The 57,671-nt window shown below is 61.6% G+C and carries 48 protein-coding genes and 1 pseudogene (2 of these 49 cut by a window edge); 26 read left to right on the forward strand and 23 right to left on the reverse strand.

Annotated features, from left to right (window positions below; all coding sequences use genetic code 11):
* The 4 genes from MFF62_RS19600 to MFF62_RS19615 form a co-directional block, all read left to right on the forward strand.
* Positions 1–873 carry the 3' portion of an acetyl-CoA C-acetyltransferase gene (locus MFF62_RS19600; RefSeq protein WP_238264801.1) on the forward strand. Its footprint begins 333 nt before the window's first position, so only the last 873 of its 1,206 coding nucleotides appear in the window; its start codon lies beyond the left edge, outside the window; its stop codon occupies positions 871–873.
* A gap of 55 nt (positions 874–928) precedes the next feature.
* Positions 929–3,073, forward strand: coding sequence for a 3-hydroxyacyl-CoA dehydrogenase NAD-binding domain-containing protein (locus MFF62_RS19605; protein WP_238264802.1), 2,145 nt, complete (start codon positions 929–931; stop codon positions 3,071–3,073).
* A complete protein-coding gene (locus MFF62_RS19610; protein WP_238264803.1) occupies positions 3,070–4,227 on the forward strand; it encodes an acyl-CoA dehydrogenase family protein in 1,158 nt (385 codons plus the stop codon). The genes MFF62_RS19605 and MFF62_RS19610 overlap by 4 nt, the downstream gene beginning before the upstream one ends.
* A gap of 97 nt (positions 4,228–4,324) precedes the next feature.
* On the forward strand, positions 4,325–5,563 hold the full coding sequence (locus MFF62_RS19615) for an ABC transporter substrate-binding protein (protein WP_238264804.1): 1,239 nt from the start codon (positions 4,325–4,327) through the stop codon (positions 5,561–5,563).
* A gap of 46 nt (positions 5,564–5,609) precedes the next feature.
* Here the strand turns inward: MFF62_RS19615 and MFF62_RS19620 are convergent, their stop codons facing one another.
* Entirely contained in the window at positions 5,610–8,507 is a 2,898-nt protein-coding gene (locus MFF62_RS19620; RefSeq protein ID WP_238264805.1) for a winged helix-turn-helix domain-containing protein, read from the reverse strand.
* A 34-nt stretch (positions 8,508–8,541) separates the two neighbouring features.
* A complete protein-coding gene (locus tag MFF62_RS19625; protein WP_238264963.1) occupies positions 8,542–9,240 on the reverse strand; it encodes a GntR family transcriptional regulator in 699 nt (232 codons plus the stop codon).
* A 131-nt stretch (positions 9,241–9,371) separates the two neighbouring features.
* On the opposite strand from MFF62_RS19625, the gene MFF62_RS19630 reads away from it, so the two are divergent.
* Entirely contained in the window at positions 9,372–10,124 is a 753-nt protein-coding gene (locus tag MFF62_RS19630) for an SDR family NAD(P)-dependent oxidoreductase (RefSeq protein ID WP_238264806.1), read from the forward strand.
* Between the two features lie 12 nt (positions 10,125–10,136).
* A complete protein-coding gene (locus MFF62_RS19635; RefSeq protein ID WP_238264807.1) occupies positions 10,137–11,378 on the forward strand; it encodes an acyl-CoA dehydrogenase family protein in 1,242 nt (413 codons plus the stop codon).
* A 460-nt stretch (positions 11,379–11,838) separates the two neighbouring features.
* Here MFF62_RS19635 and MFF62_RS19640 read toward each other — a convergent pair whose 3' ends face one another.
* From MFF62_RS19640 to paaX, 3 genes and pseudogenes are all read right to left on the reverse strand, one after another.
* Positions 11,839–12,222 carry a DUF1090 domain-containing protein gene (locus MFF62_RS19640; protein ID WP_238264808.1) on the reverse strand — a complete coding sequence of 128 codons (384 nt, stop codon included), beginning with the start codon at positions 12,220–12,222 and terminating at the stop codon, positions 11,839–11,841.
* Between the two features lie 264 nt (positions 12,223–12,486).
* Positions 12,487–12,672 (reverse strand): annotated as a pseudogene (locus MFF62_RS19645) (KR domain-containing protein); the annotation flags it as partial.
* A 403-nt stretch (positions 12,673–13,075) separates the two neighbouring features.
* The gene (gene paaX, locus MFF62_RS19650; RefSeq protein WP_238264809.1) at positions 13,076–14,008 is read right to left on the reverse strand and encodes a phenylacetic acid degradation operon negative regulatory protein PaaX; all 933 of its coding nucleotides are present in this window, start codon (positions 14,006–14,008) and stop codon (positions 13,076–13,078) included.
* 125 nt (positions 14,009–14,133) lie between these two features.
* On the opposite strand from paaX, the gene paaA reads away from it, so the two are divergent.
* From paaA to MFF62_RS19695, 9 genes are all read left to right on the forward strand, one after another.
* Positions 14,134–15,135: a 1,2-phenylacetyl-CoA epoxidase subunit PaaA gene (gene paaA / locus MFF62_RS19655; protein WP_238264810.1), complete on the forward strand. Its 1,002-nt coding sequence runs from the start codon at positions 14,134–14,136 to the stop codon at positions 15,133–15,135.
* Positions 15,136–15,198: 63 nt separating this feature from the next.
* The gene (gene paaB / locus MFF62_RS19660) at positions 15,199–15,480 is read left to right on the forward strand and encodes a 1,2-phenylacetyl-CoA epoxidase subunit PaaB (RefSeq protein ID WP_238264811.1); all 282 of its coding nucleotides are present in this window, start codon (positions 15,199–15,201) and stop codon (positions 15,478–15,480) included.
* 8 nt (positions 15,481–15,488) lie between these two features.
* Positions 15,489–16,250 carry a 1,2-phenylacetyl-CoA epoxidase subunit PaaC gene (gene paaC / locus MFF62_RS19665; protein WP_238264812.1) on the forward strand — a complete coding sequence of 254 codons (762 nt, stop codon included), beginning with the start codon at positions 15,489–15,491 and terminating at the stop codon, positions 16,248–16,250.
* A gap of 5 nt (positions 16,251–16,255) precedes the next feature.
* Positions 16,256–16,789, forward strand: coding sequence for a 1,2-phenylacetyl-CoA epoxidase subunit PaaD (gene paaD, locus MFF62_RS19670; RefSeq protein WP_238264813.1), 534 nt, complete (start codon positions 16,256–16,258; stop codon positions 16,787–16,789).
* 25 nt (positions 16,790–16,814) lie between these two features.
* Positions 16,815–17,891, forward strand: coding sequence for a 1,2-phenylacetyl-CoA epoxidase subunit PaaE (gene paaE, locus MFF62_RS19675; RefSeq protein ID WP_238264814.1), 1,077 nt, complete (start codon positions 16,815–16,817; stop codon positions 17,889–17,891).
* A gap of 97 nt (positions 17,892–17,988) precedes the next feature.
* The gene (gene paaN / locus MFF62_RS19680) at positions 17,989–19,659 is read left to right on the forward strand and encodes a phenylacetic acid degradation protein PaaN (protein WP_238264815.1); all 1,671 of its coding nucleotides are present in this window, start codon (positions 17,989–17,991) and stop codon (positions 19,657–19,659) included.
* Positions 19,660–19,722: 63 nt separating this feature from the next.
* The gene (paaK, locus tag MFF62_RS19685; protein WP_238264816.1) at positions 19,723–21,090 is read left to right on the forward strand and encodes a phenylacetate--CoA ligase PaaK; all 1,368 of its coding nucleotides are present in this window, start codon (positions 19,723–19,725) and stop codon (positions 21,088–21,090) included.
* A gap of 129 nt (positions 21,091–21,219) precedes the next feature.
* Complete coding sequence (locus MFF62_RS19690) at positions 21,220–21,528, forward strand: DUF485 domain-containing protein (RefSeq protein WP_238264817.1); 309 nt, start codon at positions 21,220–21,222, stop codon at positions 21,526–21,528.
* Positions 21,525–23,195, forward strand: a complete 1,671-nt coding sequence (locus MFF62_RS19695) for a cation acetate symporter (RefSeq protein WP_238264818.1) — start codon at positions 21,525–21,527, stop codon at positions 23,193–23,195. The genes MFF62_RS19690 and MFF62_RS19695 overlap by 4 nt, the downstream gene beginning before the upstream one ends.
* Before the next feature lie 537 nt (positions 23,196–23,732).
* On the opposite strand, the gene MFF62_RS19700 is transcribed toward MFF62_RS19695, so the two are convergent.
* A complete protein-coding gene (locus MFF62_RS19700; protein WP_238264819.1) occupies positions 23,733–24,548 on the reverse strand; it encodes an AraC family transcriptional regulator in 816 nt (271 codons plus the stop codon).
* A 49-nt stretch (positions 24,549–24,597) separates the two neighbouring features.
* Between MFF62_RS19700 and MFF62_RS19705 the strand changes: the two genes are divergently transcribed.
* Positions 24,598–25,833, forward strand: a complete 1,236-nt coding sequence (locus MFF62_RS19705) for an MFS transporter (RefSeq protein ID WP_238264820.1) — start codon at positions 24,598–24,600, stop codon at positions 25,831–25,833.
* A gap of 269 nt (positions 25,834–26,102) precedes the next feature.
* Here MFF62_RS19705 and MFF62_RS19710 read toward each other — a convergent pair whose 3' ends face one another.
* Positions 26,103–26,993: a LysR substrate-binding domain-containing protein gene (locus MFF62_RS19710; RefSeq protein ID WP_238264821.1), complete on the reverse strand. Its 891-nt coding sequence runs from the start codon at positions 26,991–26,993 to the stop codon at positions 26,103–26,105.
* A 99-nt stretch (positions 26,994–27,092) separates the two neighbouring features.
* Between MFF62_RS19710 and MFF62_RS19715 the strand changes: the two genes are divergently transcribed.
* The 4 genes from MFF62_RS19715 to MFF62_RS19730 all read left to right on the forward strand — a co-directional run bounded on the left by MFF62_RS19715 (position 27,093) and on the right by MFF62_RS19730 (position 31,217).
* Complete coding sequence (locus MFF62_RS19715; RefSeq protein ID WP_238264822.1) at positions 27,093–28,007, forward strand: dihydrodipicolinate synthase family protein; 915 nt, start codon at positions 27,093–27,095, stop codon at positions 28,005–28,007.
* Between the two features lie 76 nt (positions 28,008–28,083).
* Positions 28,084–29,043, forward strand: coding sequence for a Bug family tripartite tricarboxylate transporter substrate binding protein (locus MFF62_RS19720; RefSeq protein ID WP_238264823.1), 960 nt, complete (start codon positions 28,084–28,086; stop codon positions 29,041–29,043).
* A gap of 1,397 nt (positions 29,044–30,440) precedes the next feature.
* Positions 30,441–30,734, forward strand: coding sequence for a hypothetical protein (locus MFF62_RS19725; RefSeq protein ID WP_238264824.1), 294 nt, complete (start codon positions 30,441–30,443; stop codon positions 30,732–30,734).
* 345 nt (positions 30,735–31,079) lie between these two features.
* Entirely contained in the window at positions 31,080–31,217 is a 138-nt protein-coding gene (locus tag MFF62_RS19730; protein ID WP_238264825.1) for a hypothetical protein, read from the forward strand.
* Positions 31,218–31,329: 112 nt separating this feature from the next.
* On the opposite strand, the gene MFF62_RS19735 is transcribed toward MFF62_RS19730, so the two are convergent.
* From MFF62_RS19735 to MFF62_RS19745, 3 genes are all read right to left on the reverse strand, one after another.
* Positions 31,330–31,713, reverse strand: coding sequence for a DUF1090 domain-containing protein (locus MFF62_RS19735; protein ID WP_238264826.1), 384 nt, complete (start codon positions 31,711–31,713; stop codon positions 31,330–31,332).
* A gap of 162 nt (positions 31,714–31,875) precedes the next feature.
* A complete protein-coding gene (locus tag MFF62_RS19740) occupies positions 31,876–32,241 on the reverse strand; it encodes a Kelch repeat-containing protein (RefSeq protein ID WP_238264827.1) in 366 nt (121 codons plus the stop codon).
* A 430-nt stretch (positions 32,242–32,671) separates the two neighbouring features.
* A complete protein-coding gene (locus MFF62_RS19745) occupies positions 32,672–33,472 on the reverse strand; it encodes an SDR family NAD(P)-dependent oxidoreductase (protein WP_238264828.1) in 801 nt (266 codons plus the stop codon).
* Positions 33,473–33,543: 71 nt separating this feature from the next.
* On the opposite strand from MFF62_RS19745, the gene MFF62_RS19750 reads away from it, so the two are divergent.
* A complete protein-coding gene (locus MFF62_RS19750) occupies positions 33,544–34,122 on the forward strand; it encodes a TetR/AcrR family transcriptional regulator (protein ID WP_238264829.1) in 579 nt (192 codons plus the stop codon).
* Between the two features lie 317 nt (positions 34,123–34,439).
* Here the strand turns inward: MFF62_RS19750 and MFF62_RS19755 are convergent, their stop codons facing one another.
* From MFF62_RS19755 to gabT, 3 genes are read right to left on the reverse strand one after another with little or no spacing between them, the layout of a single operon-like run.
* Positions 34,440–35,999: an acetolactate synthase large subunit gene (locus MFF62_RS19755; RefSeq protein ID WP_238264830.1), complete on the reverse strand. Its 1,560-nt coding sequence runs from the start codon at positions 35,997–35,999 to the stop codon at positions 34,440–34,442.
* Between the two features lie 13 nt (positions 36,000–36,012).
* On the reverse strand, positions 36,013–37,443 hold the full coding sequence (locus tag MFF62_RS19760) for an NAD-dependent succinate-semialdehyde dehydrogenase (protein ID WP_238264964.1): 1,431 nt from the start codon (positions 37,441–37,443) through the stop codon (positions 36,013–36,015).
* Between the two features lie 39 nt (positions 37,444–37,482).
* Positions 37,483–38,775, reverse strand: coding sequence for a 4-aminobutyrate--2-oxoglutarate transaminase (gene gabT, locus MFF62_RS19765; RefSeq protein ID WP_238264831.1), 1,293 nt, complete (start codon positions 38,773–38,775; stop codon positions 37,483–37,485).
* A 228-nt stretch (positions 38,776–39,003) separates the two neighbouring features.
* Between gabT and MFF62_RS19770 the strand changes: the two genes are divergently transcribed.
* The 3 genes from MFF62_RS19770 to MFF62_RS19780 all read left to right on the forward strand — a co-directional run bounded on the left by MFF62_RS19770 (position 39,004) and on the right by MFF62_RS19780 (position 41,948).
* A complete protein-coding gene (locus MFF62_RS19770) occupies positions 39,004–39,699 on the forward strand; it encodes a cupin domain-containing protein (protein WP_238264832.1) in 696 nt (231 codons plus the stop codon).
* A 454-nt stretch (positions 39,700–40,153) separates the two neighbouring features.
* Entirely contained in the window at positions 40,154–41,137 is a 984-nt protein-coding gene (locus MFF62_RS19775) for a Bug family tripartite tricarboxylate transporter substrate binding protein (protein WP_238264833.1), read from the forward strand.
* A gap of 43 nt (positions 41,138–41,180) precedes the next feature.
* A complete protein-coding gene (locus tag MFF62_RS19780) occupies positions 41,181–41,948 on the forward strand; it encodes a class II aldolase/adducin family protein (protein WP_404990798.1) in 768 nt (255 codons plus the stop codon).
* A 616-nt stretch (positions 41,949–42,564) separates the two neighbouring features.
* Here the strand turns inward: MFF62_RS19780 and MFF62_RS19785 are convergent.
* The 5 genes from MFF62_RS19785 to MFF62_RS19805 form a co-directional block, all read right to left on the reverse strand.
* Entirely contained in the window at positions 42,565–44,280 is a 1,716-nt protein-coding gene (locus tag MFF62_RS19785; RefSeq protein ID WP_238264834.1) for an ABC transporter ATP-binding protein, read from the reverse strand.
* 4 nt (positions 44,281–44,284) lie between these two features.
* Entirely contained in the window at positions 44,285–45,175 is an 891-nt protein-coding gene (locus MFF62_RS19790; protein ID WP_238264835.1) for an ABC transporter permease, read from the reverse strand.
* 25 nt (positions 45,176–45,200) lie between these two features.
* Positions 45,201–46,142 carry an ABC transporter permease gene (locus MFF62_RS19795; RefSeq protein ID WP_238264836.1) on the reverse strand — a complete coding sequence of 314 codons (942 nt, stop codon included), beginning with the start codon at positions 46,140–46,142 and terminating at the stop codon, positions 45,201–45,203.
* 72 nt (positions 46,143–46,214) lie between these two features.
* Complete coding sequence (locus tag MFF62_RS19800) at positions 46,215–47,819, reverse strand: ABC transporter substrate-binding protein (RefSeq protein ID WP_238264837.1); 1,605 nt, start codon at positions 47,817–47,819, stop codon at positions 46,215–46,217.
* A gap of 69 nt (positions 47,820–47,888) precedes the next feature.
* Positions 47,889–49,334 (reverse strand): amidase, encoded by a 1,446-nt coding sequence (locus MFF62_RS19805; RefSeq protein WP_238264838.1) that lies wholly within the window; start codon positions 49,332–49,334, stop codon positions 47,889–47,891.
* 609 nt (positions 49,335–49,943) lie between these two features.
* On the opposite strand from MFF62_RS19805, the gene MFF62_RS19810 reads away from it, so the two are divergent.
* A complete protein-coding gene (locus MFF62_RS19810) occupies positions 49,944–50,147 on the forward strand; it encodes an aldolase/citrate lyase family protein (protein WP_238264839.1) in 204 nt (67 codons plus the stop codon).
* A gap of 1,173 nt (positions 50,148–51,320) precedes the next feature.
* Entirely contained in the window at positions 51,321–52,580 is a 1,260-nt protein-coding gene (locus MFF62_RS19815; protein WP_238264840.1) for a GGDEF domain-containing protein, read from the forward strand.
* 836 nt (positions 52,581–53,416) lie between these two features.
* On the opposite strand, the gene MFF62_RS30925 is transcribed toward MFF62_RS19815, so the two are convergent.
* From MFF62_RS30925 to MFF62_RS19840, 5 genes are all read right to left on the reverse strand, one after another.
* On the reverse strand, positions 53,417–53,560 hold the full coding sequence (locus MFF62_RS30925; RefSeq protein ID WP_404990791.1) for a DUF2188 domain-containing protein: 144 nt from the start codon (positions 53,558–53,560) through the stop codon (positions 53,417–53,419).
* 199 nt (positions 53,561–53,759) lie between these two features.
* The gene (locus tag MFF62_RS19825; protein WP_238264841.1) at positions 53,760–54,032 is read right to left on the reverse strand and encodes a hypothetical protein; all 273 of its coding nucleotides are present in this window, start codon (positions 54,030–54,032) and stop codon (positions 53,760–53,762) included.
* Between the two features lie 1,789 nt (positions 54,033–55,821).
* Positions 55,822–56,595, reverse strand: coding sequence for a GntR family transcriptional regulator (locus MFF62_RS19830; protein WP_238264842.1), 774 nt, complete (start codon positions 56,593–56,595; stop codon positions 55,822–55,824).
* Positions 56,596–56,686: 91 nt separating this feature from the next.
* The gene (locus MFF62_RS19835; RefSeq protein WP_238264843.1) at positions 56,687–57,508 is read right to left on the reverse strand and encodes an ABC transporter ATP-binding protein; all 822 of its coding nucleotides are present in this window, start codon (positions 57,506–57,508) and stop codon (positions 56,687–56,689) included.
* Positions 57,509–57,510: 2 nt separating this feature from the next.
* A protein-coding gene (locus MFF62_RS19840) for an ABC transporter permease (protein ID WP_238264844.1) crosses the window boundary here: on the reverse strand, positions 57,511–57,671 show its final stretch. Its footprint extends 670 nt past the window's final position; 161 of the gene's 831 nt are visible here — the last part of the coding sequence; the start codon falls outside the window, past its right edge; the stop codon is at positions 57,511–57,513.

The raw sequence follows: 57,671 nt of genomic DNA on the forward strand, positions 1-57,671 counted from the left end.
GCCGGTATCGGCGGTGGCGTGGAATCGATGACGCGCGTGCCAATTGGCTCCGACGGCGGCGCCATCTATACCGATCCGGCGGTGACGCGTCAGTTTGCATACATGCCCAACGGCGTGGCGGCGGACCTGATTGCCACGCGTGAAGGGTTCTCGCGCGAAGCACTGGACAACTACGCGATGCAGAGCCAGCAGCGCGCGGCGCGCGCGCGGGATACCGGCTCGTTTGCCCGCTCGCTGGTGCCAGTGCAAGACGTGCTCGGCAATGTCGTGCTGGCGCAGGACGAAGCGATTCGCGCCGCCACCACGATGGAAGACTTGGCGCACCTCGCGCCGGCATTTGCCGCCGCGGGCGCACAGGGCTTTGACGCCATCGGCTTGCGTCGCTACCCGGAGCTGGAAGCCATCGAGCATCTGCACACCAGTGGTAGTTCCAGCGCCATCGTCGATGGCGCGGCAGCCGTGCTCGTCGGTAATCAGGCGTTCGGCGAACGACACGGACTGAAGCCTCGTGCGCGGGTCCGGTATTTCGCATCCATTGCCAGCGAGCCGATGATGAACCTTGGCGGGCCGCTACCGGTGACCCACAAGCTGTTGTCCCGCAGCGGTTTGTCGATTCGCGACATCGACTTGTTCGAAGTGAACGAGGCCTTCGCTGTGGTGCCGTTGCTTTACCAGCGCGCGTTCGCCATAGATCCCGATCGCATCAACGTCAACGGCGGCGCGATTGCACTGGGCCATCCGCTGGGCGCCACGGGCGCGATGCTGTTGGGCACGCTGATCGATGAACTGGAGCGGCGCGACGCCGAACGCGGGCTGGTCACGCTGTGTGCAGCGGCCGGGCAGGCCACCGCCACGATCGTCGAGCGGATCTGATGCCAATACTCGCCACATCGTCGCCGACATCCCAACTTACCGAATCCACGACGTCATGAGCACGATTTCCCTGAATGTGGACGCCGATGGCGTCGCCTTGATCACGATCGACTGTCCCGGCTTGCCGGTGAACGTCTACACGCCCGAACTAACGCGCGAACTGACCGCCGCCGTTGACCGCGTGATGGCCGATGACGGTATCGTTGGCGCGGTGATCGCCTCGGCCAAGGACGGCTTCCTCGCGGGCGCCGATCTCAAGGCCGTTGGTGCCGGCATCGACGCGGCCCTGGCCCGCGGCGGTGCGGCTGTCCCGTCCTTTGCGGCTGAGAACGCCTTCATGCGCCGCATGGAAACTTGCGGCAAACCGTTCGCTGCTGCGTTGCACGGTGTGGCGCTTGGCGGTGGGCTGGAACTGGCACTGGCCTGCCACCATCGCGTGATTGCCGATGCGCCGGGGAGCTCGGTGGGCTTGCCTGAGGTGAAGGTCGGCCTGCTGCCGGCGGGTGGAGGTACGCAGCGGCTGCCGCGCCTGATCGGCATCGAGGCCGCCTTGCCATTGCTGCTGGATGGCGATGCCGTGGGTGCGGCGCGCGCGTTGGAACTGGGCATCGTCGATGCCGTCGTCCCATGTGACGCGCTGCTGGAAAGCGCGCGCCAATGGGTGCTGGCACATCGCAAGGCCAGCCAGCCATGGGATCGCAAGGGATTCCACGTGCCGGGCGGCGTGGGCGCGCTGTCCGGGCATGCCTCGCGCAGTTTCTATGGTGGTATCGCGCAGGTGCGGGCACGCACGCAGGACAACTATCCGGCGCCGCTGGCGATTCTTTCCGCAGTGTACGAAGGCACGCAGTTGCCCTTCGATACGGGCATGGCGATCGAGGCCAAGTACTTCTCTCAACTGGCCACGAATCCGGTGGCGCGCAATCTGATCCGCACACAGTTCGTCAATCGCAAGCGCTATGCGCGACTTGCCCATCGGCCGGCCGGCATTCCCGCTGCGCCTGTGGGCCGGCTGGGTGTGCTGGGCGGCGGCATGATGGGTACGGGGATTGCATACGCCGCCGCGCAGGCGGGTATCGAGGTGGTACTGCTCGACGCGACGCACGCGCAGGCCGATACGGCAAGGGAGCGCGCGTTGACGCTCGCGAAGCGAGCAGGATTGGTCGAAGCGCAGCTCGGCGCGTTCGGTGATCGCATCACGGCGACCACGCAGTACGACGCGCTGTCCGATTGCGATGTCGTCATCGAGGCCGTGTTCGAGGATCGCGCAATCAAGGCCAGCGTGCTGGCGCAGGCGTGCGCTGCCATGCGCGCGGACGCCATCCTCGCGTCGAACACTTCCACGTTGCCGATCAGCGGACTGGCGACATGCACGGATCGTGCGGAGCGTTTTATCGGCATGCATTTCTTCTCGCCCGTCGAACGGATGCCGCTGCTTGAAATCATCTGCGGTCTGCAGACATCGCGTGACACGCTGGCGCGTGCGATGGACCTGGCTGGCCAACTGCGCAAGGTGCCGATCGTGGTCAACGACAGCCCGGGATTCTTCACGAGCCGGGTGTTCTGCGCGTACGTGGATGAGGGCTTGGCGATGCTTGCCGAGGGCGTGAGCCCGGCGCTGATCGAGAATGCCGCACGCATGGCGGGCTTTGCCGCCAGTCCGCTTGCCGTGCTTGACGAAGTCTCGCTGGATCTTCAACAGCGCGTGGTCGATCAGGCCATTGCCGATGGCTTGCGCGATCCGTTTGTGCGATCGCACGCGCAACCGGTGATCGCGCGCATGAATGCGCTAGGCCGCTTGGGGCGCAAGGCCGGAGGCGGTTTCTACGTCTATCCCAAGGACGCTCGCAAGCATCTGTGGCCCGGCTTGGCGGAGGCGTTCCCGTTGTCGTCGCACCAGCCTGATGTCGAGGTAGTGAAGCAGCGCCTGCTCTACATGCCCGCGCTGGAAAGCGCGCGCTGCCTGGAAGAGGCGGTGGTTACCGCGCCAGCCGACGCGGATCTGGGCGCGATTCTGGGGCTCGGGTTTCCTGGCTGGAGTGGCGGTCCGCTGTCACTGGTGGAAACCGTGGGGCTGCGGCGCTTCGTGCAGGCTTGCGATGCGCTGGCTGCTGCGCATGGCGTGCGGTTCCGTCCCGGCGACGCATTGCGGTCGCGCGCCGAACAGCAGACGCCGTTCTATGAAGGAGCCCGGGCATGACCATCACACGACGGATCTTCGAGCCCGAACACGATCAATTCCGCGAGACTGTGGCGCGATTTATGCGCCGCGAAGTAGCACCCCATGTGGACCGCTGGCGCGAAGCCGGCTGCTGCGACCGCACGGTTTTCGAACAAGCCGGGGAACTTGGCCTGCTGTTGATGTGGGCGGACGAGGCGTACGGCGGCTCAGGCAATCCGGACTTCCGGCTGGAGCAGATTCTTTATGAAGAGACGATCCGTCACGGCGACATCGGTCTGTTCCTGACATTGCATTCGCGGCTGGTGGCGCCGTACATCGGGCGCCTCGGAACGGACGAACAGAAGGCGCGCTGGCTGCCGGACGCCGCGCGTGGCAAACACATCTTGGCCATTGCGATGACGGAGCCGGCCGCGGGTTCCGATCTGGCTGGCATGCAGGCGCGCGCGGAGCGCACCGATGGCGGCTGGCGACTGCGTGGCGCCAAGACCTATATCTCGAACGGCATCAACGCCGACCTGGTCATCGTGGCCGCCCGCACCGGGCCGGCGCCGCGCGCGTTCGGCCTGTTCGTGGTGGAGCGGAACATGCCCGGCTTCACGCGCGGCAAGCGGCTGGTCAAGCTGGGGCTCGATGCGCAGGACACGGCGGAACTGTACTTCGACGACGTCTTCGTGCCGGACGCCAACGTGCTCGGAGACCCGACGCAGGCGCTCGCGTATCTGGCGGAAGGGCTGGCCGAGGAGCGCCTGCTAGCCGCGTGCCAGTCGATGGCGCATGCGCAGGTGGCGCTGGATCTCACGCTGGCGTATGTGCGTGAGCGCCACGCGTTCGGGCGTCCACTGGCTGCATTCCAGAATACGCGGTTCACATTGGCACGCCGCTTTGCCGAGCTTGAGGCGATGCAGGGCTGGATCGACACGCTGGTGATGGCGCATAACGCGGGTGGGCTGACGCCAACCAGCGCGGCGTCAGCCAAGCTGCTGGCGTCGGAACTGGAGAATCGCCTGATCGACGATTGCCTGCAACTGCACGGCGGCGCGGGCTACATGGACGAATACCGGATCAGCCGCATGTTCCGCGATGCGCGGGTATCCCGCATCTATGCGGGCGCGTCGGAGATCATGCTGGAGATCGTGGCCCGTTCGCTCGGGCTGACGGAAAAGATGCGATAGGGCGCGTCCCGCGCAGGCGTTGGACGCTGACCGGACAGAGATCCGTGTGCGCCCTTGCCATTGGTGGTCCATTCAAAAAACCAGGAGGAGACAGATCATGAAGTCATTCTTGCTTTCGTGTCGCGCGCTGGCATGCGCGGCGCTGGTACTGGGCGGCGGCATCGTGCAGGCCGCCACCAAGCCGGAGAAACTGTCCGATGGCGAGGTGCGCATCGGCGTGCTGACCGATCTTTCCGGCGTCTATGCCGACGCCAGCGGACGTGGTTCAGTACTGGCCGCCCAGATGGCGATCGACGACTTCAACGCGCAGGCGAAGCCCGCCTTCAAGATCAAGCTGCTGTCCGGCGACATGCAGCTCAAGCCCGACGTCGGCGCGAACATCGCGCGCACGTGGTTCGACCGCGAGGGCGTAGACATGATCGTGGACCTGCCGTCGTCGGCGGTGACGCTCGCCGTGATGAACCTGGCCAACGAGAAAAGCCGCGTGGTCATTCCCACGGGACCAGCGTCGCTGCGCATTACCAACGAGGATTGCTCGCCGACCACGATCCACTGGGCCTACGACGAGTATTCGCAGGGTCAGGGGACGGCACGCGCCATCACCGAGGCTGGCCACAAGACCTGGTTCTTCATCGAGGCGGATTACGCGGGCGGCCGAGCGCTGCGCGCGGGATTCGAGGAGGCCGTCAAGGCGGCAGGCGGTCAGATCGTGGGCGCCGCGCGCCACCCGCTCGGCGCATCCGACTTCTCGTCGCAGATCGTGCAGGCGCAGTCGTCGAAGGCGGCCGTCATCGGCATGGCCAACGCGGCGGGCGATTCCGCCAACCTCGTCAAGCAGGCGGCGGAATTCGGCGTCACGCCGAAGCAGATTATGGCGGCCTCGCTGACGCATATCACAGACATTCACGGTCTGGGCCTGAAGGCCACGCAGGGCATGTACCTGACCGATGGCTTTTATTGGGACCGCGACGAAGCGTCGCGCACGTGGTCCAAGCGGTTCTTCGACAAGCAAAAGAAGATGCCGACGATGGTGCAGGCCGGCACCTATTCGGCGGTGCTTCACTACCTCAAGGGCGTTAACGCGGCGGGTACCGACGAAGCCAAGGCCGCGGTGACGGCGATGAAGTCGCTGCCGGTCAACGATGTCTTCGCACGGAACGGGCATATCCGGGAGGACGGCCGCATGGTGCACGACATGTATCTGTTCGAAGTGAAGAAGCCCGAAGCGTCGAAATATCCGTGGGACTATTACACGCTGAAGGCGACGATTCCCGCCGACAAGGCGTTCCGCCCACTGTCGCAGTCGACCTGCAAGTATGTAAAGAAGGCCGTCTGACGGCGCGGCGCAACCGGCTAACGCGACGCGCGGCGCCGCGTTAGCCCTAGCGGATCAGTCCCCGCTTGCGCGCCACCGCCACCGCATGCGTGCGTGAGGTGGCGTCGAGTTTGCTGTTGATGTTGCGAAGATGGGTCTTGATCGTAGTTTCGGACACGAATAGCCGCTGCGCCATGATTTTGTTCGACAGGCCCTCGGCCAGGAGGCCCAGCACGTTCAGCTCGCGACCTGTCAAGCCATCTGGATGTGCGGCATCCACTTCGATGTCGGCCGGGGCGATCGATTCGGCCGCCGAGGCTTGCGGGGACTGCGTCAATCGATAGGCTTCCGCGCTGGTCACTGCATCGTGGTGACACGGCATCTGTTGCAGCACCTCGCGGATCAGCGCGCGTGACGCATCGCTGGTCGCCAGATCGGTGCGTGTCTGCAGTCCGCGCAGTAAAGCAGCGATCCCATCGCCTTCATCAACAAACGTGCTCACAAAGCCTTCGCTGGCAGCGGTGTCGATCGCCGTGCCAATGGCGTGCAGCGCGCCCTCGTCGTCGCCAGTCGCACGCAATGCCAGAGCCAGCAGGATGCGGAGCTTCAGTGCGCGACGGCCACGCGTGGCGGCTTCGGCTTCGGCGAGCGCGGCACGCAAGGGCGTGACGGTATGTGTGACGATGTGCGCGGTGTCGTTGCCGGTGGCAATGGCCAGCCGCCATTCCAGCAGCGCGATGGTTTCCAAGTCATTGGCATGCGGCGCGTAGGCGGGGCCGAATGACCATGCATCGAGTGCCGAGGCGGCGGCCAGTTCGGCGCGCGCGCCTTCGCGGTCGCCGCGCAGCAGTGCGATGCGGCCACGCTCCAGTCGCGCGCTGGCCACCATGCGCAACAGGCCCGTACGATAGCCCATCTGCTCGCAATCGTGGAGCCACAGCATCGCGTCGTCTTCGCAACCATCGGCCAGCGACATCCGGCAGAGCAAGACGAACGTGACGATGATCGGATCGATGTAGGCCGCCTCGCGGATCAGCGGCTGGTAGGCGCTGAGCAGGCGCTGCGCTTCGCGCAGACGTCCCGCTTCATAGAGCGCCTCGGCCAGGAAGGCGCCCGCGATCTCCTGACCGTCGACGCGCAGCTCGCGAGGTTGCCGATCGGAACCGTGCGGATCATGTGCGCCGCGATAGCGCACCAGTGCCTGGCGCAGCCGCCCCTGTGTCAGGTCGATCGATCCCTCGAGGCATTGCGCGATCCGGATGTTCGCCGAGCCACCGATCTCGGCGTTGGCATGACGGCTGGCATCGAGCATGCTGCGGGCTTCGTCGAAATGCCCGAGGTAGATATGGCAAGACGCCAGTGAGTTCAGTTGAACGCCATATGGAAATCCGTGCGCTGACGACAGCTGTCGAGCGCATGCCTGCCAGGCGGCGTGGGCGCGATCGAGCTTGTCGGTCAGCGCGAGGATGAACGCATGGAGCGCCAGCATGTGCGCCGCGATCTCCGCATCACGTTCGCCCGCTTCGCGCATGCCCTCGAGCAGCGCCAACGCCATGTCGCTGCGATGCAGGAAGGTCAGCGCCCAGGCGTGTACCAACCTGAGGCGCGGGTCATTGGCGAGGCTGCCGGCGGGCAGCACATCGAACCAGCGCGCCAGGAGCCGCACCCGGCCTTGCCAGAGCAACACGTCGGCATGTTGCCGCAGCAGGCCCAGCGCGGTGTCAACGTCGCCGGCCTTGAGTGCGTGTTCGGTGGCGGGAACCGGGCGCGCCTGCGCGGCGAACCAGGCCCCGGCGAGCCGGTGCATCCGTGCGACCTCGTCCGGACGATAGCGCTGCGCGAGTCGCGCCTTCAGGAAATCCGCGAACAGGCTGTGATAGCGATACCACTGACCCGCGGCGTCGATGCTGACGAGAAAGAGATTCTCGTGCGCTAGCCGCTCGATCATCGCCGCGCCATCATCGCGTTCCGTGACGGCGTTGCACAGCGACGCGCTGAACGGATTGAGCAGGGCCGTCTTCAGCAGGAACTCATAGACGTCGGGCGGCTGGCGTGACAGTACGTCCTCGGCCAGATAGTCGGACACGGCGACATCGGATCCGGAGAAGGAATCGATGAAGCCCGATACGTCATCACGGCGGCGCATTGCCAGCACCGCCAGCCAGATGGCCACCACCCAGCCTTCGGTACGTCGATGCAGGCGGCGCAGATCGCTGGCGGAGAGCGTGGCGACGCGTTCGCCAGGCGCGCAACGGGCCAGGTAGGCGGCAGTTTCCTCGGGCGTGAAGCGCAACTGCTCGGCGGTCACTTCGAGCAGCCGGCCATGTGCGCGAAGCCGTCCCAGCCCAAGATCGGGCACGCCGCGCGAGCCGATCACGAAGCGACCGTGCGCGGGCAACTGTGCGATCAACTGCCGCATGAATTCCAGCGTGGCAGGGTTGTGAAGCGATTCCAGGTCGTCGAGGAAGATCGCGAATGGCGCGGCAAACTGCGTAAGCCGTTCGACGAGCGTATCGGCCATGAGCGGGCCGGGTCGCGTGTCTGATGAGGGTTCCGTCTGGCGGTCCACGTCGCCGAGCATGTCCACCGCCACGTCGAGGGCGCTCAGGAAGATCGACAGATCGTTATCGGCGGGGCCCAACTGGATCCACGCCGTACGTACGCCTTCGTGCATGCAGGCGGAGAGGATGTCGAGCATGGCGCCGGTCTTGCCGAAGCCGGCGGGCGCGTGTACCGAGACCAGACGGATACCGTCCGCCGCGACGACCGGCGCCGCGAGGCGTTCGCGCGGCATATGCGTGCGCACCGGTTGAGGAACGGAGAACTTGGCGGGAGCCGTGCGCATGGGCTGGCCGGGCAAGGAGCAAAAAGAGGATGTCGATTCTACCGTCAGCGCGTGCTGTCGAAACGACTGCAAGCGCCACTCTAGGGGTAATTCCTCATCCTGGAAGCGCGCATCAGCCATTGCGATTCAAAGGCCGGAGGACAGACCAGGCGACTCAGCGGGACTGGATCGCGCCCGGTTGCGCGGAAAGAATCGCGGCTCGTACGTTTTGCACGTGCAACGACCCCGCGGCTTCCGCGGCGTCAGGGTCTCCGGCAATTACGGCGGTGGCGATGCGCCGATAGTCGGCCAGCCGCATTTGCTGCAGGGAGGCGAGACGATGTTGCGCATGGACGATCGGCATATGGATCGTTGGAAACAGCCGACGTAGTTCGCGGTTATTGCCCATGTCCAGCAGCGCGCGATAGAAATGACGTCGTGCGGTCGAGAAGGCCTCGTCATGGCGCGCCTTTTCCGCTGCGGCCAGTTCCTGCACCGCGCCGCGCAGGTTCCGGGCCAGCGTGCGATCGCCGCTGCCACGCGTTGCGGCGCGCGCCAGCAGGCCCGTCATACGCTCCGCCACATCGAGGACGTCGAGGGTGTCCTGCAGGCTCAACTGGCGAATCATAGCGCCGCGATGTCGCGGCAATTCCACGATGCCTTCGGCGGCAAGCCGCTGCAGTGCTTCACGCACCGAATTGCGGCCCACCGCGAATTGGGCCACGAGATCCGTTTCCACGAGGCGCTGCCCCGGGACGAAGCGACCCAGTTCCAGGCCGTTGATCAGACCAAAAAATACGGAGTCCGACGCTGAGTCCGATGCGCTGCGACCAGGGGTGGCGGCGTCGGCCGACGCATTGGCAGGGGCCGCGATGGGAGGGGGAGATGGCGAAGTCGTCACGGGCGGGATTCTACCGGATCAAGTTGTCGATGCCTGCAGCGGCGTTGACATGGGATGAAATCATCCTACAATCTGGTCCTAATATTAAAGCGAACGGAGACGGAATGCACGGTTCGATCCTCAGCCTGCAAGGCAAGCGGGCATTGGTTACGGGCGCATCGAGCGGGCTGGGCGCGTACTTTGCACGCCGCTTGGCGGAGCATGGCGCTGAAGTCGTGTTGGCGGCACGCCGCCTGGACGCGCTGGAGGCGGTGGCCAGGCAGGTGGGCGAGCACGGCCGCGCACAATGCGTGGCGCTGGACGTGACCGATGCAGCGTCGCGCGTCGCGCTGGCGCGCGAGGTGGGGCCCATCGACATCTTGATCAACAACGCCGGGCTGGTCCGTGAGGGGCCGGCGCACATGCATGGCGAGGAAGACTGGGACGTGGTGATGGATACCAATCTCAAGGGGATGTTCTTCCTGGCCCAGACGTTGGTGCCGGGGATGCGCGAACGCGGCGGCGGCAGTATTGTGAATGTGGCGTCGATTCTTGGGCTACGTCAGGCGGGAGGTGTCGTGTCCTATGCCGTGTCCAAGGCGGGCGTCGTGCAACTGACCAAGACGCTCGCGCTGGAATGGGCGCGCTACGGCATTCGCGTCAACGCGCTGGCGCCGGGCTATATCGATACCGACCTGAACCGGGAGTTCTGGCAAAGCGATGCCGGGCGCGCGCTGATCACGCGCATCCCGCAGCGCCGTCTTGGACAACTGGAGGATCTCGACGGGCCGCTGCTGCTGCTGGCCTCCGACGCCTCGCGCTACATGACGGGCGCCGTGCTTGCCGTCGATGGCGGCCATCTGGTCAATACGCTATAAGGAATCCTGAACATGTTCACCCCTTATCCCACTGAAAGAAGCCGCGACATCGCCGAGCGCGTGGAGCGATTTGTGCGCGACGTCGTCGTGCCGTACGAGCAGGATGCGCGCTGCGAATCGCATGGCCCCACAGCGGAACTGGTCGAGGAACTGCGGGCTAAGGCGCGCGCCGCCGGCGTGATGACGCCGCATATCCTTCCTGACGGATCGCATCTGAGCCAAGCGGAAACCGCAGCGGTGCTGAAGCGTTCGGGCCTGTCGCCGCTCGGCCCGGTGGCCGTCAACACAATGGCGCCCGACGAGGGCAACATGTTCCTGCTCGGCAAGGTGGCCACGTCGGCGCAGAAGGCGCGTTTCCTCGATCCGCTGGTGCGGGGCGAGGCGCGCTCCGCGTTTTTCATGACTGAGCCGGCCGAGGAAGGCGGCGCCGGATCAGACCCGTCGATGCTGCAGACGCGAGCCGTGCGCGATGGCGACGACTGGGTGATCAACGGTCGCAAGAAATTCATCACGGGCGCAGAAGGTGCCAAGGTAGGGATCCTGATGGCGCGCAGCGATGACGGTGGCGATCGCGCGCAGGCCACGATGTTCCTGGTTGACCTGCCGCATCCTGCCATCCGCACGGAGCGCGTGCTGGACACGATCGACAGTTCGATGCCAGGCGGCCATGCGCAGGTGGTGATCGATAATCTGCGCGTGCCGGCCGACCAAGTGCTGGGCGAAGTCAACGAAGGCTTCCGGTACGCGCAGGTGCGTCTTTCGCCGGCACGGCTTTCCCATTGCATGCGCTGGTTCGGTACCGTGGCGCGCGCCGACGAGATCGCACGGGGCTATGCCACGACGCGCAAGGCGTTCGGAAAGCTTCTGATCGATCACGAGGGCGTCGGCTTCATGCTAGCCGAGAATCTCATCGATCTGCAACAGGCGGCGCTGATGATCGACTGGTGCGCAGGAGTGCTCGACGTTGGGTCGTTAGCCACGACGGAAAGCTCGATGACAAAGGTAGCGGTATCCGAGGCGCTGTTCCGCGTTGCAGACCGCTGCGTACAGATCCTCGGCGGCAATGGCGTCTCGCGCGACACCATCGTCGAGCAGGCCTTTCGAGAACTGCGCGCATTTCGAATCTATGACGGACCGACGGAAGTCCATAAATGGTCCCTCGCAAAGAAGATCAAGCGCGATACTCTTGAGGAGGGGCTGTGCAACACGAAATCGCGTGGATTCCCAGCACACGAGGCCGGTGACATGCGATGACGTTTCGATTGATTGATGTGCTTGTTCTCAAGCAGTCCAGCGCCGGACTGCGAGCGGGTTGGAGGCGAAGTCAAAGGGCAGCACAACTCGGCCCGTTATAGAAATCGATCCCTATGGCAATCCCGAGGCCCGCACACAGCTCGTGTGCGGGGCTTTTTTCTATCTCCCGGCAGCGGCTAGGGCCTTCTGAGCCAACCTCGTGGGCTCACTTAGTGAGTCGTATTCATGCGACCGATGGCCTAGTGCAATGTCGCAAACTTGCCGGCATGCGCTCTCACCGCCGGCGTGAGGCGGAATTCACCGAGAGGCAACCGTTCGCCTGCAACCTCGCTGTTGGTCGCGCTTATGGCAGTCAGTATGCAGATACTGCTGGCGCTCTGGCGGGCGGCCATTTCACCATGATGGGGGCGGATCATTGGCACGACTAGACCCTACGGCTAGTCGCAGCCTTGCCCGATGGCTACTTTGCCGCTTCTACCTGTACGCGCTGCAGTTCCGCGTGTGCCTCGTCTAATTTGCGCTGCCGCTGCGCAATCTTGGACTGACTCTTTCCCTCTTTTTTGGCCTTTTCAAGATCTCGTTCGCGCTCATCTACTTTTTTCTGCGCATCGCGGATTTTTTGTTCCGTTTTGGCGTCGAGCGCCGCATCCGTGCAGTTGGCCGTCAACTTTGACAGCGCAGTCTCCAGTCCTGATACCCGATCTTTGTTGCCGTGCGCTCTCGCATAAGCGATCTCGTTTTCCAGAGCGCCTCGCTTGGCCTCACATCGTTCGCTCTGCGCCCAAGCTGATTGCGTGATCACGAGCGCGAGGAGCGTGAGCGCGAAGCTGGTCCTGTTCTTCATGAGTCGGCCTCCGGTGACGTGACAGTTTCGTGCTTTTCTTGGTGGACATCGATACGGTCATGGTTAATTCTGCTAATAAGCATCTCATGACCTCTGGCACACGGGAAATCTGACAGGCTCCCACCAATCGGCGTCGTGCAACCCTACCACAGTGCCCGACGCGATCCGTGAATACTGCGGTTGCGACGAAGGGACCTCGGCGTTATCCAGGTTCGCAACTAGGCAGAGCATCCTGTAACTGAGTTCCTCGCTCGGCGTCCGCATGATCGCAAATACCTTGGCACCAAACGCTTCGATCGGGGCCTGCGTCTCCTCTGCGGCGGCCTTCGAAGTAGCGCTGTTTTAGTGAATCGCCACCGCCCCCGCGCCATGCTCGGCAAGATTCCGTACGATCAGCCCGCCCAAGTTCTTCGCACCGCCCGCAATGATGACCGCTCGGCCACGGTCGATATTGGCCCGACAACGCGTCCTCCTATTTGCACACCGTGATCCGGTAGGTGTACGCATCCATACCCGTCATCTTGCTGTTGCCAGCGCGAGGACTACGAATCCATTTGCGAGAGTGGCAAAGCTGTACGGTGGAAGATCGGGCTGCCTGATGATGAACCGTATGCAACTGCAGGATTGTGGAACGCTTGACCCGATGACGCCATCTCCTTCACGTGCCAACGCTCGACGCCGATCACCATCCAACAATGAATCGACTCCATAGGCTCGGGGATAAGAAGCGGGGCGTGACCAGACTTCTTCGAGCTGAATGGGGCCATTAAAATTTCCGATCTGGCCAAACCATAAGTGGCTTCGACCCGCGCGCCCGTCAACCTAAGCCCATCGCCGTCAGGTCCGGCCCCCATCATTCGTGAAGGCGGACCGTGAACCGATCGCGGAGCGCCCGGATGGCCGATTGGAAAGTGCCGGCCTCGGTTTCTATCTGCGCCCGCAGATAGGCCTCGCTGGCCGGCAATAGTGCCGCATACAGCGCACCGGTTCCGGCCCGTGCCTCGCGCCCGGGCCAGTCGGTTGGCAGCAGTTCATCGGGCAGGCCGGGGTCGCGCAACAGCACCCGGCGGTACTCGTGGATCAGCAGGATACGCACAAAAAACGCATCGGCCGCCGATAGCGACGGGGCTTCCTTGACCCATGACGCAAAGCGCCTGACATACGCCTGCCACGCTTGCGCTACCTCTTTCAGCCGGTAGGTCTGGTGGATCAGCTGTTCCAGCGGCTGCCGCGAGAACGACGCCACCGATTCGGCCCGCATCACGGCCGCGTGCTCCGTGGCCCCCGCCGCCAGCAGGATTTCGGCCAGCGATCCCTGGTCAGCATTGGGGTGGGCGAACACGCCCGGGGCCACCGGGCCGAAGCCCTCCCAGAGCAGTTCTCTGCGCAGCGGCTGGCGCATCGATGCGCGGGTGTCGTTGCGCAACAGCACCAGCGTCCACTTGCCGTCCCATGCCGGCGATGCGCCCGCATAAATGCGCTTGCCGGCATGCTGCACGCGCAGCAGCCCCGCGTCGGACAACCCATAGAAGCTCTTGCGGCCCACGCGCGTGGCCTCCAGCCAGTCATCGGCTGTCAGCCGGAAGATCGCCGTGCGCACCAGTCGGTTGCTCAGGCCGAACGGCGCCGACAGCGCGATCAGGCTACCCAGCCAGGGCGCCTGCGGGCGCGGGGCAATCACATCGCCATACATCGTCACCAACAGCGAGCCCGCGCCCAGTTTCAGTCCCTTCGCCAGCCGGGCCACGGCGGGTGACACCCCCTCGGGCTTCAACAGGTCTGGCATGGGTCTCCTTACGTAAAGTGATACACACGAACTCGTTGAATGAGTCAAATCGTATCACTATGATCCTGATCAATGTCAGGTCTGGCTGATCGGCTACGACTCTGATGCGAATCACGGAGACACGCATGTACGCGCAACTGGTCGATACCGGTGTTACGAAAGTCCGCTCGGCGGAGGACATGAGCGATGACGAACGCAGCTTCCAGCAGCGGATCGACGAAGGCATCCGTATTGAATCGAAGGACTGGATGCCCGACGCCTATCGACGCACGCTTGTACGGCAGATCTCGCAGCACGCCCATTCGGAAATTGTCGGCCAGCTGCCCGAAGGCAACTGGGTGACGCGCGCCCCCACGCTGGAGCGCAAGGCCGTATTGCTGGCGAAGATCCAGGACGAAGCCGGCCATGGGCTGTATCTATATAGCGCGGCAGAAACGCTCGGCGTGACGCGCGACCAGATGCTGGCCGATCTGCATAGCGGAAAAGCCAAGTACTCCAGCATCTTCAATTACCCGACGCTGAGCTGGGCCGACATCGGCGCTATCGGCTGGCTGGTGGACGGATCGGCCATCATCAACCAGGTGCCGCTGTGCCGCTGCTCGTACGGCCCTTATGCCCGGGCGATGGTGCGCGTGTGCAAGGAAGAGTCGTTCCACCAGCGCCAGGGCTACGACATCCTGCTCAAGCTGTGCAACGGCACGCCCGAGCAGAAGCAGATGGCGCAGGACGCGCTGAACCGCTGGTGGTGGCCAGCGCTGATGATGTTCGGGCCGTCCGATGCCGATTCGCTGCATGGCGCCCAGTCCGCGCAATGGCGCATCAAGCTGTTTCCGAACGATGCGCTGCGCCAGAAGATGGTAGACCAGACCGTGCCGCAGGCCGAGCTTCTGGGCCTGACGATTCCTGACCCAGACCTGAAGTGGAACGATGAACGCGGTCACTACGATTTCGGCGCGATCGACTGGGACGAGTTCTACAACGTGATCCAGGGCGATGGCCCCTGCAACCGCGAACGCCTTGGCACCCGCGTCAAGGCCTGGCAGGACGGCGCCTGGTTCCGCGACGCGCTGGTCGCCCACGCCGACAAGCAGTCGGCAGCGCACCCGGCGGACCGCCAGGTCGCCTGACCCGCCGGCACCTCTTCCACATCCAGCATTCCGCATTCCGCATTCAGCAAGCAGGAGACAGCCATGAGCGAATGGCCGCTTTGGGAAATCTTTATCCGCAGCCAGCACGGACTGGCGCACAAGCATGTCGGCAGCCTGCACGCCGCCGACGCGGCAATGGCAATCAACAATGCCCGCGACGTCTACACCCGCCGCAACGAGGGCATCAGCATCTGGGCCGTGCCGGCTGCGCACATCGCCGCCAGCAGCCCGACCGACAAGGGGCCGCTCTTCGAGCCGGCCAACAGCAAGGTCTATCGCCATCCGACCTTCTTTCCGATGCCGGAAGCGGTCAAGCACATCTGAGGCTCGCCATGGAAGTCAGCAAGAAAGCAACGTTCGACTATCTGCTGCATTTGGGCGACACCGCGCTGGTGCTGGGTCAACGCCTGTCCGAATGGTGCGGCAAGGGCCCGGCGCTGGAGGAAGACATCGCGCTGACCAACGTCGCGCTGGACCTGATCGGCCAGGCGCGCATGTGGCTGTCCCGTGCCGGTGAGGTTGAAGGCGCGGGCCGCACCGAAGACCAGCTTGCCTACCTGCGCGATGCCCACCAGTTCCGTAACCCGCTGATGGTCGAGCAGCCCAACGGCAGCTACGCCGATACGCTGGCCCGCCAGTTCCTGTTCGACACCTGGCACTACTACCTGCTCGACGCGCTGCGGCATTCCAGCGACGCCGCCATCGCCGCCATCGCGGACAAGGCCGTGAAGGAAGTGGCCTATCACGCCCGCCGCAGCGCCGATCTGTTGGTGCGCCTTGGCGACGGCACGGCGGAAAGCCATCGCCGCATGCAGGACGCCATCGACCGCCTGTGGATGTACACCGGCGAGCTGTTCGATGCCGATACCGTGGACGCCGGCCTGATCACCGCCGGTGTAGCCTGCGACCCGGCCACGCTGCGCGAGCCGTGGCACCGGCAGGTAGCCGACGTCCTCGAAGAGGCCACGCTGACCATGCCCGCCGATGGCTGGATGCAGCGCGGTGGCCATACTGGCCGGCACACGGAACATCTGGGCTTTCTGCTGGCCGAGATGCAGTTCCTGCAGCGCGCCTATCCCGGCGCGACGTGGTGAGCATCATGCACGCCGAGGCCCTCGCCCATCCGGAAGTCATGACGGATACCCAGACGGACACCATCTGGTCCTGGCTCGACACCATTCCCGACCCCGAGATCCCCGTGATCTCGGTAATCGACCTCGGCATCGTGCGCGGCGTGCACTGGGAAGCCGGCACCTGCGTGGTGACGATCACGCCGACGTACTCGGGCTGCCCAGCCGTCACGTTGATCCGCGAGCAGATCGTTCAGGCGCTGGGCGAACACGGCATCGGCCAGGTCGAGGTCCGGCTGCAACTGGCCCCGGCCTGGACCAGCGACTGGATGACCGCGCGGGGCCGGCAGCAACTGGCCGGCTACGGCATTGCACCGCCCGCGCAGACCGTCATCGACATCAGTGGCATCACCCGCCGGCGCCAGCCCGCGCTGCAGGTGGCCTGCCCCCAATGCGGATCGGCCCACACCCACGTGGTCAGCCAGTTCGGTTCCACGGCCTGCAAGGCGCTGTATCGCTGCGACGACTGCCGCGAGCCGTTCGACTACTTCAAGGCGCACTGAGCCGCCGCGACCGGAAGAGACAGACATGAGCACTTTCCATGCCCTGCGCGTGATCGACGTCACCAACGAGACCCGCGACGCCATTGCCGTGACCTTCGCCGTGCCGACGGAACTGGCCGACACCTATCGCTACGCGGCAGGCCAGCACCTGACCGTGCGCACCCGGATTGCCGGCGACGAAGTGCGGCGCTCGTATTCGATCTGCGCCGCCGCGCAGGACCAGCGCCTACGTATCGCCATCAAGCGCGTGGATGGCGGCCTGTTCTCGAACTGGGCCACCGATACCCTGCGCCCCGGCCAGACACTCGACGTGATGCCGCCGTCCGGACACTTCAGCGTGCCGCTCGACGCCGGCCATCGCAAGCACTACGTGGGCTTTGCCGCCGGCAGCGGCATCACGCCGCTGCTGTCGATCATCGAAACCACGCTGCGCGCCGAGCCCGAAAGCCGCTTCACGCTGTTCTACGGTAACCGCGCGTCGTCCACGGTGATCTTCAAGGAGGCGCTCGAAGACCTGAAGGACACCTTCCTGCACCGGCTGAACCTGGTCTTCATCCTGAGCCGCGAGACGCTCGACATCGACCTGTTCAACGGCCGCCTGGACGGCGCCAAGGCCGACGCCCTGCTCAAGCAGTGGGTGGACCCCGCCAGCATCGACGTGGCCTTTATCTGTGGCCCGCAATCGATGATGGAGGGTGTGTCCGACGCGCTGAAGCAGAACGGCGTCGACCCCGCCCGCATCAAGCGCGAGCTGTTCGGCACCAGCACGCCCGCCGCCCGCGCGCCGCAGCCGCATCGCGTCGCCGCCGGCAAGCAGGACTGCGAGGTCACGGTCATCCAGGACGGCCGCTCGCGAAGCTTTACCGTGGCGCGGAACGCCCAGACCGTGCTCGACGCCGCGCTGGAACAGGGGATCGAACTGCCCTACGCCTGCAAGGGCGGGGTCTGCTCCACATGCCGCTGCAAGCGCGTTTCGGGCGAGGTCGACATGGACGTGAACTTCGCCCTGGAAGACTACGAAGTGGCGCGCGGCTTCATCCTGAGCTGCCAGAGCTACGCCGTCAGCGACCGGCTCGTTCTTGATTTCGACCAGGAAACCTGAGCCGGCCTGATCGGGCTAACGCGCCCGCCAGCCGCATTCCGCATCACAACGCCCCTTACGCTTCGGCGTAGAAGATTTAGAAAATTTGGAGACCCCCGTGACGCACGCCTTGTTCATCCGCCACCAGCCCATGCTTGACCAGGCGCTCGACGCCATCGACCAGCGCGGCTACTGGAGCCCGTTCTCCGAAATGCCGAGCCCTAAGGTCTATGGCGAAGCCGCCGCCGATGATGGCAAGGCCGCGTTCGACGCACGCCTGGGGCAACCGTTTCCGATCACGCAGCCCGGCACCATCGGGCAGTCCGGCCAGGAAGTCTCGCCCTATGGTCCGACGCTTGGCGTGACCTATCCGCGCCCGGATCTGGACGCGCTGTTCGGTGCGATCGAAGCCGCCGTACCGGCCTGGCGCGAAGCGGGCCCCACCACGTGGGTTGGCGTGTGTCTGGAAGTCCTGACCCGGCTGAACCGCCGCAGCTTCGAGATGGCCCACGCGGTTATGCACACCACCGGCCAGCCTTTCATGATGGCGTTCCAGGCCGGCGGCCCGCATGCGCAGGATCGCGGCCTGGAAGCCGTGGCCTATGCCTGGCAGGCGATGCGCGGCATCCCGGCCCGTGCCATCTGGGAAAAGCCGCAGGGCAAGAATGCGCCGCTGCGGATGGAAAAGACCTTTACGGTCGTGCCGCGTGGCATCGGCCTGGTCATCGGCTGCTGCACCTTCCCCACGTGGAATGGCTATCCCGGGTTGTTCGCTAGTCTGGCCACGGGCAATCCGGTCGTAGTCAAGCCGCACCCGGGCGCCATCCTGCCGCTGGCCATCACGGTGGAGATCGCCCGCGAGGTACTGGCCGAGGCCGGCTTCAGCCCCGACATCGTGACGCTGGTCGCCAACAACCCGGACGAGCGCATGGCGTCCATGCTGGCGCTGCGCCCAGAGGTGCGGTTGATCGATTTCACCGGCAGCACGGCCAACGGTGAATGGCTTGAGCGCAACGCCCAACAGGCGCTGGTCTACACCGAGAAAGCCGGCGTCAACCAGGTGGTCATCGATTCCACCGACGACCTCAAGGGCATGGTCCGCAACCTGGCTCTGTCGCTGGCGCTGTACTCGGGCCAGATGTGTACCGCCCCCCAGAACCTCTACATCCCGCGCGACGGCATCGACACGCCGGATGGCCACGTCACGTTTGACGGCGTGGTGGCCGCGCTGTGCGACTCCCTGCAGAAGCTGACCGCCGACCCGGCCAAGGCCGTGGAGATCCTGGGCGCGATCCAGAACGACGGCGTGGCGCAGCGTATCGAGGCATCGCGCGCGCTGGGCAAGGTGGTGCTGGACAGCCAGACGATCGCCCATCCGCAGTTTCCTGAAGCGCGGGTCCGCACGCCGCTGCTGCTCAAGGTGGATGTGCGCGACGAAGACAAGTTCACGCAGGAACTGTTCGGCCCGATCGCATTCGTGATCGCCACCGACAGCACCGACCAGGCGATTGCCGTCGCCCGCCGCATTGCGAAGCAGCACGGCGCGTTGACGCTGTCGGGCTATACGACGCAGCGCAACGTGGAATCGCAGCTCGAAGACGCCGCGCTGGACGCGTGCGTGGCGCTGTCGCTGAACCTGACCGGCCCCGTGCTCGTCAACCAATCCGCCGCCTTCAGCGACTTCCACGGCACCGGCGCCAATCCGGCCGCCAATGCGGCGCTGGCAGATACGGCCTTCGTCGCCAACCGCTTCCGGGTAATTCAGGCTCGCCGCCATCTGAAAGACTGAATTCCACGCCATCCGCCGCCAAACATCAGCCACATTGCCCGACATACCCTGGAGGAGACACCCATGGTCCAGCGCGCCCCCCAAGCCGATCAGCGTAACCAGCTCGACGCTATCGAGCATGCCAGCCGAGACGAACTCCAGGCGCTGCAGTTGCAGCGCCTGAAATGGACGCTGCAGCACGCCTACGACAACGTGCCGCACTACCGCCAGGCATTCGACGCGGCCGGCGTACATCCCGGCGATCTGCGCCAGCTGTCCGACCTGTCGAAGTTCCCGTTCACCACCAAGAAGGAACTGCGCGACAACTACCCGTTCGGCATGTTCGCCGTGCCGCGCGAGGAAGTTGTACGCGTGCACGCGTCGAGCGGCACCACGGGCCAGCCGACGGTAGTGGGCTATACCGCCAACGACATCGATACCTGGGCCAGCCTGGTCGCCCGCTCGATCCGTGCCGCCGGCGGCCGTCGCGGCGATCTGGTGCAGGTCTGCTACGGCTATGGCCTGTTCACCGGTGGCCTTGGCGCCCACTACGGTGCCGAGAAGCTGGGCTGCACCGTGATCCCGATGTCGGGCGGACAGACCGAGAAGCAGGTGCAGCTGATCCGCGACTTCAAGCCCCGCATCATCATGGTTACGCCGTCGTACATGCTGAACCTGATCGACGAGATGGCCCGCCAGGGCATGTCGCCGGCCGACAGCTCGCTGCAAATCGGCATCTTCGGCGCCGAGCCGTGGACCGACGCCATGCGCCAGGAAATCGAGACACGCGCCGGCATCGACGCCGTCGACATCTATGGCCTTTCCGAGGTCATGGGCCCCGGTGTGGCGTGCGAGTGCATCGAAAGCAAGGACGGCCCGGTCATCTGGGAAGACCATTTCTATGCCGAGATCATCGATCCCGTGACCGGCGAAGTGCTGCCGGATGGCGCCGAAGGCGAACTCGTCTTCACGTCGCTGACCAAGGAAGCGCTGCCCGTTATCCGCTATCGCACCCGCGACCTGACCCGGCTGCTGCCGCCGACGTCACGCGCCATGCGACGGATCGGCAAGATCACCGGGCGCTCGGATGACATGCTCATCATCCGGGGCGTGAACGTGTTCCCGTCACAAATCGAGGAACTGATCCTCAAGCAGCCCGAACTGGCGCCCCACTACCAGTTGACAGTGACCCGCGACGGCCATCTCGACCGCCTTGCCGTGTCGGTCGAAGTGCGGTCCGAACTCACGCATCGCCTGTCGGACGCCGAGCGCGAGGCCCTGGGGGCGAAGCTGCGCGACGCGATCAAGACCAATGTCGGCATCACCACCCGCGTGGACGCCGTGCCTGCCGACCGCCTGGAGCGTACTTCCACTGGCAAGGCCAGGCGCGTGCTTGACCTGCGTGCAGCCATCGCGCCGGTGGTTCCAGAACCCGAACGCGCCGCCGCCTGAGGCGCGCGGGTTCACACCAACCCGCGCCCCGATTACTCCTCGCCGTCCCGCCCGCCACTCTCGCGGGCGGCAGGCCGCAACGCCTCGACAGAAGGCGTGACCGGCCACGCTTTGCCATTGGAGACAACCATGACCGAACGGCAATTCGCCTCTATCACCCAACACCCCGACTTCCTGTCGCTGACCCGGCGTCGTTCACGCCTGGGCTGGACGCTGACCGCCCTGATGCTGGCCGTCTATTTCGGCTTCATCGGGCTGCTGGCCTTCTATCCCGCACTGCTGGTGGCGCCAGTCCGTGGCGGCACGCTGACCACGGGCATCGTCGCCGGCGCCGGCGTGATCGTGGTGGCGTTCGCGCTGACCGCTGTATACGTGCGCAAGGCCAACCGCGATTTCGATGGCCTGAACGCCCGCATCCTGAAGGAGTGCGCAGCATGAAGAGAATTGCAATCCTTGCCCCGGCCCTTGCAGGTGTCACCGCCCTCGGCGCTGCCAGCGTCCACGCGGGCCCGGCCGTAGAAGGTAACGTGGCCGCGCAGCCGCTGAACTGGCATGCCATCGGCATGTTCGTGGTGTTCGTGCTGTTCACGCTGGTCATCACGCGCTGGGCCGCCCGCCGCACGCGCACGGCATCGGACTTCTATGCGGCCGGGGGCGGGTTGACCGGGTTCCAGAACGGCCTGGCCATTGCCGGCGACATGGTGTCCGCCGCGTCGTTCCTGGGCATCTCGGCCATGATGTTCGACAAGGGCTTCGACGGCCTGATCTACGCGCTGGGCGTGGTGGCCGGCTGGCCGATCATTCTGTTCGTGGTGGCCGAGCGGCTGCGCAACCTGGGCCGCTACACGTTTGCCGACGTGGTCGCCTACCGCCTGTCGCAAAAGCCGGTGCGTATCACGGCCGCGTTCGGTACGTTGACCGTGTCGATCATGTACCTGGTGGCCCAGATGGTGGGCGCCGGCAAGCTGATCCAGCTGCTGTTCGGCACCAGCTACCTGTCCGCCGTGCTCGTGGTGGGTGCGCTGATGGTGCTGTACGTGATGTTCGGCGGCATGCTGGCCACCACATGGGTGCAGATCATCAAAGCCATCCTGCTGCTGGGCGGCACGACATTCATGGCCTACGAGGTGCTGGCGCATTTCGGGTTCAGCCTCGATGCGCTGTTTGCGTCGGCGGCCCAGGTCCATCCCAAGGGCCAGTCGATCATGGCGCCGGGCGGGCTGGTGGCGAATCCGGTCGAGGCCATATCGCTAGGCGTCGGGATGATCTTCGGCACGGCGGGCCTGCCCCATATCCTGATGCGCTTCTTCACCGTGGCCAATGCGCGCGAGGCCCGCAAGTCGGTCTGCTACGCCACCGGCTTCATCGGTTACTTTTACCTGCTGATCCTGATCGTCGGCTTCGGGGCCATCGTGCTGGTCGGCAACAACCCAGCCTTCCGCGACGGTGCCGGACAACTGATCGGCGGCAGCAACATGGTGGCCGTGCACCTGGCGCAAGCGGTGGGCGGCAACATGTTCCTGGGCTTCATCTCGGCAGTGGCCTTCGCCACCATCCTGGCGGTTGTGGCGGGGCTTGCACTCTCGGGGGCATCGACCGTGTCGCACGACCTCTATGCAACGGTCATCCGCAAGGGTCAGGCCACCGAGGCCGAGGAAATCCGCGTGTCGCGCCTTGCCACATTGGGTATCGGCGTGGTGGCCATCCTGCTTGGCCTGCTGTTCGAGAAGCAGAACATCGCCTTCCTCTCCGGCCTGGTGCTGGCCATCGCGGCCTCGGTCAACTTTCCGGTACTGTTCCTGTCGATGTTTTGGAAGGGTCTGACCACCCGCGGCGCGGTGGGCGGCAGCGTGGTGGGCCTGGTATCGGCCATCATGCTGCTGGTGCTGGGACCGACCGTTTGGGTAGGCATCCTCAAACATGGCCAGCCGATTTTCCCGTACGCCAACCCGGCGCTATTCTCTATGACGCTGGCATTCGGCGCGGCCTGGCTGCTTTCCATGCTCGACCGGTCAGAGGCGGCCAACGGCGAGCGGCAGGCCTTCCTGCCCCAGTACGTGCGGTCCATGACAGGCCTGGGCGCCGCTTCAGCAAGTCGGCATTGATTGTTCGCCGTTTCCGTGAGCACGCACGCCGACGTCCCGCCAGCGTGCGTGCCACGCGCATACCTAAAGCGCGGCTTCCCGCGATAAGGATCGCGCGTGACAACCGACGAGGGGTCCGCCGGATTCCTGTGCAATTTACCGGGTAGCCACCCTTAGCATTCATGGGGCTTTCCAGGCGCAGCCTCACTGAAATTCCCGGTGAATCAGCCACTTGCTGACTGGTCTCTTTCCCGTCTTTTCCCCCGTGTCAAGCGCAACCGAAATCTGAGCCGGTGGGGGCAGTTTTAGATCGGCGCTGACACTATTCCGGATGGGTCGGTCGCAATCGACTGCGATAGTCCTGCTGCTTCCATTGGCTTGGGCGAAAGCGACAGGTGGATTGTCCATCTGGAGCGTCATGTTTTTCCGACAACATTTACTGGCGTTCGCCGCACGTTGGCTGGCATCGATGGCAGCACGCAAGCTAAAGCAACCCAGCGTAGAGTCTTGAGCCCCGGTTCTAAGGCCGCGAAAGGCTGATGGGGCCAGAAGGATCCGTCAGGCTTCGTTCCGAAATGCTTTTGGAGCCTTGCCGAGCATGCGCTTGAACATAGCCGAGAAGGCGCTCGGACTCGCAAAACCGAGTTCCTCTGCGATTTGCTTAATCGCGTGCCCAGCTTCGAGTCTCGGTAGTGCGTGAGCGAGGCATACTTGTTGTACCCACTGCCGGTATGTCATACCGGTCTCTTTGATGAAGAGCCGGATCAGGGTACGGCTGCTTGCACCCACAACCTCGGACCATTGTTCAATCGTATGGGTCGTAGCGGGAGACGTCATAATCTGTTCACAGATCGAAATCAGTCGTCGATCTCGCGGCCATGGAATTTCTATCGGCAAAGTCTGTGACTGGCCTAGCTTGTGCAGGATCAGCGTGACAATGCTTCGATTCGAGGCGTTATCAGGATAGAGCATGGGCTGATCAACGAGCGCCAGGATGAGCTCGCGCAGCAGTGCATCCACCTCGACAACTTTCACTCGGTTGCCAAACTGCTTGGCTTTCCTTGGGCTGATGTAGATCGTTCGAATCTGAGTGTCCGTAAGCATCGCCTGGTCGTGCACGATTCCTGCGGGAATCCACAGCGCTCGTTGTGGCGGGATAAACCAGATGCCGTTGGAACTTGCTACGCGCATCAAACCCTTGCTTGCATACAGTAACTGCCCCCTTGAATGGCTGTGGGGCGCGTTATAGCTACCTGCCGCTTTATCGCTTCCGAATGCAGTGATAACACGTGGCAGCACTTCATAGTCCTGGTAGTTGCCACTGCGACTGGGCAATTCACGATTGTCACTTTCGCGACGAAGTCTGGCATTCATGCGCGTTATCTCCCAGCAGTGTCGAGGCTACCATCGAGCATCAGAACCAATGCATGCAACCGGCAAACCTCTGGAGAAGCCCGTGTTAGTTGGAATCAAGGAAGAAACGAAGTCGATCAGGCTCTGGGCGGGGGTCGGGCTGTTCATCATGGCGCTGTCGCTGCGACCTGGCATCGTGTCGATAGGGCCGCTGGTGCATGCCATTCAGACAGAGTTTGGCATGAAACACGCAGAGGCTGCGTTGCTGACGGCCATTCCCGACCTGTGCATGGGGTTCTTTGCGATCTTTGTGCCGGCCATTGGGCGCCGCTTTGGTGGAGGTCGAGTGGTTCTGTTATCGCTCTTACTGTTGGGTGTCGCACTGATACTGCGGGCGCTGGCCGAATCGCCAGCCAGTCTGCTCTTCGCGACGCTTCTTGTCGGCATTGGAGTAGCCATTTCGGGGCCACTCATCGGCGGTTGGATCAAAAGTCATTTCTCCGGCGAAGCGGCCTTCTTCATGGGAATATATGCTGCCGGCCTCGGTGTTGGTGCTACGTTGGCGGCTGTGGGCAGTGAATCCATCGCGCAAGCTGGTGGCGGATGGCGCGTAGGTGCAGGTGTCTGGGCGCTCGTCTGTGTGCTGGCAATTGTCAGTTGGCGAAAACTAACGCTCGCATACCCCTCGAATCCGCATGTGGCGCGCGCAGATAGCTCGGCAAGGCACTCACCATTGCGCTCGGCACGTGCGTGGCTGATCGCCCTGTATTTCGGCACCAGCCAGTTCATCTGCTATGCCTGCTTCGCATGGGTGGGGGAGAGCAGTCGAGAGATGCAAATCAACTCGCTTAGCTCGGGTGTTAATTTGGGACTGTTTGCAGCAATGATCGCTCTTAGCAGCTTTCTGTCGGGGGTCTTTACAAGTAACTCACCAGATCGTCGCGTTTGGCTTGCCGTCTCTGCAGTTCTTTCCGCCGGTGGCGCGGTGGTCCTCTGGCTTTCGCCGGGGACACTAGGGGCGCTTCCGGTACTCGCTATCGCGCTTGGCCAGGGAACCTGCTTCGCACTGGCGATGACGCTTCCGCTGGATAACACCACCTCCCACTATGACGCAAGCCAGTGGACTGCATTTATGCTGTTTATCGGGTACCTGATTGCGGCCATGGGGCCATTTGTTTTCGGATTTCTCCGCGACCTGACAGGCAGTTTCCAGGCGTCCTACGGTTCGCTGGTTGTCGCTTCCACGGCGCTCTTGGGTCTGACGCCCCTCCTCAAGCCACGGGAATCGCCTGTGCTTAGAGGTTGACGGGATTCCTCGCTGCCTGCCCGACTCGTGGCAGGCGAGCGAGGAAAGCCTAGCGGATTACATCCGCGCAGGACTGCATCTCCGACTTCGGACGTCGATGCACGTTGCTTCAGGTCGGTGGGCTGCCAGTGCGAGCGTTGTAGCGCCAAGTCAAGCTGAGAGCCATGCCTGTTTTCGGGTGAAGCTAACGTTCAGGTAAGCACACGCGCGCATCTCAAAGACCCGGCAAGCGGCAATCGTTGTTCCGATGGAGCAGGTGGTGGCATGTCTCACTCAAATGTAGACTGTTCCAATATCTTGCGTACCGCTGCAGCGACAGGGTGGGGATTGCTACGCCGCCATACCAAGTGCATTTCCACGTCGAGCCCGACTTGCTCTTCGATGTTGCGAAAACCAACCCCGGCATAACCAAGCCGCCGGGCAGACTGAGGCACCAGCGCTACGCCCATTCCCGCGTCGACGAGAGACAGAATGGAATGGGTGTGGCTAAGAGTCTGCACCACATCGGGCGCTACCCCTGCAGCACGCAGGCGACCCGCGATGATCTCGTAAAGGTAACGCGATTCAGAGCGGCAAAACTCAATGAAGGGTTGCCCTTCGAGCGCTGACAGTGGCATTCGCTTTGCCCGCATCAGCGGATGGCTCACGGGCGCCGCCAAGACAAACGGCTCGCGCAGCAAACGAGCGGATTCTGCAAACGTGCGCGGCGCAAAAGGGCGCACAAGCCCCAGATCGATTCTGTCTGCACCAATGGCCTCGAGCTGAGCATCGGTCTGCATCTCCCGCAGAGAAATTTGGACTTCTGGCAACTTCGTCCGGATGTCTTCCAGCAGTTGCGGTAGTAGTGCGAAACTGGCTGCCGGTATGAATCCCATCGTTAAGCTGCCGGCATCCGCCTGCGTTGCGCGCTGTGCCGCTAGCTTGGCTGCCTGGCTGCGTCGCAAAATATCTTCGGCTTCCCGCAGAAAAATTGCCCCGGCGGGCGTGAGCCGAACGCTTCCACCCGATCTGTCCAGCAACTGGACACCCACCTCATGCTCCAGAAGCTGGATGTGCCGGGTCAGAGGCGGTTGGGTCATGTTCAGCAATGCCGCCGCACGGCCGAAATGCAGCTCAGTCGCGACCGCCACGAAGCTGCGCAGGTGGGTTAGCTGGAACACGATTCAAAAATTGTATTGAGTGATCGCCAGTTTGGATTGGACGGTAGAAGCCCAGCTTTTCTACAGTAGCGTCTTTCAAGTCCATTCCCAGGAGCTGAGGTGACTCACGACAGTTCTGCGCTACGCAAGGCGCTCAACGGCATTTCCGGCATTCTCGTCACGCCCTTCGATACAAACGATACGGTTTCGACCAGCCCGCTCTCGGCGGTTGTCGATCGTGCCGTCGACGCGGGCGTACACGTTCTAGTTGCCAATGGGAACACCAGCGAATTCTACGCCTTGCGTGAGAAGGAAGCCGTTCACATGGTACATGCCGCGGCAGAGTGCGTCGCCAGGCGTGTCCCCCTGCTCGCAGGCGTCGGACGCAGCGTACATGAAGCGTGTGCTCTTGCGCGGGCCTCTCGGGAAGCGGGGGCAGATGCGCTGATGGTACACCAGCCGCCAGATCCCTTTGTTTCACCCCGTGGGGTCGTGGCCTATGTACGAAAAATTGCCGAAGCGGGCCAAGGCCTTCCGATCGTCCTGTACTTGCGCAACGACAATATTGGTCTGGCTGCGATCGAGGAACTCTGCCGGATTCCGGAGGTGATCGGCATCAAATGGGCGTCCCCCACGCCGTTGGTGCTCGCAGAAGCCATCCGACGCACCGCTGATCGCAATCTTGCATGGGTGGGCGGCCTGGCTGAGGTGTGGGCGCCGTCATTCTATGCAGTCGGCGCGCGTGGCTTCACCTCAGGGCTGATTAATGTAGTGCCCCGGCGTTCGGTGGCGATCCACAGTGCGCTCGAAGCCGGTGACTACGCCCAGGCCACGCGCCTGATCGGCGAGATGCTTCCGTTCGAAGAGCTGCGCGCACAGGAAAACAATGGCACGAACGTGACGGTGGTCAAGGCAGCCCTGCAACTGATGGGGAACGACTGCGGTGCTACAAGGGCACCATCCGCCTGGCCGTTGACCGCAGCCCAGCAGGATCGCCTGCGCGATCTGATGCTCGGTTGGGGGCTGGCTCGCTGAAGGCAATTGCCGCCGGCGCTGGAATAACGGCGAAAGCCGGCGGCCACAACATAACAGTCAATACTGGAGACAATGCATGCGTTTTTGCCGATTCCTGATTTCCTCCTGTGCAGTGGCGGCCCTGACCGGCGGCGCCAATGCGGAGACCTATCCCTCGCGGCCCATTACGATTGTTATTGGGTCCAGCGCCGGTAGCGCAACCGATGGGCTGGCCAGGGCCATGGGCAACGAGATGACGCGGCTGACCGGACAAGCCGTTGTCGTCGAGAACAAGGCCGGTGCCATGGGTGGTATTGCGGCACAAACCGTTGCGCGCGCCAAGCCGGACGGCTACACACTCTTCATTACGACAAATACGACGCAGGCCGCGAACCCTCACTTGTTGAAGCAGCTTACGTACGATCCCATCAAGGATTTCACACCGGTTTCATTGTTGACAAAAGGCTACCAACTGCTCGTGGTGAATCAAAACGTCAAGGCCAATAGTGTGTCCGAACTCATTGCGCTGGCCAAGAAGGATCCTGGGAAGCTTACCTATGGCTCTGGAAGCTCGTCCGCGCGCGTTGCGGCAGAGTCGTTTCAGCAGATGACCGGCACCAAATTGACCTATGTGCCGTACAAGGCAAACCCGCAGGCAGTCATTGACCTTGTGGCAGGCCAGACCGACATGATGCTTGTCGACCTGCCGGCAAGTCTTCCGCAAGTCAAGGCCGGGAAACTGCGGGCGCTCGGCTTCAGCGGCCCGAAGCCGTCATCCTTGGTCCCCAATGTCCCGACGATCGCGGAGAGCTTGCCTGGCTATGAAGCTGGCTACTGGAACGCCATCTACGCGCCCGCTGGTACGTCGCGGCCAGTGGTGCAGCGGGTGAATGAACTGGTTCAACGCGCGCTCAACGCGCAAAGCGTACGACAGGTTGTCGAGCAGAGTGGCCAGGAGATTTCGCTGTCCAGTCCGAGCGAGCTCGCAAGCTTCCAGCTATCTGAGCTTGATCGTTGGGGCCGCGTCATCCGCACCGCCGGCATCGAGAAGGAATGACCTCGACGCCGCAGTGCGTCTAGCTTGGACTCCGTCGGGACGGCGTAGGGAGGCAACGCGCTTAGTCGCGCTGCCGATATGACTGCCCTGACCGGTGATCAGGAAACAATGTGGCGCCGCGGGACATTGCCAGTGTTCGTTAAGGAATGCTCACTACCTTGTCGGTCACAAGCAATGATCGGTGAGGCGAAGTCGCTCACTGCGCCTTCGCCCACCTCATGCCTCGCCCCGGCTTTTTCTGGAGTCTAGGACCAGTTCGTTGATGTAGGACGGCGGCTCCGCACTCCAAGGCCTGACCGTCTCGGTGGCATCCTAAAACGGCTGCGCACGGAGCAGGGCCTCACGCAAGGGGCGCTGGCCGAATGGGCGGTGCCGGCGAACGGTTCATCGGGGATCTGGAGCGCGGTAGCGGCAGCTGAACCAGCCACAGCCCTTCTGGCCAGAGACGAATCTACTCGGGAACCAGAGATACCCCGAGTCCCAGGTCCACCATCACAGCAATGGCCGTACCACGGCAAGGTCCTCCACGCGAATTCGTCGTTGCCACACGAATTCCCAAACAACTCACTCGGCCTAACCTGCGGGGCTCGCTGCTCCGGTCCAGCGCAGTTCGCACAGGTAGTCGTGCGCGGCAGTTACCATCCATGACCTCCGATACTCGACGCCACTGCCGATGCCACAGAGTTACGGCGTGTTGTCGCAGGTCGATCACCGTTCAGTCGCAGCATACTCGTGGGCTTTGTTTTGCTGCTCTTGCTTTTGCCTTACGTTGCCGAGTTAAGGGTGAGCGAGTCAGCTACGGCGGGTTATATCAATAACGATGGCCAACTCGGCCTGACGGTTAGCAACGGATCGGCCGGCGCGAACCCCGCGCCCGGCGGATCGCCTGAAACGACAGAGGTCGCATCGCCTTGTCAGACGGTGAACTGGGGCTCAAATGCGGGGAGCGCAGATATCGTGGCCGACCCAGTGGATTCGCGCCGTGCGACGGCTACCTATGTTCCTGGGAATGATTGGCTCGGCTCGCGTCGGGACACGGCGACTATGAGTTGCATGCTCGACGCTGTGAGCTGGATTTTCGTCAACACGCCTTTGACGTTCTGAGTCGTCTTATAGAACCGCCATGAACTAGCCAAAATATTGGTCTCTGGCTGCGCGTTGAGACAGGCCGGGCGATGCGTTCGGCCTATCGCTTATGAGCTCCGCTTTGCATTACCGCAGTCACAGAACATCGATATCAAGTCGCGCTTCTCGATGACTTGTTTCCGCGGTGAGCAAGCCGGAAAAAAAAGCTTACGGATTGTCACAACCTAGTCGTCAACGCTTCGCTAGCGAGGGTCGTTTTACGGACAAGCACGGCAGATTGCTGTGCCCCTAACCTCAAAGAGGGATTCATCATGAAGAAGCTGTTCGCCGCTGTCGCCACCCTCGCCATCACTGGCGCCGCTTTCGCCCAAGGCACCGCCACCCCGGCTCCCGCTGCTGCCGCACCGGCCGCACCGGTTGCGCAAGCCGCTCCTGCCGCACCGGCTCCGGCCGTGAAGACGCCGGCCAAGGCCACCGCCCACAAGCACGCCGCTACGCACGCCAAGGCCACCAAGGCCACTAAGGCCAGCGCTGCGAAGGCCGCTGCTCCGGCCGAAGCGAAGGCATCCGCCGTCGCGCCGGCCCCCGCCGCCACGAAGCAGTAAGGCGGCGTCTGCAAGGCGGGCGGAAGAGTAGTCGAGCCAAACCTCCCGCAAGCCCTCAGCGGCTTCTCAAGTAAACAGCCGGCTGATATGCCGGCTGTTTTGCGTTTGGCAGGGTGCTCCGGGTCTTACTCGGCGAGAGCCACTAACTCATCTAGGTGATAGACCAACTCATTCCAGTTCAAGGGGTCCTGGCGTTCGCCATGAGAGATGATCGGCTGCTTGAAGCCAGGTGGTTGCCAGTGCGCCAATTGCGCCAGGATTGGAGTCGAACTCCCGGTATCCTGGCTACCGTGTTTTGGCTTGCGCCAAGAAAGCGATCTTTCGAGAATCTCGATGGGCTGTCGAATGCACGCTTGTCAGCGTAGCGAACGCCTGCGCTGGAAGTCGGCTGGCGAGCAAGCGGCCAAGGCGGTTCGTGAAGCGACGACGGAAGCCATGCTGCACGGCGGTCCGGTCATCGTGGATCAGCGCCCGTTGCAGTAGTTGTGGGCGAAACTGAGCCGCCATTGCTCGGAAATAGCCCCGGTAAACAGTCCAATGGCAGCCCAGGCGATGCGGCCGAGCGTTGCCGCTCGCCCGCGAGTCGGCTCGATGACTACTTTGCCGCTTCTACCTGTACGCGCTGCAGTTCCGCGTGTGCCTCGTCTAATTTTCGCTGCTGCTGCACGATCTTCGACTGACTCTTTCCGTCCTTCTTGGCCTTTTCAAGATCTCGTTCGCGCTCATCAACCTTTTTCTGCGCATCGCGGATTCTTTGTTCCGCTTTGGCGTCGAGCGCCGCGTCCGTGCAGTTGGCCGTCAACTTTGACAGTGCAGTCTCCAGTCCTGATATCCGGTCTTTGTTGCCGTGCGCTCTCGCATAAGCGATCTCGTTCTCCAGCGCGCTCCGCTTGGCCTCACATCGTTCGCTCTGCGCCCACGCTGATTGCGTGAACACGAGCGCGAGGAGCGTGAGCGTGAAGCGGGTCCTGTTCTTCATGATTCGGCCTCCGGTGACGTGACCGTTCTATCCTACCTCACGCGGCCCCGCTGAATGGCGGAAGCAGTCTGGTTTGGGGAAGGCGTAGAGAATCGATCCGCTTGTGGCGCAGACAGCGTCAGCACGCTGCCTTTGCCTGCGATGGATTGGACGATACTCCAACTACGGCTGAAAGCGCTCGACGGTGGCCACTTCGCCGGAGCCGCTGAAGCCGCCGATCATGAGCACGCTGCCGTCGGCAAGCAGTACGGCCTGGGCCGCGCTCCGGCCGGCAGCCATTGGGGTGCCGACGGTCCACGTATTGGTATCTGGGTTGTAGATTTCGGCCGACGTCGTGCGGGTGTTACCAGTCGTGACGCCGCCCGCAACCAGTACTCGCCCGTCCGCAAGTGTTGTGATCGTCGGTATCAAACGCCGCTCCTGCATCGTGCTGGCCGTCCAGTTGGATGAGGACGGCGTGTAGCGCTGGGCATTGATCGAGGCGTCAGTCGATGCAAGGAAGGTGCCATCGACAAGTCGAGTTGCCACGGCTCGTCGAAAATGCGGTGGCACGCGTACGCGCCCTTTTTGCTCGTTCTGAGATGAGCGTGGAAGCGCTGAAGAAGCGCGCCGAAGTTGCCAAACAGTGGGAAAGATCCAACGGCTTGGGTGGTGTGTACGCCGGTGTTCGGCGCTGAGAAACCCAGCCTCGATTAAAAAAGCCCTGCAGCTCATGACGCAGGGCTTTTTTGTGTCCGCGGCGGAAGCTGGCGGCAGCATTTAAGCTCCGGAAGCTTGGAGGCGTAGCTCCGCAGGCGATGGCGGAAGCCGTTAATCACCGAGCGGTAGGGTACTTGGCAACCTGTTCGTTGATGAAGAGGTGTTGGATCGCCCCAAGACAGAGCAACTCAGGCGCTTCAACCCTGCCTATACGGCGACTTTCCCTGACTGACGCCGCGCGCCGCGAAGCGACAGAACATCAGGCAACAGAACGAATGGTCCCACCATCGACCCGTATGGTGGCGCCACTGACGTAGTCGGCATGGGTACTGGCCAGATAGGCGACGGCCGCCGCGATCTCTTCTGGCCGGCCCAGACGGCCAACATCGTTGGGCACCATCTCGCGCACGCATGCGTCTTCGATCTGCTCCCACGAATCGCCCCAGCCGCGATGCTGCGCGACGCTCTCGAGTATCGATTTGACGGCCGGCACCAGAATCGCGCCTGGGGCTACGATATTCGATGTCACGCCCGTGTTGCCGAGTTCGCGTGCCAGCGACACCGCGAGGTTATGCCTGGCGGCAAGCGAGGCGTTGTAGTCAGGCAGTTCCGCATTGGGCTGGCTTGCCAGCCCGCCACCGATCTGGATCACACGTCCCCAACCGCGCTGGCGCATGTCCGGGACCAGCCGTTGGATCATCCTCACGGCCGACAGCACGTTAGCCTCGAACGTGTCACGCCATTCCGCAGGCAGCGCCGTCGTCCAGTTCAGGTGCTGGTAGCGGCCCGCATTGTTGACGAGGATGTCGATGGCTCCCCCGGCGCGCGCTTGTGCGGCCACTGCATCTGCGCCCGCGTCAGAGGAGAGATCGCCCAGCGCTATCTCGGCAGTGCCGCCAGCCGAGGTGATATGCGCGGCCACCGCTTCAGCACGCTCGCGCGACCGGCCATGCACGATAACCGTCACGCCTTCGGCCGCCAGCAGTTTGGCAATGGCTTCTCCAATACCGGAAGTTGAACCCGTGACGAGCGCCCGTTTTCCCTTGATGTTCAGATCCATGCTGCGTTCTCCTTGCAATAAGTCTACGAGTGTATAATTTCATCCATCAAAAGTCTACGGGTGTATAAGTTATGGCGGAATTGGGCAAGAAGGGGGCGGCGACGCGCCAACTCATCCTGGATGCCGCGCGCGTGGCGTTCACGGCAACGGGCTACGATGCAGGCGTTCGTGAGATTGCGGAAGCCGCAGGGGTGACCGCCATGCTGGTCAACCGCTACTTTGGATCGAAAGACAAACTGTTCGAGGAAGTCATCGATGCTGTGCTGGCCACACCCGGCATCGTGACACCGGATGTCATCGCGAACCGGGTGGCACTAGCTGACCTCTGCAGGGATCTCGCTGCTGCGCTGGTGGCACGGACGGCGCCAGATGCAACGCCGCTGGACGGCTTTCTGATCATGCTGCGCTCGGCCAACAATCCGAAGGCCACGACGATATTGCGCGTCAAGTTCGAGGAGTATTTCGCCAAACCGCTTGCAGCAATACTGCCTGGCGACCAGGCCAAGACGCGTGCGGCGATGCTGCTGGTTGTGATCGCCGGGTTTCAGTTGATGCGACAGGTTGTGGAGATGGCGGACCTGACAACGGGCGACTCACAGAAACTGTCAGGACTACTGGAACGCATGTTCCTGCTGCTGGCAGGCGAATGAACGTTTCATGCACCTCCCGAGGTGTCACTCAAGTGAATGACTCCTGAGGGCCGTAAGAGCGGCCGGTGCATCGTTCGCTGACCAGTTCTGGCAACGCCATCGGTAACAAGCCTGATGACAATTCCGTGTTAGAAATTTGACGCGGAATTGTCACGTCTGTACCGGACGTGAGAGACGCAGGCCTGCAAAGATATCCGCCAAAGGGCAGGATGGCGCGAATAGCTAGGCAGGATTGGGAGCGGCTGTAGCGCAACGCGCTCGTGCTGATTGGCATCTCTCGTTTGGCGAAGCCAATCAGCGCGAGACTTCGTGAGTGACTAGATGTGAAGGTCAATGAGGAACGGAGCGGAACGCGCGAAGCTTTCTTTCAGAAGCTCGCTGAGCTGCTCCAAAGAGGTGGCCGGTGCAGCCTCTACGCCCATCCCTTCGGTGAGCTTGACCCAGTTAAGCTGCGGGTTAGAGAGATCCAGCATCCGCATAGCTGTCTCGCCCGGCGACGCACCGACACTCTTGTATTCGTTGATCAGGATGTTGTACTTGCTGTTATTGAGAATAATGGTGGTGCAAGGGAGCTTTTCGCGTGCTTGTGTCCACAGGGATTGCAGCGAATACATCGCCGATCCATCGGCCTGAAGGCTGATGACGCGACGCTTGCCGCCTGCCGCGATGGCTGCACCCGTTGCAACCGGCAAACCGTCGCCAATGGCGCCGCCCGCCAGGTGAAGCCAATCGTGCGCGGGGGCTGCGTGCGTGAACTGATAGAAGCTTCTACCGTAGCTGATGCTTTCGTCGGAAACGATGCTGTCGGGCGGCATCAGTGCTGCGAGCGTTTGCGCCAGGCCTTCGGATGTGGGTGCGCCGGTGCCGGGTTGCGGCCGTTCTCCGGGGTCTGGTACGGGAAGAAGCGGTGCGTTGATGGCCTCGGCGAGCACCGCCAACGCGGCGACCGCATCCTGGTCCGGGCGGCAGAGCACATGAAGTTGCGTGTTGGCAGGGTATTGCACAGACGGCTTGCCGGGATAGGCAAAAAATGCCACTGGCGGTATCGCCGACACCAAGATAATGTGCTCGAAATTCTTCAGGAACTCGACGGCTTGATCGGTGTTGTACGGAATGCGCTGAAGTTGCATGCACCCCCGCCCACGACGCAGATGCGACGTCATGAAATCCGCTCGGACCGTCGCGCCACTCGCCTGCGCAATCCGCCAAGCAAGGGTCTGGCCGTCTCCTAACACCGCATTGCCGGCCAGCAAAATGAGGACATTCTTCTGGGATCGGAGAACGCGAGCAGCATTCTCTACGGCATGGGGATCTACCGGAGGCGGCGCGATACTAGGCAGAGGATCAGCAGTCATCGCTCCCTCGTCCCAGCAAGTGTCCGAGGGGAGAATCAACGTGGCGATGTTGCCAGGGTAGGCATTCGCGGCCTGTACCGCGGCGGCACCATCGCGCGCAACGTCCTGGGCGTTGGTCGAAGTCCTCACCCAGCTCGATACCGATCTTGCGAGGCTGTCTGTGTCGCTCGTCAATGGTGCGTCATATTGACGATGATAGGTGGCCTGATCGCCGACAAGATTGACGATCCCACTGCGAGCCCGACGCGCATTGTGTAGGTTTCCCAGACCGTTCGCCAGACCGGGGCCGCAGTGGAGCAGGGTACACGCCGGCTTCCGGGCAATCCGGAAATAGCCATCGGCCATGCCCGTGACGACGTTTTCCTGCAAGCCCAGTACGCATTGCATTCCTGGTGTCTCGTCCAAGGCGGCGACAAAGTGCATCTCGCTTGTGCCAGGGTTTGCGAAGCAGGTGTCGACACCGGAAGCGAGCAGGGTCTTAACGAGGCTCTTGGCGCCGTTGGTGGAAGTACGTGTAGTCATATGCAATTCGACCTTAGACGCGCAGTTGAGTGACGAACTTCGTGTTCATGTACGGCTCCATCGCTTCCGAGCCGCCTTCGGAGCCATATCCGGAATCCTTCACGCCGCCGAAGGGGACTTCAGGCAGTGCCAATCCGTGATGGTTGATGGAGAGCATGCCGCATTCCAACGCCACACTCAGATCCCCCGCAATCTTTGCCGATCCAGTAAATGCATATGCGGCAAGGCCAAAAGGCAAGCGATTCGCCTCTGCAACGACATCGTCGAAATCTTCAAACCGGACGATGGGAGCGATCGGACCAAAGGGTTCCTCATGGAGGATGGCAGCATCCGCTGGCACATCGATCAGCACGGTTGGCTCGAAGAAGTTTCCCTCTCCGGCAATACGTTGTCCGCCGACGGCGATCTTTGCGCCTTTTGATACGGCATCGTTCACCAACCGCTCCATGGCGGCAACACGTCGAGTATTGGCCAGAGGCCCCATCGTCGTGCCGCTGTCCAGGCCGTTGCCGACTTTGATCTTGCGCGTTTCAGCCACAAACACTTCCACGAACTCGTCGAATCTCTTGTCCTGGATCAGGAACCGAGTCGGTGAAACGCAAACCTGGCCGGCGTTTCGGAATTTTGAGGCACAGAGCAATTTGGCTGCGCGCTCGACATCTGCATCGGCGAAGACGATGGCCGGCGCATGCCCGCCCAACTCCATCGTGGCGCGCTTCATGTGCGTACCGGCTTGCGAAGCCAAGAGCTTGCCGATCTCTGTGGATCCGGTGAACGTAACCTTACGGACCGAAGGATGACTGATCAGGTACGACGAGATCTCAGCGGGATTGCCGAAGACTAGGTTGAGCACGCCCGCTGGCACGCCGGCATCGGCGTAAGCGCGGACGAGTTCTGCACAGCTTGCCGGCGTCTCCTCGGGGCCCTTGAGCACGACCGAGCAGCCGGATGCGAGCGCTGCAGATACCTTTCGGACGGCCTGGTTAATAGGAAAGTTCCACGGCGTGAAAGCGGCGACCACACCCACCGGCTCCCTGACGACAAGTTGGGTCACATCGCGCGAGCGCGATGGAATAACCCGGCCGTAGGTGCGCTTGCCTTCCTCGGCGAACCACTCAATGAGGTCTACGGCGGCCAACGTTTCGGCCTGGGACTCGGCGAGTGGCTTGCCTTGTTCGAGCGTCATAAGCCGGGCGATTTCCGGGGCCCGCTCACGAATGAGAGCGGCGGCTTTGCGCAGAATCTTTCCTCGTTCGTGGGGGGACACCTCGCGCCACAAACGAAAGCCTGCGTCAGCCGCTGTGATGGCTTCCTCGAGGTCCGCGGCGTGTGCGTGGGCGACGCTTCCCAACGTTTCGGCCGTTGCGGGGTTCAGGACTGGCAAGGCTGTGCCACGGCCGTCTCGCCACTGGCCGTTAATGAGCAGCTTGATATCGGGGTACATGTTGTACATAGGTTCGGGTCGTGCGGATCTTCTTGACGCTCAGGCTGCTCGGCAGGTTTCGTGAACCGATTCTTCCAGGAGCGCCAGGCCTTCCTGAAATACGGTGTCCGTCACGGTCAGCGGAAAGAGGAAGCGGATCACATTGCCATTGACACCGCAGGTCAGCAGAAGCAGGCCTTTCTCGAGAGCACGCTGCTGGATCTGCTTGACGAGATCCGCTGCGGGCTCTCCGGTTTCGGGATCTGCGAATTCAAGGGCGACCATGGCACCGAGGGAGCGGACCTCCTGGATCTGTGGAATGGTCTTCTGCATGCGTTTGAGTCGTGCCACCATGGTCTCTCCAAGCGCCTGAGCACGCTCCACAAGCTGCTCTTCCTGGATCACGTCGATGACGGCCAGTGCGGCGGCGACGGCAAGCGGGCTGCCAGCGTAAGTGCCGCCCAAACCGCCCGGCGCTGCAGCGTTCATCAACGCTGCGCGGCCAGTTAGTGCCGAAAGCGGAAAGCCGCCCGCCAGGCTCTTGGCCATGGTCATCAGATCGGCCTCCACCGGATAGTGTTCAAGGGCAAACAGTCGACCGGTGCGGGCGAAGCCCGTTTGGACTTCGTCGATGATCAGCAGGATTCCATGCTCGTCGCAGATCTTGCGCAGTCGTACCAGCAACTCCTTTGGCGCCACATAGAAGCCACCTTCACCCTGAACCAGTTCGATGATGATCCCGGCTACGCGCTGAGGATCAACGTCTGCCTTGAAAAGGTGCTCCAAGGCTTTGATGCTGTCTTCGACCGTTACGCCAAGCGTTGGGGCCGGATAAGGCACGTGCCAAACCTCGCCGGGGACAGGCCCGAAGCCAGCTTTATAGGGCTTGACCTTGCCGGTCAACGCCATGCCCATCATCGTACGTCCGTGAAATGCGCCGGAAAACGCGATCATTGCGGACCGCCCCGTCGCCGCGCGAGCGACCTTTACCGCGTTCTCGACGGCCTCAGCACCGGTGGTGAACAATGCCGTGCGCTTGTCGAATGCGCCAGGCGTCAGTGCATTGAGTCGCTCGCAGAGCGTGACGTAGTTTTCGTACGGCGTGACCTGGAAACAGGTGTGGTGGAACAGGTCAAGTTGTTGCTTGACTGCGTCAATGATTTTCGGGTGCCGATGGCCGGTTGCCAGGACAGCGATGCCGCCAGCAAAGTCGACGAGACGACGGCCCTCTACGTCCCAGATTTCAGCGTTCTCTGCGCGTTGGACGAAACGGTCGGTCTGCACAGCGACACCCGATGGGCAAGCAGCTCGACGACGGGACTCAAGGGCGATGGCATTCGCGTGATTAGGCATGATTCTTGAAGGGTAAGTAGGGGGCCGCTTTGGACTCAGAAGCCAACGCGCAACACGACTCTACTACCGTCGTGAAAAAAGGCAAGCATATTTTCATGTGTATGAACATCAGGTGGCTCGGTTCGAGGTGGGAGAGGCCGTCGGTCCCGCGACAGGCAAAGGGGGTGCGGTAGAATTGCGCTTCACTGTTGTGAAGACCCCATCGCTCGATGGATCAAACTGCGGCCGATGAAACGTGTTGACATAAAGGGCAAGAAAAGCCCGATGCCGTCCCCAACGGCACAAACCAAATCGAGATCTGGAAACGGCGTGTCGAAGGCGTCGGCTACGCGCACGGCCGGCGCGGCACATAGCCCGGCCCCTGAAACGCCGCTGAGCTGGATTGGCGAGGAAATCAAGAGCCTTCGCAAGGCTAAAGGTATGTCCCTGCAGGCGCTTTCCAAAGGCTGCGGGAAATCTATCGGCTTTCTGAGTCAGGTCGAACGGGGCCTCAGCGTGCCGTCAATCAGCGACATGCACGGCATCGCTCATGTCTTGGGGGTTCAGATCGGATGGTTCTTCCCGCAGGGAGAATTTGTAGATCCGATGGAGCGAACGGTGATTGTCCGCAAGCCGCAGAGGCGCCAGCTTACCTTCGCCTCAGGCATCGCGGACTTTCTCATGTCACCGAATCTGAGCGGACCGCTGGAACTCATTTGGTCGGTGATGGAGCCAGGCGCTGACAGTGGCGCTGCCTACCATCACTCTGGCGATGAGGCAGGCGTGTTGATCCGGGGGGAACTCGAACTCTGGGTGGGCGATCAGCATTACCTTCTGGGTGAGGGCGACAGCTTTAGTTTTCCAAGTGGTACGCCGCACCGGTATCGCAACCCGGGCGCTACGAATGCTGAGCTAGTCTGGGTAGTCACTCCACCGTCGTACTGATGGCGCTCTTTTAGCCGTCATCGGATATGGGAAGGCGCCAGGCTTCTGGCAGCCTTCTCCGCAATCTCCTCAAGCCAACCCGCATCTGCTGCGCGGCCCTCTGGCTCACTTTCTCTTACGACTTTTATATGGCGCGACCTCTGCCGAGGCTCTGGCATGGCTCGCCCTGCCATGGCGCATCGGTTGCCGCTCTGGTGCATGTCCGCATCATTGCAGTGAAAATACCTACTGTACGTTCGTCCTCGTGAAAACTAATATACAAATTTTCATTGGCATGTAAGTTGCTGATTGAGGTGACTGTGTCGTTTCCTGGGTGTGTCGGACCGATTCACCCAGGGCAGCCGCGGTGATCCAGCAGTGCGCTGGATGTCGAGATGGGGCAGCAACGCGTTCTGACGGGAGCACTAGTGCCCTCGTCAAGCTGCTACCGAGTCTGAAACCAATGGTGTGTTATATGACCCGAAGCTTGATCAAATCAATCTCCCTCCTCGGCGCTCTGCTGTTGGCGCTTGCTCCCAATGTCCATGCTCAACCAACCGAAAACTGGCCGACGCGCCCGATTCGCTTAGTTGTCTCGTTTCCGGCGGGCGGGGGCACCGATAGTATCGCGCGTTTTCTGGGTGAGAAGATGGCTGCGGAACTGCACGGTTCCGTGGTCGTAGAAAACCGCCCTGGCGCCGGAGGGATCATTGGCGCGCAGAACGCAGCAGGCTCCCCGGCGGATGGCTATACCGTCTTTCTTGGGACGAACAGCACACTTGTCAGCAACAAGTATCTGTATGCAAAACTGCCCTATAACCCGGAGAACTTCGAGCCACTGGGGCTGATCGGGGTTCAGCCTCTGGTCCTGGTTGTCAATCCATCCTTGCCCGTGAAAACGTTGGCCGAATTGGTCGCGTATGCGAAGGCCAACCCAGGCAAGTTGAACTATGCGTCGTTTGGCCAAGGAACAACCTCGCATCTTGCCGCCGAGATGCTTAAGCAGATGGCAGGGATCGACATGGTTCATGTTCCTTTCAAAGGGGCTGCCGAGGCCATTCCCGCGCTGCTGAGCGGGTCCGTGTCCGTCTATTTCGATACGATCGTATCGAGCTTGCCTCATATCAAGGCCGGCAAGATGCGAGTGCTTGCTGTCACCACGGCCAAACGCTCGGGGGCCCTTCCTTCGGTGCCCACCATTGCTGAGCAGGGATACCCGAACTACGAGATGTACCCATGGTACGGCCTGACCGTTCTCAAGGCGACGCCGAAGGAAATTCAGGAAAAGTTGCGCAATACACTGGCCAAGAGCCTTGCGGATCCGGACTTGAGGAAGCGCATGACCGACACGGGAACTGAAGTGACCTACGCCGACGCTCAGGAATTTGCCAATCTGATTCGCTCGGATGCGGGCAAGACAGAGCGTCTGGTCAAATCGGTTGGCATCTCTATCCAGTAATGCTGCGGCCAATGGGATTGGCCTAGATATCAAGGGAGTGGCGGTGATCGAGGCGCACATTTATCCGCATGTAGAGAAGAGTGTTAGCGATCAGGAGTGGAATCAACGCGTGGCGCGGGCCGCGTGCTATCGCTTGCTCGCGCATTATCGGATGACCGATCTTATCTACACGCACATTTCGGCGCGTGTGCCAGACGCCAAGGATACGTTTCTGATCAATCCTTATGGACTCATGTTTCATGAGATCACGGCGTCGAGCCTCGTGAAAGTCGACCATGATGGGAATGTTCTGGATGATCAAACCGGCATGGGGGTCAACCGTGCCGGATTCATCATCCACAGCTGTATTCACCGTGCAAGGCCTCAGTTGAACTGCGTTATTCACACGCATACGGCGGCGGGAATCGGTGTGGCTGCGCAGAAGCGAGGCCTATTGATGCTGTCTCAGCACGCTATGCGCTTCTACGAGGGCGTCGCATATCATGACTATGAAGGTGTGGCGCTAGATGAGGAGGAGCAGCCTCGGCTGGTTCGTGATTTGGGGCAGCACAACGCGATGATTCTGCGGAATCACGGATTGCTGACCGCAGGTTATACGATTCGCGAAGCCTTCGACGCCATGTATTATCTGGAGCGTGCCTGCCAAGCGCAGATCGCAGCGCAAGCCGGAGGTGCAGAGGTCCTCGAGTGTTCGCCTGACGTTGCGGCGAAGGTGGCCCGACAATTCAAGACGCCGGATGGCAGCGAACTGTACGATTGGCCGGCCCTGCTTCGCCTGCTTGATGGCATCGACAGTTCCTTCCGCCGGTGATACGAGTTGACGTGGCCAGGTTTAGCCGTGCCAACATCTTGAGGATGTCGAACTCGATTCGCAGGCTCACATCGTCCGCTCGCCGTCTAAACAGGCGTTCGTGTTTCCGACCAGCTTGATGCCGGTGGCGACCATGTGCTCGCGCCATTCATCATGCCGCATCATACGTCCCCTCCTTGCCGAGTGGGCGCTTCTTGGCACCGTCGCCTGACTGCACATACCTTACGCCAGATCGGCGGCGATTACTGGCTCCCCTCAGCGCACTGACCAGAAGTCATGAGAGTGTCGATGATGTCTGGCGCGATTCTTCTCAGCGAAGAATCGCCCCCGTCCATCCGGACCGACGTCTAACTCTGTTTCCTGGTGCTGCCGTGCCAATGAGGTCGCTGGCGGCGTACCCAGGATTGCTACCGACACGGTGGAATCGCGCCGAATCGGGGTTCACCACCAAAGCGAGACGAGGAGCCGTAGCTCCCCGTACTTCCGCATCAACTGCGACCTGCAACGCGCCGTCCTTCAGCGTCATCAGCAAGCGAACTTCACCCCCGTAGGGTTGGAAGCCTTAACCGAGGCGCCGCATCCGCCAGAACGAAGACCAGCTCCTTGATGGATGCTGTTACGCGACCTGAGACGCAGTTTCAAAGGAGGAATTGGCAGCGCCGCCATCTCCGGTTGTAGACTGGCCCGGAATCGACGCGATGAGATCGCGAGTGTAGTCACTTGAAGGGCGTAAGAAGACGTCCGGAGCCGCCCCTATTTCAACCACCTTGCCGCGCTGCATGACCGCGATACGGTGGCATAGTCGCGCAGCGACCCGAAGGTCGTGTGTGATGAAGATCATGCTTACCCCCAGGCGCTCGCGAATCGATTCGAGAAGATCCAGGATCTGTGCCTGTACGGAAACATCTAGCGCGGAAACAGCTTCGTCGGCGATAAGGATCTCAGGCTCCATCATCAACGCGCGTGCAATAGACAACCGCTGCCGCTGACCGCCGGAAAACTCGTGCGGAAAGCGATTCAGGGCGCTGGCGTCCATACTCACAAGGTCAAGCATCTCGAGCATGCGCGCATGAACGACCCGAGCATCCGCACCAAAATTCATGGGTCCTTCTGACAGCGTACGTCCCACGGTGCGACGCGGATTGAAAGAGCGGAATGGATCTTGGAACACCATTTGCACGCGCTTGCAATAGCTGCGCGCATCCTCCGCTTGTAGCGTGGAGACTGGCTGACCGTCAATCAAGATGGCCCCTGAGGTGGGCTTAGCGAAGCGCGCCAGGCAACGTCCTAGCGTGGTTTTTCCCGATCCGGATTCTCCGACAATGCCGAGTGTTTCGCCGCGCGCCAGCTTCAGTGACACCCCGCCTAGCGCATCTACGCTTCGTCGCTTGGATCTGAACATTGACTTCGTTTCGAAGCGCAATGTCAGCGCTTTCACCTCGAGGATAGGTGTGTTGGTCGGCTTCAGTGCCAAAGCACGAAAGTCGCCGCGTGGACGAGCATCGAGCAGGCGTTGGGTATAAGGATGACGCGGGCGATTCAGCACGTCGGCAGCCGTACCCTGTTCGACGATGCGCCCGGATTGCATCACTACGACGCGGTCGGCTATCTCTGCAACAACATCGAAGTCGTGGGTGATGAAGAGCACACCGTTATTGTGGCGGCCACGGAGCTCGTTGAGCAGGCGGAGTACCTGGGCCTGAGACGTGACGTCAAGCGCTGTAGTTGGCTCGTCGGCAATGATGAGTCCTGGCTCCATGGCCAAGGCCATCGCAATCATCACGCGTTGACGCTGGCCGCCTGATAACTGGTGCGGATAAGCATGCTGCAGCTTTTCTGGAGAGGGAAGCCGCACATCTGTTAGTAGCGCCAGGACGCGGCTGGACACGGCGTCGCGGTCCAAAGTCTTCGCGTGAAACTCGAACACCTCCGCGATCTGGTCGCCCACGCGCATCAATGGATTGAGCGCGGTCATCGGTTCCTGGAAAATCATGGCCATGCGATCACCGCGCAGCCTCTGCAACTCATCAAGTCCGGCGTCAGTGATATCGCGGCCGCCCAAGAGAATCCGGCCACTTTCTAACGTGAGAACGCCTTTAGGCAGGAGGCCCATGACGGCGCTGGATGTCACTGATTTTCCCGGGCCGGATTCGCCCACGATGCACACAATCTCACGGGCGTGTACCGTGAGCGAGATGTCATCCACCGCATACCGGCGATCGCCACCGCCTGGCAGGCGAACCTTGAGGTTGCGGATGTCGAGAATCGGTGCGGCCGGAACATTGGCCGAAGCGTTTTCTACCACAGACTGGGAGCGGGATGCTTCGTTCATAGGTTCAGCCCTTCGACTTACGTGACAGACGTGGATCGAGGCGGTCGCGCAGTGCGTCGCCAAACATATTGACGGCGAGGATCAGCAGGGCGAGGAACACGCCTGGGTAAAGTACGATCCATGGTGCGCGCTGGAAGAACGGCCGTCCCTCGGCGATGATGCTGCCCAGGCTGGGAATTTCGGGGGGGAAACCGAGGCCGAGAAAGCCAAGCACGGCTTCGGTCAGAATGGCCGCAGCGCAGACGAACGTCGCTTGGACGACCAGGGGGTTGATAGTGCTTGGCATGATGTGCCGCCACAACACGCTTAAGGCGGGTGTGCCTGAGCCGACCGATGCCTCCACGTAAGGCTCCTCACGTACCGAGAGCACTACGCTGCGAACGAGGCGAGCGATGCGCGGAATCTCAGGGATGGAGATGGCGGTGACCATCGTCACGATGTTCGCCCCACCCAACGCGACCATAGCCACTGCCAGCAACAGTCCTGGAATCGCCATAATGCCGTCCATTAGACGCATGACCGGGGCATCCAGACGACGAACGTAGCCAGCGGATAGTCCGACGAGCAGGCCTGATGCCACGGAGATGGCGCTGACAAGTACGGCTAGCGTGATCGAGAGGCGGCCACCATAGAGTACGCGTGAAAGCAGGTCTCGGCCAAGCGAGTCCGTGCCCAACCAATAAACCTCAGATGAGGATTTCAGTCTGGCACGCGGCGTGAGCGCACCTGGGTCGTGCTGGGCCAACAGTGGCGCACCGACCGTGATTGCGACGAGCAGCAGAAGTAGCAATAGCGAGCCGAGCATCACCGGGTCTTTGAGCACAGCAGTAGCGGCACGGCGCAGTTGGGAGGGCGGCACGCCGGCTGAAGTATGGGATACGGAAGGCGATGACATCAGATATCTCCGGGTCGTGCGTAATTCAATACCGGATCCGCGGATCAAGCATGACGTAGGCCATGTCGATCATCAAGTTGATGAAGACATAGATGAACGAGAAAAAGAGAATCGTTCCTTGTACTACGGGGTAGTCACGGGCCAGAACCGAGTCGACGATCAGGCGACCAACACCGGCGATGTTGAAGATTGTCTCGGTGACGACGACCCCACTGATTAGTGTGGTGAGCGCCACGCCTACGATCGTCACAATGGGAATGGCGGCATTTCTCAGGGCGTGGCGAAACAGCACGACGCGTTCGGTTACGCCCTTGGCGCGCGCTGTCCGTACGAAGTCCTCACCAAGTACATCCAGCATGCTCGCTCGGGTGATGCGGGTGATCAGGGCCACAAAGACCATCGCCAGCGTAAACGTGGGGAGCACCAGGTGGGACGCATATTCTCCAACGCCATCCTCCAGCGGCGAGTACCCTTGCACTGGCAGCCAGTTCAGCTTCACCGCGAACACCAGGATCAGCAAATAGCCGACGACGAAAGCGGGCACGGAGAACGCCAGCACGGCGCCGGCCATGATGCCTCGATCAGCGACGCCACGATGCCGCCACGCCGCCAAAACGCCAAGTGGAATAGCTGCAGCGATGGTTAGCAGGATGGCCCATGCTGCCAACGAAAACGTTGGGCCGAGTCGTGCCTTGATCAGCGACGTTACGTCTTGCTTGGTCTGGATAGAATGGCCGAGATCGCCCTGCACGAGCGCAGTCATCCAGCGCACGTATTGGGTACCGATGGACTGGTCAAGGCCCATATCCGACCGGATCTGCGCGATTGCTTCCTCGCTCGCCATATCTCCGGCAATGACTCGTGCTGGATCGCCTGGGGCGAGCCGCAGCAAAAGGAACACCACTGTGGCAACGATCAACATGACTGGAATCGCTGCCAGTAGGCGTTTAAGAACGATTTCTAACATGGGTTCGCCTCTCTCCTTTCAACATTGACGCCTGCGGCCAAACTTGAATCTCTCGGCCAAACGGCGGTCTCTTTACTTCTTCCCGGACCAGAACAGGGGAATCTGAGCGTCTGTCATGCTGCCCAGTTTTGCGGCGTTGTATCCCTTGGCCTTCGAGTAGGCGCCCAGCGGGATGAAGAAGACCTGGTCGTAGTTGAGTTTCTGGATGGCCAAGGCAGTCTGCTTCTTCTTGGCGGCATCGACCTCGTCTGAAAACTGGTCACGCAGCTTCTCCATTTCCTCGCTCTTCGACCATCCGACGTAACCCGCGTCGCCCCGGCCATCCAAGTTCGGGTTCGTGATCGGATTCATCAGATCAAGGCTGCTAAAACCAGTTTGAAAGATGCTCCAGCCACCTTGTGCCACGCTGTCCTTCTTCGAGTAACGCGAAAGCAGGGTGGCCCAGTCCATCGATTGAATCTCAACGTTCATCCCAATTGTTTTCAGCGACTGCGCGGTCACCGAGGCCAGGCTAGCGAGAATAGGAAGATCCGTCGGATGGAGAATCACCACCTTGCTTCCGTCATAGCCGCTTTCCTTAAGTAACACCTTGGCGCGTGCCAAATCTGGCTTCTTAGTCTGAGTCGCACCTTCCTCGGATGCATACGGCGAGATGCAGCTCAGGACAGCGCCGCAAACCTGATACATCCGGTTGTCACCGATCTGGGCATCCAGATAGTCGGCCTGGTACAAGGCAGCGAGCACCGCGCGGCGTACTTTGACGTTGTTGAACGGTGGTTGCAGCCAGTTCATGCGAAGCGTGAACATGTTCGTGCTCTTGCCATATGGCTTGAGCGCGACGGTTTTCACACCTTCGAGCTGCGGCATCAGATCGGGGGGGACATCCTCGACGAAGTCGATCTCTCCGCGGCTTAGCGCATTGACGGCGGTCTGTGCGTCGGAGATGTTCACCATCTCGATGCGGTCTACTACCGCTACCTTTCCGCCCGCGAAGCCGCTTGCGGGCTCCTTGCGCGGCACGTAATCGGTGAACTTTACGTATGAGGCCTTGACGCCGGGCTGGAAGCTTGCGGCTACGAACTTGTACGGTCCGGAGCCGATGACTTCGGTAATAGGCTGCGAGGCCGGCCTGGAGGCAATGCGTTTGGGCATGATGAACGGCACCGGCGAGCCCGGCTTCGCCAACGCCTCTAGCAGCAGCCCGAATGGCCTTTTCAGTCGGAATACGACAGTCGACGCATCTGGGCTTTCCAGCTTCGCGGTCGTCATCATCAGGCGTTGACCCAGAGCATCGCGTTCGGCCCAGCGCTTGAGCGAGGCGATGACGTCTTCGCCAGTGACAGGCGTCCCGTCGTGGAACATCAGACCCTTACGCAAGGTCAGCGTGAGGGTGAGCTTGTCGGGTGTCTCTTTCCAACTCTCCACCATCTCCGGCTGCGGCTTTCCGCTCGCATCCATCGCAAATAGCGTATCGAAGACCATGTAGCCGTGATTGCGCGTGACGTAGGCGTTCGTAAGAATGGGGTCTACGACGCGCAAGGGCGCCTGCATCACGACCTTTGCGGTCGTCTCGGCTTGCGCGTAGGTTATTGGAGCGATCGCGACTGCAGACAGGATGACGGGGGCGATTGTGGCCGGCGCGACAACGCGCGCGAGCCCGAACAGTACTTTGCTCATACTAGGACCTTCCAAATGAAAGCGCGACGAACGCGGATAGGAGAGCGAGACCGCTGCCATTTGCGACGATCAAGCGAACATGGGCTTTCGCGCGCCCCAGGGAGCCAGGCGCTCGAGTTGCGCCGAAAGCTCGAAAAGCGTGTCTTCGCGCCCGAAGTGGCCAATCAACTGGGTGGCAACGGGTAGACCCTCGGGGGTCCACGAGAGCGGCAAGCTTGCTGCAGGCAGGCCAGCACCGTTGACCACCGGAAGGAAGGTCGAATACGTGGATGCGCGCTTCCGGTAGGTCCGGAAGTCCAGGTTGTCAGAAGTATTCAGCGAAAGGTAGTCGAGCTTGCATGGGAGCTGGGCGAGGGTGGGGGTCAGCAGCACATCAAGACCGGCCATAGCGGAGGCGAAGGCTCGACCCACCGCGTGCAGGCGCGTCACGGCATCGATGTACGATGCGGCGTCCAGTTCTTTGCCAACATGGTAGCCGTCCATAATCACCGACTCCAGATCACTTTGCTGCAAGGTGCGGCCAAGGGCCTTGAGTCGGGTATCCACGGCGACCACGATGTTGCTGGCAAGGATGCTTCCGTGTGCGTGTACAAAGCCGTCATAGTCGATGGCGGGCAGCCGAGCTTCGAATACGTCGTGCCCCAGTTCTTCAAGCAGAGAGGCGGTGAGGCTGACGGCAGCGTCGCACTCGGGCGCAATTCCAATATCATTCCAGCCCGTGCGCAGAATGCCAACGCGAAGCGGTCGAACTTCCTGGCCGCGTACCGCGTCCAGGAAGGAACGTGGTTTGGGCGGCGCGGCATAAGGTGCGCCCGCCTCATAGTCGCAAATCATGTCCAGGGCTGCGGCGGAGTCACGTACGGTAATGCTTAGCACGCCATCGGTTGACATGCCGGCCCAACCCTCGCCACGCGCCGGACCCATAGGTACGCGGCCGCGCGACGGCTTCAATCCGAATACACCGCAGCAGGCAGCGGGGATACGAATTGAACCGCCGCCATCGCTTCCATGTGCGATTGGCACGATGCGGGCCGCAACGGCAGCTGCCGCACCGCCGCTGGAGCCACCTGCGGAGCGCGTCCTGTCCCAGGGATTCAAGGTTGGTCCGCCGTTGCGCAATGCGTCGGTCGTACCCGCCATGCAAAGCTCTGGGACTGTAGTTCGCGCAAACGGGATCAGGCCGGCTGCTTCAAATCGCCCTGCAACCGTTGCGTCGTACTGATAGGTGGTGTCGTTAAAGAGACGCGATCCAATGCTCGACGGAAAGCGCTTATGGGCGAATCCAGAATCCTTCAGTAGGAACGGAATGCCGTGGAACGGTCCACGCGGCGCCCATTCGGAAGCGATCCTGCGCGATTCCTCGTAACGAGGATACGTAATGACGTTAAGCGCTGGATTGCGCTGCTCGGCCAATTCGATAGCGCAGTCCATTAACTCGGACGAAGTTACGTCGCCGCGTTCTAGTAGTCCGGCCAAGGCGAGGCCATCTAGGTCTTCGTATTCTTTCGCTTTCATGTCTTCCCCAATTCGCCGTACATATCTGATGTAGGCATCGCCCGTAACTAAGGCGTTTGTAAAGAATCAACGCAGGTGGGATCCAGGGAAGTTTGCGTCGGAATGTTCTGGTTATCTGCTAGCCAGAGCCTGCACTGTTCCGAGCGCTCACTGCTCAATCCCGGGAAAGGGCGCTGCTGGATTGAAGCGCTGGATTTGGAGTCTATGTGTCGCTATGGCGGGGCCCAAACCAAGATGCGACAGCTGCTGATCCAGAATGCGCCACGGTCGACGCACGCTTTCTTGGGGCACATCTTCAGTGCGCGAAACGCCAATAGGGGGCCAAAAAAGATGCAGAAGCGTGCATGGGATGAGGGAAAACACCGAAGCGTTCGTTGTTCTCCTGGCAATTCGAGAGGTGCCTATCGACCTCATCTGATTCCGTCAATAGGCGATAGCGATGGTTTGCGTGGTATCCGAAAGACACTGGGAACACGCGGAATCCAGCCCGGCATGAGGAGGCAGTCACGCGGTGTCCGTGAAGCGACTGAAGGAATCAAAAGATGAAGGACTTGAAGGAAATCTTGCACGACCGGATCCCCGTCGCCGGATGCTGCCGATTGCCGTGATGTGCCCGCGCTGGTTCGCGTTCCAGACGCCGCGTCTGGCTGGATCGGGTGGGCGCTCGACGCCGGCGCTCAAGGCATCGTGGTCCCGCGCATTGAAGACGAAGAGGGCGCGCAGCAGGTGGCACGCGCTGCATACTATGCGCCGCGCGGCCAGGCAGCGTCGGCATCGCGCGGGGTTCGTCGTACGGCGCGCAACTGCGGATGATCGCGGACCAGGCGCACGAGCGGACCTGCGTTGTGGTGCAAATCGAAACCTTTGATGGCGTCAGGCCGCTATCTGGCCGGTGGCGTGCCGGCACTGGCCGATGTCTCGTCACGCCCGGACCGCCCGCCGCGCGCCATTGATTCGGCCAAAGCGCCGCGGCATTTCATTCGCGCGTTCAACCCTGTACTGGCCAAGACCCGATATCCGTCGTATTTTAATAGGCAACTTCTACAGTGTTGCCTTTCAAGGTAGCTGTGGAAGTCTCAGTGCGGCCAGGAGCGGTCGTCCGACCGGATCTTCGCTCGGAAATTCAGACGTCGGCTCTACCCAGGAAGCGGCCATCAATTCGCGACGTTGAACGTTGACGCATCGGCCTGAGCTGACGTTCGGCTAAGCAACTCGATCTAAAGAATCGCGTCAATAAACCGTAAACGCTACGAGATATTTGCGAATAGACATATCTCGGTGCAGAACCTTTGCGACGCATCGCCTCGTCTAAACACGACCAACTCTCGAACGTCGGAGTCGATGAACGGTCGTTGTACCTCGAGAGCCGCTCTCGAGTTGGCTCGACGGATCGCAATGGGTCGTTCTGCGCAGGTCGCTAACTTATGACGCCGTCAACGCCAAGTCGCCTGCCCGGAACTGGCAGCTACCAGCTGTCCTTCCAAGGCGGCGCCAAGCGGAAAGCTTCGCGCGCTCCGCTCCACATGTGGATTCGTCCGTTGCCGGCCAGTGCCACTGCCTCACAGCAACCCCACAGCAAGCATGCAAGCCCACACAAACCGCGCGTTCATGCCGACATCTGAAAATGGCTGTTCTCAACATCCGAGTTGATGCGCCTACCCCAGGCGGCTCCAGGTCTGGCTGGTGAGGAGCCGTCATGCGTCCGGACACGGCTACAGGCGCCGGCGTGCGCGCTGATGTCCTACGTGGACGATGCGACAGCCCGACTTCGACTTCCGACAAACCAAATGATCGCCATAAGCTATGGGCGGGCCGCGCAGCAGTCTCGATACGTGGAATCTGCACGAAGATGTTTAAACTTCACATCATTCTTGTCTCTGCATTGTTGTAGAAATCGACCGTCATATCATTCTTGGGCCGTCGTCGCAAAACGACGTGCCGTAGGCCCTAGCGCAGATTGAATACTTATCCTCTTTGAATCTCAACATGGTTGCAACCGTTCTCGTCAGCATGCTTTGTGCACACTTGCTGTGCTTCTCTGTCATGTTTTTGCTCATTAGCAGACGTCTGCAAGGCAAAAGAATGGGGATGGGCTCTTTTGCGATGGGCAACCTCATGTTGGGATTGGCCTATGGGCTGCAACTGGTGGAGGGAGCCCCCGCTTGGAGCCTGATGAGCGTTTTCAACCACACCCTCACGCTGGCCTCCCCGGTGGCCTACTGGCTGGGGGCCATGCGTTTCTTTGGATACTCCGCGCCCTTGTTACGGCCTCTTTTGGCTTTCGCTGCAGTCTATAGCGTCGCGCAGGTGTTGCTGCAATATTGTCTGGGCCCGGTCGCCCGCTACGCCATGCTTTCAGGCATGTCGGCACTGCTGTTCTTAATCATGACCATCACCGTCATCTATGGCGTGCGTACATTTGCTAAGGACTTATACGGTGAGATGGTCTTCTTTGCAGTTCTGATCAGCGGCATCTGTGTACTCAACGCACTGAAGTTCATGAAACTTTTGGAGGGGGGCTTGGATGCACTTCAGATGGACCGGGATTTTCAGCTAGCGTTCTATATCTATATGTCATTCTTGGCCACGGTGTTGCCACCATCGATTGTCTGGCTGGTACTGCGCCGTTTGACCGATGAGCTTCGCGGCATTGCTGCGCGTGACCCTATGACGCAGCTGCTCAACCGCCGAGGACTCACAGAGGCACTGCAACGGCGTTTCAGCACCCGCAAGGCAGATGATGCCTACGTGCTGATGGCAGACGTTGACCATTTCAAACGCATTAACGACACGTATGGGCACCAGATCGGAGATGCAATTTTATGTCATGTAGCAGAGATTCTCAGGACCAACGCGCGCCGCGGCGATATAGTCAGTCGTCTTGGAGGGGAAGAGTTTGTTGTTATCTCCCTGGACACAGACACTCAGGGAGTTCTGCATTTGGCTGAACGCTTACGTTTGGCTGTACAAAAGCAAGCATTCAAGATCAGCGACTCCGATCATTCGTTGCATTGCGAAATTACGATCGGGGTTTCACAAAGCTTCGCGAATGAATATGCTCTGGAGGACGCCATACAACAAGCCGACACTGCTCTTTACCGCGGAAAAGCCTCAGGACGCAATCGGGTCGAATTGTTCCAACTCGCCGAGAACCATCAACTCGTTCAGAGCATGAATTCATCAATCACGCGTCAGACCAACTCGGTGATTCGGTCTACGCCCGCTGATCTTCAGGGAGGAATCTGAGATGCGCGCGGTTCTCCCAGTGACAGTAAGAACTCGGCCAGGAGCAGTCGGTTGACCTCGCCATACAATTCGGATATGCCTGCATCGTTGAGAATCGCGCGTTGTTCGATTCTCGACGCGCCGAGAGGCAGACTCCATTAATTAGAACTGGGGTAATCAGGATGAAATGGCTAGAGCCGTGGTGGTCCACGGAAGACGCGGACGAGAATCTCCTCGACAGGTTTGCGCGTCAGCTCCAGTTGGAAGTTGGACCCGGTCATGAGTTATTCGGGTTGCCGACAAGGCTGATCGGGCGCGGTCAAGGCGACGATGCACTATTCGAATTATTGGACGGGACCGGCCGAGTCGCAGTCGTTCACCTAACTTGGGCCAAGACGACGGAACAACTTCCCTGGCCCATTACCAATATCTATTCGGACAGACAAGAATGGGTTGAGAAATGTATGCAACCCGAACATGTAGATTGGACGGGCTGAAGCGAATCCTCCTCCGTGGCGGGAGTTGCGGGTGACCGCTTTCGGCTTCTACAGCAGACCGCTTCGGGTCGACAAGCGCCCGTCGCTTCGCCCAAGAACAGTCGTCCGCCGCGCGCGCACGGCTACGCGGTCATGCGCATCGCGCAAACGCAACACCCGCCAACTTCCAAAGGCAACACTAACACTCTTTTGTGGCCGCCTTGGCACGCAAGCCTTTGAAAGGCAACGCAAGATGAGGTGCCGATGTGCATTTGCTCTCGCAGAGCCAATCGCCCTCGCGAGGAATAGCCTTGCGCTCGACCGGCCGCATAGGGGAGGGTTGATCCAGCGTCAGCGCGGCTAAACCATGCGGCATGGCCCTTAGCCCTTAACGTTGCGCGGGTCATGGCCGAAGGAGTTGCGCTCTCGGATCTGGCCGTCGCGGCCGTGAATCAGAATCTCGACTTTGTCGCGCCTCGCGATCTCAGTGCCGGCTGTGATGGCTTCTTCCTGAGTGGCGAACATTGTTCGCGCCCGCCGCCGACAGCTTCGACTGCCCAGCGTTCGCCGGCCGGCACTACGTGAATGTCCTTAGACTTGGCTGCCTCCACAAACATCTGGACTGGATTCAGTCTGGCTCTGAGTTGCGGTGCTTCGGTATCAGGCGCTATCTGGCAAATGCACGGGCCGAAAGCGTCGTTCGAAGGCTACGGCGAAAGGAGAATTACCGGGCCAGCGCTTCCCGTTCGGAGTTGCGTGGCGGCGTTACAGCACTGATATCGGGCACATCCACGACACAGAATCCATGGACCGTGATGTCGTAAAGGATGGCCGGAGGCGACAGGCCAAGCATCGGTGTATCCACCTTCAGTTCGGCGTCGGCGGATGACTCAATGGTGCCGAGCCAGTGGAGTGCATAAAGGGGGACTTCCGTAATGAGTGTGCCAGCGCGGACGAAGAGCGCGCGGGGCCCATGGCGGTGGATGGTGATGAACATGGCGACCTCAGCACAGGAAACGTTAAACAGCTTTGCTGGCGAAACTCGTCAAGGCAGTAGGAAATATACGACCGGATTCTGGCTTTTTCCAGTGGGCGCTCACCTCCCACCCCCTCCCCCCCCCCCCGGTTTCCATCGTGGCGTGATGCAAATTCAGACTGACCATGTCCTCCTTGCCGCGTGGCGGCAGTGGGGCGGGTTCTGTCACCAGGGTATCGACGGGCATGAGGCGAAGGAAGGAGCGGGCGAACTCTGGGCCCTGGCAGGTAGTCAGTCGTCTCAAGTTTCGCGCGGCAGTACCACCACGCGGCGCTTGTCCTCGCCAGGCTTGTGGATGCGCTGCATCAGCGGGTGGGGGGGCGTTTAGGGTCGGCGATGAGAGTCGGCATCGTGAACGACACGGCACCATCCGGCCACGTGCGCAAGAGCCCCGCGACGGCGACCGGCTCGACGCCCGAGGCCGGAAACCTCCGCGGTGCGCGCGGCTTCCCTCATTGGTGGAAGGATCGAAAAAATTCCCACTATGCGTGGGACGCATGGTGGGAGGGAGCGGGGTCACGCCTTGTCAGCGAGAGGCGTATTGTGGATTATTAGACGCTTAATTGTCGTCCCTACGCACGCGGGGTCAAGTTATCTTCGTAAGCGTTTTCCGAATTTTCTCAAGCACGTGTCCGTGCCTAGCCGCCGCGACCTCCCAGGTGCGTGAGTAGTAGCGCTTCCGAATACTGCCGCTAATCGTGGTGCAAAACATCGGCGGTAGGTCATCCCTCAAGCTTGCCCAGCCCGAGAAATATGTCCAAACCTCAAGCGAGTACTCCGGCAGGTTGTCCTTGATTTGCCAGCCCTTTCCCTCGCAGGTCGTCCAGGTTGCGTGTTCGGTGTAGTCGTAGCACCGCACTGGTTGTCCGGCATCGTCCAGAGTGTAGTAGCGGTCGCAGTTCAGACCGATCGGATGGTGTCGCAGGCCTTCGGGCGGTTCCGGCAATCGGATGAGTGGAGAGAGGCGGGGCATGGCTTCGTGACACTGTATATAAATACAGTATAGTTACGATGGCGGAAAATGGAGCTTGTCGATCGAGCGGAGCCCAAATTGCGTCGTGATGAGACGTCGCTTGTGGTGTGCCTTGGTCGGAAACGGTGGCAATGGCACGCGATGCGCGGCAAATGTACGATCTGCTGATTACGCCGGCCTGTGAGAATGGTCGCTAGACTCTGGTGATGATCTGGGAGTCGGCTTGGCTGGCTGGTGGCGGGAGCATCAATCCGGGCGCGGTCGACCAACCGCCATACAAGCACTCTATGAGGATCCTGGCTCCGTCAGGTCGGTGCCCGTGAACGAGATCGAAGAAGAGATCCGGAGCATCAGTCCGGAGGAGTGACGTGCCGGACCGCGGCCAGGTCATTGCCGATTTTCAATGCACCGCGAGCCAGCAATGGCGCATCGGCCCAGCTTATGGGTCGTGCAGCTGGCGCTGCGCTGATCCAATTCGGCAATTTGGGAATGCCAACAATCCCCGGCGTCGGATCTGGACTGGCTAGTGAGGAACTGCTGCACTGACGGCACAATGCGCCAACAACTAAAGCCGCCGAGTGGCGGCTTTTGTATTATTGGGGGCACTGATAGCTGGCCGCGCAAGTGGCCGGAGTACGACCGATAGCCTATAGGGGGCGGCGTGACAAGCTTGTTTCGTGCGGGCTCGCTGAACGCTCGAATGCAATCCTTCTGACCGCGCCGGCGTTCGGTGGGGTGCGCGACCAGTTCTGACGCTGCGCGCCAGGCGATCCGGGCTCAGTCCTGGCCGCCTACGGCCTCCTGCGCCTGGCGGGCCTGGTTGCGCGCCAGGTAGACCTCGTGGAGGGTGATTTTGCGCACCTCGAGCTGGCTGGCGCCGATATGCGCGCGCAGCATGCGGCAGGCCTCGTCGCCGCGCTTGGCGAGAATGGCTTGGAGGATCTTGCCGTGCTCGTCGTAAGTGGCGGCAATGCGTGCGGGCTTGGTGAAATCGAGCCGGCGGATGATGCGGATGCGCTCGCTGACCTCGCGGTGCACGTGCGCCATCTCCGCATTGCCGGCCGCGCTGACCAATGTGCAATGAAACGCTTCATCCAGCGCGCCCACCTGCGCCATGTCCTGCAGCCGGTCTTCCGGCGCCACCAGCCAGATCGCGGCCAGCGCGTCTAGGCTGGCGCGGTCGGTATCAGGGCTGCCTGCGCAAATGCGCGCCACGGCCTCGGTCTCCAGCACCATGCGCAGATCGTACAACTCCTCGAACTTGCGGAAGTCGAACGGCAGCACGCGCCAGCCGCTGCGGAACAGCACCTCGACAATGCCTTCCTGCTTCATCCGGAACAGTGCCTGCCGCACCGGCGTGCGCGACACGCCGAGCCGTTCGCAGACTTCGTTCTCGGTGAAGTGGTCGCCGGGCACCAGCCGGAATTCGGCGATGTCGGCCTTGAGCATGGCATAGACGCTCTCCGCGCGAGAGCGGGGTGGCCCGCCGAATTCGGTGGTATTGGGCGCGGCCGGTGCGTCGGGGTGGAGGTCAGCTGAGGAGGGCGTCATGTGCGGGTTCGCTGAGGCGTGCTGCTGTGCCAATGGTGGCACAGACGGCGTCCGGCGGCTATGGGATGCCGGCCGGACGCCGGCCACGGGCTTAGCGACGGACTTCACGCTGGAAAATTTCAAGGCTCTGCTTCTTGGTAGCGACGAAGCTGGCTTGCGACAGCGTGTCCACGGTGCGTGGCCGCGCGTCGTCGTACCTGAGGATCTCGGCTACGCGCGTGGGCCGCTTGGTCAGCAGCAGGATCTCGTCGGCCAGGTAGACGGCCTCCTCGAGATCGTGCGACACCAGCAGCATGGTGGTGTGCGTCTGCATGAATACTTCCTGCAGTTTTTCGCGGATGAACAGCGTCATCTCGAAATCGAGCGCCGAGAACGGCTCGTCGAGGAACAGCACCTCGGGTCCCGGCGCCAGCGCGCGCATGATCGACGCGGTCTGCTGCTGCCCGCCCGACAGTTCGTATGGATAGCGGTTAAGGTCGAACTTTACGTCGAACGACGCCACTAGCTCGGCCATGCGCCGGTCCACCTCGGCCTTGCTACGGCCTTCGAGCAGCAGCGGATAGGCGATGTTGTCGATCGTACGCATCCAAGGGAACAGTGCCTCGCGGTAGTTCTGGAACACATAGCCAATCTTGGTGTCCTTGAGCGCCTTGCCGTCGAACAAAATCTCGCCACGGTCGACGGGAATCAGTCCGGCGATCATGTTGATCAGCGTGCTTTTTCCGCAGCCGTTGGGGCCGAAGACCGACACGATCTTGTTCTTGGGGATGTCGAGGTCAAAGTTCTCGTACAGCGGCCAGCCCGCGAAGTACTTGGTCAGGCCGCGAATGGTGATGTGGGTGCCCGCCGGGCCCGGGCGGAACGGCGGCACCGGCACTTCGACGTGGACGGGGGCGTTGATGACGGTGCTCATGATTACCTTCCACTCCAGTGAACAATGCGGCGTTCCAGCATCAGGAACACGATGTTGAGGACATAGCCGAGCGCGCCGGCGGACAGGATGGCCGCATACATGGTGCGCACGTTCAGCACCTGCTGCGCGTCGATGATGGCGTGGCCCAGGCCGTTCTCGGAAC

It is taken from the genome of Cupriavidus pauculus, from assembly GCF_022179805.1.
Lineage (GTDB): Bacteria > Pseudomonadota > Gammaproteobacteria > Burkholderiales > Burkholderiaceae > Cupriavidus > Cupriavidus pauculus_E.

Bases quoted from the DNA above. Each gene is read 5' to 3' on its own strand.
- MFF62_RS19700 (WP_238264819.1), bottom strand. From the start codon at position 24,548: ATGAATGCCAGACTTCGTCGCGAAAGTGACAATCGTGAATTGCCCAGT.
- MFF62_RS19775 (WP_238264833.1), top strand. From the start codon at position 40,154: ATGACCCGAAGCTTGATCAAATCAATCTCCCTCCTCGGCGCTCTGCTG.
- MFF62_RS19760 (WP_238264964.1), bottom strand. From the start codon at position 37,443: ATGTACCCCGATATCAAGCTGCTCATTAACGGCCAGTGGCGAGACGGC.
- paaD (WP_238264813.1), top strand. From the start codon at position 16,256: ATGCACGCCGAGGCCCTCGCCCATCCGGAAGTCATGACGGATACCCAG.
- MFF62_RS19735 (WP_238264826.1), bottom strand. From the start codon at position 31,713: ATGAAGAACAGGACCCGCTTCACGCTCACGCTCCTCGCGCTCGTGTTC.
- MFF62_RS19750 (WP_238264829.1), top strand. From the start codon at position 33,544: ATGGCGGAATTGGGCAAGAAGGGGGCGGCGACGCGCCAACTCATCCTG.
- MFF62_RS19705 (WP_238264820.1), top strand. From the start codon at position 24,598: ATGCATGCAACCGGCAAACCTCTGGAGAAGCCCGTGTTAGTTGGAATC.
- MFF62_RS19615 (WP_238264804.1), top strand. From the start codon at position 4,325: ATGAAGTCATTCTTGCTTTCGTGTCGCGCGCTGGCATGCGCGGCGCTG.
- MFF62_RS19745 (WP_238264828.1), bottom strand. From the start codon at position 33,472: ATGGATCTGAACATCAAGGGAAAACGGGCGCTCGTCACGGGTTCAACT.
- MFF62_RS19610 (WP_238264803.1), top strand. From the start codon at position 3,070: ATGACCATCACACGACGGATCTTCGAGCCCGAACACGATCAATTCCGC.
- MFF62_RS19800 (WP_238264837.1), bottom strand. From the start codon at position 47,819: ATGAGCAAAGTACTGTTCGGGCTCGCGCGCGTTGTCGCGCCGGCCACA.
- MFF62_RS19805 (WP_238264838.1), bottom strand. From the start codon at position 49,334: ATGAAAGCGAAAGAATACGAAGACCTAGATGGCCTCGCCTTGGCCGGA.
- paaK (WP_238264816.1), top strand. From the start codon at position 19,723: ATGGTCCAGCGCGCCCCCCAAGCCGATCAGCGTAACCAGCTCGACGCT.
- MFF62_RS19620 (WP_238264805.1), bottom strand. From the start codon at position 8,507: ATGGCTGATGCGCGCTTCCAGGATGAGGAATTACCCCTAGAGTGGCGC.
- MFF62_RS19790 (WP_238264835.1), bottom strand. From the start codon at position 45,175: ATGTCATCGCCTTCCGTATCCCATACTTCAGCCGGCGTGCCGCCCTCC.
- MFF62_RS19830 (WP_238264842.1), bottom strand. From the start codon at position 56,595: ATGACGCCCTCCTCAGCTGACCTCCACCCCGACGCACCGGCCGCGCCC.
- MFF62_RS19725 (WP_238264824.1), top strand. From the start codon at position 30,441: ATGAAGAAGCTGTTCGCCGCTGTCGCCACCCTCGCCATCACTGGCGCC.
- MFF62_RS19640 (WP_238264808.1), bottom strand. From the start codon at position 12,222: ATGAAGAACAGGACCAGCTTCGCGCTCACGCTCCTCGCGCTCGTGATC.
- MFF62_RS19825 (WP_238264841.1), bottom strand. From the start codon at position 54,032: ATGTTCATCACCATCCACCGCCATGGGCCCCGCGCGCTCTTCGTCCGC.
- MFF62_RS19815 (WP_238264840.1), top strand. From the start codon at position 51,321: ATGGTTGCAACCGTTCTCGTCAGCATGCTTTGTGCACACTTGCTGTGC.
- paaX (WP_238264809.1), bottom strand. From the start codon at position 14,008: ATGCCAGACCTGTTGAAGCCCGAGGGGGTGTCACCCGCCGTGGCCCGG.
- MFF62_RS19755 (WP_238264830.1), bottom strand. From the start codon at position 35,999: ATGACTACACGTACTTCCACCAACGGCGCCAAGAGCCTCGTTAAGACC.
- MFF62_RS19630 (WP_238264806.1), top strand. From the start codon at position 9,372: ATGCACGGTTCGATCCTCAGCCTGCAAGGCAAGCGGGCATTGGTTACG.
- paaE (WP_238264814.1), top strand. From the start codon at position 16,815: ATGAGCACTTTCCATGCCCTGCGCGTGATCGACGTCACCAACGAGACC.
- MFF62_RS19690 (WP_238264817.1), top strand. From the start codon at position 21,220: ATGACCGAACGGCAATTCGCCTCTATCACCCAACACCCCGACTTCCTG.
- paaB (WP_238264811.1), top strand. From the start codon at position 15,199: ATGAGCGAATGGCCGCTTTGGGAAATCTTTATCCGCAGCCAGCACGGA.
- MFF62_RS19730 (WP_238264825.1), top strand. From the start codon at position 31,080: ATGCACGCTTGTCAGCGTAGCGAACGCCTGCGCTGGAAGTCGGCTGGC.
- MFF62_RS19770 (WP_238264832.1), top strand. From the start codon at position 39,004: ATGAAACGTGTTGACATAAAGGGCAAGAAAAGCCCGATGCCGTCCCCA.
- paaC (WP_238264812.1), top strand. From the start codon at position 15,489: ATGGAAGTCAGCAAGAAAGCAACGTTCGACTATCTGCTGCATTTGGGC.
- MFF62_RS19835 (WP_238264843.1), bottom strand. From the start codon at position 57,508: ATGAGCACCGTCATCAACGCCCCCGTCCACGTCGAAGTGCCGGTGCCG.
- MFF62_RS19635 (WP_238264807.1), top strand. From the start codon at position 10,137: ATGTTCACCCCTTATCCCACTGAAAGAAGCCGCGACATCGCCGAGCGC.
- MFF62_RS19785 (WP_238264834.1), bottom strand. From the start codon at position 44,280: ATGAACGAAGCATCCCGCTCCCAGTCTGTGGTAGAAAACGCTTCGGCC.
- MFF62_RS19795 (WP_238264836.1), bottom strand. From the start codon at position 46,142: ATGTTAGAAATCGTTCTTAAACGCCTACTGGCAGCGATTCCAGTCATG.
- paaA (WP_238264810.1), top strand. From the start codon at position 14,134: ATGTACGCGCAACTGGTCGATACCGGTGTTACGAAAGTCCGCTCGGCG.
- MFF62_RS19605 (WP_238264802.1), top strand. From the start codon at position 929: ATGAGCACGATTTCCCTGAATGTGGACGCCGATGGCGTCGCCTTGATC.
- MFF62_RS19695 (WP_238264818.1), top strand. From the start codon at position 21,525: ATGAAGAGAATTGCAATCCTTGCCCCGGCCCTTGCAGGTGTCACCGCC.
- gabT (WP_238264831.1), bottom strand. From the start codon at position 38,775: ATGCCTAATCACGCGAATGCCATCGCCCTTGAGTCCCGTCGTCGAGCT.
- MFF62_RS19720 (WP_238264823.1), top strand. From the start codon at position 28,084: ATGCGTTTTTGCCGATTCCTGATTTCCTCCTGTGCAGTGGCGGCCCTG.
- MFF62_RS30925 (WP_404990791.1), bottom strand. From the start codon at position 53,560: ATGTTCGCCACTCAGGAAGAAGCCATCACAGCCGGCACTGAGATCGCG.